A 57,671-nucleotide genomic window follows, 5' to 3' on the forward strand; every position below is an offset into this window, starting at 1 on the left:
CCTTGTATTTAGTCGCATAAAAAGGCCGGCAGACGAATCTGCCGACCAAAGAATTCTTATATTTTTTTATTGTCCTCTTGACGGGGAGCAGTTCACACAGGCAAACGGGGACTATTGCATTCACTTGTTTATGATGATCAATATACTGGCTCGCTCTCCAGCACATCAAGGCCGGCTTCTATCAGCTCTTTCCTCACCCAGTCAAAATGATCATTGAGTTCTTTGTAGAACTGGCCGCGGAAGTTTTCATCACCCAGAATGGTGCCAGGCCTGTACTCAGCGCTGGCATCGTTGTCATCAAAATCCTCTATCTCAAAGAAGTTCTCATGGATGCGCTTCAGCCATTCGTTGTAGCGCTCCTCAGCATCTTCAGACTGGATGCTCTCAAAGCAGTCAAGCAGAAGCTCCTTCTGCCTGTCCGTAAGGCCCGTCACCGGTTCACAGCTTACAGACTGGATTATGCGATATGTCTTGTCCGAAGCCTCCAGGAACTCTTCCCAGTTCTTGGTGCCATCCTTGCTCCGCCACCAAAGACGCTTGGCATCAAAGCCCGCGGCAGCCTCGCCCACGGTACCTGCCACCTTGCTCAGAGTCTCATTGCCCTCTACCATCTCTCCTACTGCCTTGCCCAGCTTATCCTTCTGGGCATTGACAGTGTCGGCCAGGTTCCCCAGGGTTTCATTGCCCTGCACGAAGTCACCGATGGCTTTGCTCAGATTGGAAGCCTGTGCAGACACAGTGCTGGCGATGTTCTTCAGGGTCTCATTGCCCTCTACGAAATCACCCACAGCCTTGCCCATGCGGGCACCTTCCTTCATCAGCAGCTGACGCTGACCAGTGTTGATGGAATCCTTGAGGCCGGAGAAGCCCTGATAAGCCCAGGTATCAGCATAAGCATGAAGGCCAATGCCAATCCTGAAGCCAAAATCCGAGTTATCCAAAGTAGTCTCCAGGATACGGTCAGCCAGCTTCTGAACCAGTACGCTGTTCTTCCTGCAGGTCAGCTTCTCCTCATCGGTTTCACCCTCCAGCCCCGGCAGGAAGTGGAAGGGCATCCAAATTTCCTTGTTGCCTTTGCCAGTCACATTGCCCACCACATTCTGGCTGGAGTAACGGACAGTGATGCCGCGAGCCAGCTCTTCATCTTCGCTGGCATCAGAAAGGGGATTCTCGTCAAAATTGTCATCCACCAGCTGGCAGCTGGTAGCGATGATCTGGGCATTGGCACTGCCAAACTTTCCCCAGCGCGAGAGCACATACATGGCACCATAGTGATAATCTAAATCCATACTAACCCTCCTAGATGTGAAACACAAATATCAGAATTCTCTGGAGGACTAGTTCGACATAAAAGGATATTCTCCTGCCTGAATATCAAACAATCATTTATCCTGCAAATGCTTGTTCCGCAGCTGCCCACAGGCGGCCTGGATATCCGTGCCCATTTCCTTCCGCACCGTCACGTTGACATGCTTCGCTTTGAGATAGTTTTCAAAAGCTTCTATGCGGGCCTGGCTGGGACGCAGGAGATTGCGTTCCTTGACAGGATTGATGGGTATGAGATTCACACTGGCCAGCTGTCCCTTGAGCAGCCCTGCCAGTTCTTCCGCTTCTTTCTCATTATCGTTGAGCTGGTCGATGAGGATATACTCATAAGTGACCCTGCGCTTGGTGACCTCAGCATAATTCGCCGCTGCCGTCACAGCTTCTTTCATGGAATACTTGCGGTTGATAGGCATGATTTGGGAGCGCAGCTCCTCATTGGGGGCATGCAGGGAAAGGGACAGGGATATGGGCAGCCCCTCCTCTGCCAAGCGGTACATCTGAGGCACAATACCTGAGGTGGACAGAGTAAAATTGCGATAGCCCAGCCCCAGCACATAGTCCTCATGCAGCAGGCGGATAAAGCCCAGCACATTGTCGTAATTCATCAAAGGCTCCCCGGAACCCATGATGACCACCGTATCCACCTTGCCCCCGTCTTCTTTTTTGAGCATATCATTGATATACACAGCTTGTCCTGCAATCTCCCCTACCGTCAGGTTCCTGGCCATGCCGTGGAGAGTGGACGCGCAAAAGGCGCACCCCATATTGCAGCCGGCCTGAGTGGACACGCAAATGCTGTTGCCATAGGGCTGGCGCATGAGCACCGTCTCCACCGCAGTGCCATCGGCAAATTCCAGCAGGAACTTGCTGGTGCGGCCATCAGCGGAGTCCAGCCTTGTCTTCAGCCGGGGGCGGCCAATGATGAGGCTGGCTGCCAGCTCCGCCCTTGCCCCCTTGGGCAGGTTTGTCATATCTTCAAAGGAAGCAGCCCCCCGCACATAGAGCCACTCTGCCACCTGTTTTGCCCTGAACTTCGGCAGCTTGAAGTCGGCCAAAACCTGCTGAAGCTCTTCCAGTCTCATGCCAAAAATATCTTTCAAAATCATATCCCTTTCGTTCAAAGTCGTTTCATGCGGGCAATGAAAAAGCCATCCGTTCCGTCCTGCTGAGGATAAAGCTGCACCATTTCATCCTCACTATGGCTGCCCGGGCAGGGCAGGAAACTGCCAGTCTTTTCCAGTTTGAATTCCTTGTTCTCAGACAGGAAGGCCTCCACCACTGCCTGGTTTTCGGCCCGTTCAATGGTGCAGGTGCTATAGACCAACACACCACCTGGCTTTACTGCCTGAGCAGCACTTTTGAGGATTTCCAGCTGCAGGGAAGGCAGCTCTTTCAGCTCCTCCTGTTTCTTATGCCAGCGGGCATCGGGCTTGCGGCGCAGGACACCCAAGCCAGAACAGGGAGCATCTACCAGTACCCGGTCAGCCTGTCCAGGGAACTTGTCTCCTGCCTCGCGGGCATCAAGCAGCATAGTTTCAATGATACCGATGCCAAGGCGCTCAGCATTCTCCTCTATGCGGGCAAGCTTGTGCTCATAGATGTCTCCCGCCACAATGCGGCCCTTGTTCCCCATCAGGGCCGCCATATGCGTGGTCTTGCCCCCGGGAGCGCTGCAGCAGTCCAGGATAAACTCTCCGGGTTTTGGTGCCACCACATGGGCCACCAGCATGGAGCTTTCGTCCTGCACCTGTGCCCTGCCCTCCTGCAAGGGAGCCAGCGCATCAAGTGCACCATGAGACTTCACCGTCACGCCTTCCGGTGTCCAGTCAGAGGCCTCAGCTTCCGCACCGCAGGCAGCCAGTTCCTTCAGCAGGTCCTCACGGTCCCCCTTCAGGGTATTGGCCCGCAGGCAGAGCTTTGCGCTTTCGTTATCAAAATCGCAGAGCCTCTCAGCCTCCTCGAAGCCAAAAGCCTTTACCCAATGCTTCACCAGCCAGAGGGGATGCTGGCTCTTCAAGGCCAGTTCTTCCGTAGCATGGCCCTTGCCCTGTGGGAAAGCGGCTTTTTCCGGCTCCCGCACTGCCGTGCGCAGCACCGCATTGACAAAACCTGCCACCCCTTTATGACCGTACTTCTTGGCCAAATCAACGGAAGTGTTGCAGGCCGCTGAAGGCGGCACCTTGTCTAGGTAGAATATCTGGTAGAGCCCCAACCGCAGAATTTCCCTGATAACCGGAGGAATCTTGCTGATAGGGCGATTGATATACCGCCGCAGGATCCAGTCAAGGGTATCCCCTGCCTTTACTGCCCCATAAACCAGTTCCGTCACAAAACGGCGGTCCTGGTCTGTAAGCTCAGTCCGCCGCAAAGCCTGGGCCAGTGCCACATTGGCATAGGCCCCCTTCTCATGCACTTCCTGCAAGACCTTCATGGCCGTCTCGCGAGCCTTGTCCATTGCTTTTCTCCATTCTTAAAACTCAGTAACACAATACCATATATAATAGCGTATCTATCTTGAAATTTCCAGAAAAAGAACCGGGCTGACCAGCTTTTTCAACATTTTTCAATGAACAGTCTCCTTCAAAGCCCTCTGGAAAAGCCGCACCTGCTGGCTGAAAAGCCAGCTGCCAATATCCTGACCAGTTATTCCTTCGGGAGCCTCCTTGCCGGAAACCATGCCCATGGCCTTGATAAGCTGCTCTGCCTCCTCAAGATAGACAGGCAGGCCGCCGTGATCAGCCCTGATGACTGCCTGGAACTCTGGCACAGTCAGCCCCGACCTGGCAAGACTCAGCAGGAGTTTCGCCATCTTTCCCTGCTTCTTGATCCGTGGGGCTCGCATGTGCTCCCTGATGACAAAGGAAGCGGCCTTCAGCCACTCTCTGGGCAAAGTCATACGGCGGTTCCAGTCCTCCAGCACCTCCAGCCCCCGCTGTTCGTGTCCATAGTGATGTGGCAGCATTTCCGCAGGAGTCCTGCCCTTGCCAAGATCATGGGCCAGGCCTGCAAATCTGGCAATAAGGCTTTTTGTGTCCCCTGCCACCTTGTCCACTATCAACATGGTGTGTTCAAAGGCATCCCCTTCGGGATGAAAGGCCTCTGGCTGGGTCTTGCCTATGAGTGCGGCTATTTCCGGGAAAACTGTCTCGAGAAGTCCCGCCCTCTGCAAAGCTCTGAAAAAAACAGACGGTTTTGATGACGCCAAAGCCTTTTTCATTTCCTCCAGCAGGCGCTCCTGCGGTTCTCCTGCCAGTTCCTTGCCGCAATCAGCCATATAGCCATAAGTTTCCTCCGTGATATCAAAGCCCAGCTCTGCTGCCTGGCGGGCCGCCCGCAAAGCCCGTACGGGGTCATCCCGGAAGTGGTGAGACACTGCCCGTATGCGGCCTGCCTCAATATCTTCCCTGCCGTCATAGGTGTCAATTATTGCCCCGTCCCTAAGGCGCAGGGCAATGCTGTTCATAGTGCTGTCCCGACGGTAGAGATCTTCCTCCAAGGTGACCTCCGGGCCGAATTCCACCGCAAAGCCCAGGTAACCCTGCCCCTGCTTCTTTTCCCTGCGGGCAAAGGCCACTTCGCATTTCTCCCCGCCTATTTCCAGCAAATAGACAGGAAATGACCTGCCCACCTTCGAAGCTTCTGGAAAGAGCTTCGCAAAATCCTCCTCCCGGCAGCCGCATAACATATAATCCCTGTCTTTGGGCTCTGCCCCCCGCAGGTAATCCCGCACCCAGCCGCCTACGATATAGGCTTCAGCACCAATGGATTTTATTTTTGCCGCAAATTCAGCTTCTGTCATTTGGCGTTCCCTCACTTATGCCTTCCCCTCAAAGGGAAGGCTAAAAGGGCTCTGCTTTCGCAGAGCCCCTTAAATTTTCACTTAATGATTGATGATATGTGCGCCACGGGTGTCCAAAGCCAGTATCTTGGCCTCGGCATTCACTCCATGTTCCTTGAAGGCAGCGCACATGGCCTCCCCCACCTTTTCTGCCGAGCGCAGGCGCTCCGGCACATAGGCTATGAGGCAGGGACCTGCTCCGCTGAGATTGGCACCGATGGCGCCTGCTTCCCTGGCGGCACGGAATACTTCATACATGCCGGGAATCAAGGCGGCACGGTAAGGCTGATGCAGAGCATCATCGAAGGCGTTCTTGAGGAAGCGCTCATTGCCCCGCACCAGAGCCGCAGCCAGCATGGCGGCGCGGCTGATGTTGTAGACCGCCTCCTGCCTGGTGATCTTTTCCGGCAGCACTTCCCTGGCTTTCCGCGTAGAAAGCGGAAAATCCGGCACTGCCACCACCAACTCCAGACGCAGCTTGGGCATCAGGGAGAAGCACTCCACATGGCCCTCTGTTACCGTATTGATGGTAAAGCCACCATAAATGGCCGGAGCCACGTTGTCCGGATGGCCTTCTATCTCATTGGCAAATTGCAGCAGCTCGTGGCGGTTGTAGCGGTTGCCGATAATCACATTGGCAGCTTTTAGTCCCGCTACTATGGCGGTAGCGCTGCTACCCAAACCACGTGACAATGGCACACGATTCAGCATGTGTAGGCGGGCTCCCTTGAACTCCGTCACCCCTGCCTTGTCCAGCAGGAGCTGCACAGACTGCCAGCAGATATTCCTCTCATCACAGGGAATATTCTCTGCCCCCTCCCCGGACATCCTGATTTCCAGCCCAGGTTCCGTGGTGAGGGTCAATTCCAAATCATTGTATATATCACAAGCCAAACCAAGGGAATCAAAGCCTGGTCCGCAGTTCGCACTTGTACCGGGCACTCTTACCCGTATCGTGCGCTCTCCCATGGCATTACCCCCGATCGTTTTCTACTCTGATAACATTCCTTATCTCATCTACCACCGGCAGTCCTTCAAAGACCCGCAGGGCCTCCTGCACGCAGGCATGCTCCACCGGATGAGTGACAGCCACTATTTCCGCATGGTCCTTGACATTGAGGGGCGTCTGGATAACGGACTTCAGGCTCACCTTTGCGTTGCCAAAAGCTGTGGCAATAGAGCCAAGCACGCCAGGCTTGTCATCCACCAGCAGGCGCACGTAATAGGAGGAAACCGTCTTCTCCAGCGGGCAGAATTTCTTCTGGCTGTAGCAGGTGCAAAGATTCCTGCTGGAATCATCGGACTTGATGCTGCGTGCAGCTTCAATGATATCTGCCGTCACCGCTGAAGCTGTGGGCAGTGAGCCTGCCCCCTGCCCGTAAAACATGGCCTCCCCAATGGCATTGCCACGCACGAAGATGGCGTTGAACACGCCGTTCACAGAGGCCAGGGGATGTGATTTGGGCAGGAACACGGGATGTACCCTCACATCCACGCCGTCCTCCTCTGAATCCTTGCCCACCGCCAGCAGCTTGATGACATAGCCCAGACCTTTGGCATAGGAAATATCCTCTGCCGTGATCTTGGTGATGCCCTCCACGGACACATTATCCAGCTGCACCCGGGTGTTGAAAGCCAGGGAAGCCAGGATGGCGGCCTTGCGGGCAGCATCCAGGCCGTCTACATCAGCGGAAGGGTTGGCCTCGGCATAGCCCTTTTCCTGAGCTTCCTTCAGCACGCTGTCATAGTCGCAGCCATCCTCGCTCATCTTGGTGAGCATATAGTTGGTAGTGCCGTTGACAATGCCCATGACCTCAGTGATGTGATTAGCCGTGAGGCTCTGCTTCATGGCAGCGATGATGGGAATGCCGCCCCCCACGCTGGCCTCAAAGAGGAAGTTCACCTTGTGCTTCTCTGCCGCCTCGAACATATCTTTGCCAAACTGGGCCACCACATCCTTGTTGGCAGTGACCACATGCTTGCCTGCCTCCAGGGCGCGGAGCATGTATTCTCTGGAAGGATGCAGCCCTCCCATAAGCTCCACCACAATCTCAATCTCAGGATCGTTCAGTATATCCTCAGCATTGTCAGTCAGCTCCACACTGGCGGGAAAATCCGGACGTTTCTTGCTCGTGTCACGAACCAGGACTTTCTTCAAGACAAGGGGCACCCCTGTGCGCTGCTCTATCTCATGGGCGTTCATGCCCAATACCTTGATGACCCCGGAGCCCACCGTGCCTGCTCCCAAAAGGCCAATTTTTATCTCCTGCCCCATTTCGCACCTGCCTTCCTTATCAACAGTGACTTAAGCCTGCCCCAGAACTTCCAGACGCTTCACGCCGTCAACCATGCGCAGCTTGTCCAGCAGGGCCTCCAAGTCCACAGACAGATTCATAGTCTCGATGGAAATGGTAGCGTTGGCCACTCCCTGGAGGGGAATGCCCTGATTGATGGTAAGCACACTGCCTGAATCCGAAGAGATGGTATTCAGTACACTGGAAAGCACTCCCTTCTTATGCTCAAGGAGGAAGGTCAGAGTGACAATCTTATTCTTGCTGGCCTCATAGAAGGGGAAGACATAATCCTTGTACTTATAATAAGCAGAACGGGAAAGTTCCATCTTTTCTACTGCCTCGTTGATGGTGCGGGCGTCCCCACGCTTCAGCATTTCCTTGACTCTGATGGTCTTTTTGATTGCTTCCGGCAAGATTTCCTCCTTAACCAGGAAAAAACCATTTTCTTCCTTTGACATCACAGCACCTCCGAATGTTTATCTTTAATAATATCATTGTCCTTTTACAAAGGATAGTATAACACACAGAGCGCTTTCTTGCCAATAGCTTCAGGCAAAATATAACAAAAAGCCCAAGGAAATGCATATTCCTCGGGCAATTGTCGATATTTGTGTAAAATGCTGTTCTTTAGGAAAATCTCAGCGATGACCCGCCTTGATCTTGGATTCGGTGCCATTGAGCAGCCTGCCAATGTTCGCCTTGTGTCTCACCACAATCAGCACAGCAGCAGCCACGCCAAAGACAATGTACTCCATGGGCGCATGGAAGGCAAAAGCCAGCATCGGCACGCAGACCGCTGCCACCATGCTGCCTAAGGAAACATAGCCCGTAATCTTTACAATCACCAGCCAGATGAGAAAGACGATGCCGGTAACCTGGGGCATCAGCATGGAGAGCACCCCAAGGCCCGTAGCCACCCCCTTGCCCCCCTTGAATCCCATGAACAGGGAGGCGGAATGGCCCACGATGGCAAAGATGGCCGCCAGCACCATGGAAAGAGGCGTGCCCACTAAAGCTGAAGCGATGTACACACTCAAAAAGCCCTTCAAGAAGTCCAGCAGGAAAATCAGGAAGCCAGGGCCTTTGCCCAGGGTACGCCAGGCATTAGTAGCACCGATATTGTGGCTGCCGTGTTCCCTGAGGTCCGTGTGCCAGAGAGCTTTTCCCAGCCAGAGGCCGTTGGGAATGGAGCCCAGCACATAGGCTATGAGACAAGCCAGAAGAGTCATGGACATTACTCTTCCTCCTCCCTGGAACGCACGATCAGTTTCAGCGGCGTGCCCTCAAAGCCGAAGCTCTCACGCAGCCTGTTCTCGATGAAGCGCAGGTAGGAGAAATGCATAAGCTCCGGGTCATTCACGAAGATGATGAAGGTAGGCGGCTGGATATCCACCTGGGTCATGTACATGATCTTCAGGCGGCGGCCCTTGTGCATGGGGGGCGGATTGATGGAAACCGCATCCCGGATGAGCTCGTTGAGCACGCTGGTCTTGATGCGCATGGACTGCTGCTCAGCCACGTACTTCACCAGCTCCGTCACCCGGCCCACCCTCTGGCCTGTAAGAGCAGAAGCGTAGAGCACCGGCGCATACTGCAGGAACCCCAGCTGCTCGCGCAAGTCCTCAGTGAAGCGCAGGGTGGACTTGTCATCCTTGTCGGGATAGATATCCCACTTGTTGACGACAATGATGACACCTTTGCCGGACTCATGGGCATAGCCTGCAATCTTCTTGTCCTGCTCGGTGATGCCCTCTTCAGCGTTGATCATCATGAGCACCACGTCAGCGCGGTCAACGGCCCGCAGAGAACGCATGACGCTGTAGCGCTCCACGGCCTCCTCAATCTTGCCCCGGCGGCGCATGCCTGCGGTATCAATCAGGATAAACTTGATGCCGTCTTTCATGAAATGAGTGTCGATGGCATCACGGGTGGTGCCAGCCACGTCACTGACAATAACCCGCTCCTCCCCCAGCATCTTGTTCACCAGAGAAGACTTGCCCACATTAGGCCGCCCGATGACCGCAATAGCCAGCTCATCAGTCTCCTCGTCTTCCTCAGCTTCCTTGGGGAATGCCCCCACTACAGCATCCAGCAGGTCACCGATGTTCATGGAGTTGGAAGCAGACAGGGCAATGGGGTCCCCAAGCCCCAGGTTATAGAATTCATAGATGTTCATAGCCTGCTGGGGGCTGTCAATCTTATTCACACCCAGGATAACAGGCTTCTTGGCATGGCGCAGGAGCTTTGCCACTTCCTCATCAGAGTTGGTGAGGCCGCTGCGTCCGTCCACCAGAAAGAGAATCACATCTGCCTCCTCCATAGCCAGCTCTGCCTGCTGGCGCATGGACTTCAGGATATGGTCGCTTTCATCAAATTCAATGCCGCCGGTGTCAATCATGGTGAACTCATGATTCAGCCACTCCGCATCCATGTAGATGCGGTCACGGGTAACACCGGGCATATCGTCCACAATGGAAACACGCTTCTTGCCAATCTGGTTGAAAAGTGTGGACTTGCCTACATTAGGCCGGCCCACAATGGCCACTATGGGTTTCATGTGCTATTACCTTCTTCCTTATTAATAATGTCATTCTGATATAGTCTTGGTATAAGCAGCATTGCTCTGCCACATATAGGCAGTTTCGCCACTGCGATTCTTATGATATTCGTGCCAGTTGGTCAGCGCCTCACGATAATCCGCGCCTGACTGCACCGGCTCCACTCTCACGCCGGGGAATTCCTTGGCGAAATCAGTCAGGGTCACATCATCAAGGAAAACATCCTCCCCCGCCCTGAGGGCAGATTCCGGCAGCAGGATACCAGTGCGCCTGCCCGGCAATTCCTTCAAGGCCCTGATTATATCTCTGGCCGTCAGCAGCCCTGATACGTTGACAGTGGAACCAAAGTATTCATTGACCACCGGCACCAGCCGCACATGGAGATTCTTATTCTCTGCTCTATCCGCCAGTTCCTGCAGCATGGGGGCCACGGAGGTACCGGAAACCACATCCAGATACACCGGCTCCTCATAATCTGCTGCCTCTGCCTCGCACTCTTCCCAGTCGTTGATGAAGTTTCTCGTCAGGCCTATGCCGTTATCAAGCTGAGGGAAGCCATCGTAGAACTCGGTGCCAGGCACATGACGGCCAGCCAGGAAGTAGAACTCATCACCAAGATAAATGAAGGTACGCCCTTCCTCCTGCTGGATTTTCCGCTGCCACTTCTCCACCTGGTCGATGACCCTGGCAGCACTCTCTCTGTCAAATTGCTTCAGTGGATAAGGGTCGGTGCGGTGCTTAGTGATGCCCACAGGCACGATGGCCAGAGAGAGGGCATGAGGACGCCGCTCCACTATTTCCCTGATGGTGCGCTCCAGTTCCTCACCGTCATTGAGCCCTGCGCACAGCACCACCTGAGTGTGGTATTCAGCCCCGGCTTTTTCCAGGTTGTCCAGCTGGGAAGCAATGCGGGCTGCCCCGGGACAGCGCAGCATCTGGGCCCGCAGCTCGGGATTCATGCACTGGACTGAGACGAAGAGCGGCGAAAGATGGTATTTCTCCACCCGCTCAAAATCCTTCGGCCCCATATTGGTCATGGTGACGAAGTTGCCATAGAGGAAGGACAGGCGGTAATCGTCATCCTTGATGGACAGGCTGCTTCTCATATTGGGAGCAATCATGTCCACGAAGCAGAAATAGCAGTGATTGGCGCAGCTCCTAATGCCGTCAAAGACAGCACTCTCGAACTCCACCCCCAGTTCTTCATCAAAGTCCTTGTCAAACTCGATGATTTCCTGCTCGCCGTCTGCGTGCTCTACCAGCAGTTCAATCTCCTCGTCTGCCATGGCAAAGGAAAGTTCAATGATATCCCTTACTTCTTCCCCATTGATGGCCACAATCTTGTCCCCGGGCACAAGCTCCAATTCCTCAGCCAGACTGCCGGGATAGACTCTGAGGATAACACCGGGGTGTGCAGCTTTGCTCATATCTTTCTTGCTCATACTTTCTTTCTCAACAGTCCAAAACCAAAGAACAAGGGAGCGATGTGAAAACATCACTCCCCTGTAAATTTCCTATCTAATTGCGGAAGCAGGAATTACTCCTGACCTTCCTCAGCGCCCTCGTACTTCTTGAACACAGCGTTGTCTGCGTCCTTCTTAGCCTTGGTGATGCTGAGGGAGATGCGCTTGCGCTTCATGTCGATGCGGAGGACCTTGACCTTCACAACATCGCCAACATGCACAGCCTCATCGGCGCGCTCAATGCGGCGGTCAGCCAGCTCGCCCATGGGAATCAGGCCATCGAAGCCCGGCTCGATTTCCATGAAAGCACCGAAGTCAGTCAGCTTGATGACCTTGCCTTCGATGAAGTCGCCCTCTGCATAACGCTCAGCCTTGTCCAGCCAAGGATCACGCATGGTGTCCTTCACAGACAGGGAGATGCGCTTAGCATCAACATCAACACTCTTCACGAACACATCCAGCTCCTGGCCAACCTCAAGCACATCGGAAGGATGCTTCACGCGGTGCCAAGCCAGGTCGGAGATATGAGCAAGACCGTCTACGCCGCCGATATCGATGAAAGCACCGTAGTCCACTAGACGCTTGACAGTACCGCGCACGGTCTGGCCAGCCTCGAGAGTGGAGAAAATCTCGCCTTCCTTCTCGGAACGCTCCTTCTCAAGGAGGTTGCGGCGGGAGAGCACCAGACGCTGCTTGTGGACATCGATCTCGATGATCTCAGCCTCAACAGTCTGGCCAACATAGACGGAGAGATCCTTCACGAAGTGAAGCTCCATCTGGGAAGCGGGGATAAAGCCACGGAGACCGTTGACGGAAGCCACCAGGCCGCCCTTGACCACCTGATTCACCTGAGCCTCGACAGTCTCGCCGCGCTCCTGAACAGCCTCCATCTCCTTCCAGGCAACCATGCGGTCAGCCTTGACCTTGGAGAGGATGCCGCCGTTGTCGCCACCGAGGGAAACAATGTAAACATCGATCTTGTCGCCGACCTTCACAACATCCTCAGCAGACTCCGGAGTCGGGTAAGCGAGCTCACGCTTCGGCACAGCGATTTCCTGCTTGTAGCCGATATCGATATAAGCCTCATCACGGGAAACCTGGATTACCTCGCCGGTAACAACCGTACGCTCCTGGATATCCGGCATAGAGTTCTCTGCTTCTTCCAATAATTCCTTCATGCTCTGTTCTGACACTTTTTATATACCTCCTTGATAATCCAGTCAGGTGTAGAAGCACCCGCTGTAATACCAATTTTTTCTATTTTGTCAAACCACTCGTCACGGAGCTCTGCTGCCGTCTCGATGTGATAAGTCAGACAATACTCGTTGCACAACTGGGCAAGGCGCGTGGTATTGGCACTGTTCTTGCCGCCAATGACCAGCATCAGGTCAACCTGCTGAGCCAGATCAATGGCTGCCGCCTGTCTTTGGTCCGTAGCCGTGCAGATGGTGCGCAGGATTCGCACATCCCGGGATTTTTCCAATAGATGCATGGCAATCTGACGGAACTTAGCCCCCGAGAAAGTAGTCTGGCACACTATCCCCAACTTGGCACAAGAATCCAGTTCCTTAGCCTCTGCCTCAGTCTCCAGCACCCTAGCCTTGCGGCCCGACCACTCGAAGATGCTCTTGACCTCCGGGTGTTGCTTCTCCCCGATGATGACTACATTATAACCCTCATCAACCAATTCCTTGGCGGAAAGCTGGGCTTTCTTCACGTGGGGACAAGTGGCATCAACCACCTTGAGCCCCCGTTCCTCAGCTTCCTGATAAACCTCCGGGCCTACCCCATGAGAACGGATGATGATGGTGCCCTCAGGCAATTCCTCCAGCCTGTCTACCGTACCTACGCCCTCAGCTTTCAGGCGCTCCACCATCTGGGGATTGTGGATAATAGGTCCTAATGTGCAGGAGGTGCCATCCTCGGAAGCATTTTCCCTGGCTATCTTGATGGCGCGTTTCACACCATAGCAGAATCCCAGGTAATCTGCCAAGATTACTTCCATACATCTACCACCATATCTTTTTAGTCATGCATAAGCCTTCAAAACACAGGTTCTATGCAATCTAAGACATAGTATAACATGAGTATGAGGGCTAGGCAAATAGTTTTTCACTTGTTTTTTATTTTTTTTTACACTATCTTTCCATCTTTAGGTCTGTAGCCCCACCAAAAGAAAAATTACTCGTTCTCAGCCTTCAATTCTCCAATCCTGTCCATGATGGACTGTGAGAATTCTGCCAGCTGTTCCTTGTCCTTGCGGTCGCCAGTAAAACTCATAGGCTCCCCATAGATGACCTTAAGCTTGGGGAAGAAGCTGCCGCTTTTGAAAATCTTGTCAGTGCCAATAAGCGCTGCAGGAACCACCGGTGCTCCAGTCATAGCAGCAATGAGCCCCACCCCCGCTTCGGCCTTGTGCAGCTTGCCATCCTTACTGCGGGTGCCTTCCGGGAAAAGCCCCAGGCAGTGTCCCCCTTTCAGCACCTGCACTGCAGTCTTGATAGCCCCGCGATCTGCCGCCCCCCGCTTGACGGGGAAAGCATGGCAGTGACGGATAGCCGTGCCGAAGACAGGAGGTTCAAAAAGCTCTTCCTTAGCCATGTAGCCCACCGGCCTGGTGGCAAAGCAGGCCAGGAGCGGCGGATCCCAGTTGCTCATGTGGTTGGCGGCCAGGATAAAGGCCCCTTCCTTGGGCAGCCTGTCCGCATTCTTGATTTCCGCCCGGAAGAAAATCTTGAAGAACAAACAAAAAATAACTTTCAGCAATGAGTACAGCATTTCATCACCTGCACATTCCCAGGATGCGCTGCACCACTTCCTCAATGGAAAGGCCCGTGGTATCCAAAAGCTGCGCATCCTCAGCCTGAACCAAAGGAGAAATCTCACGCTCTGAGTCTGCTTTGTCTCTGGCAGCAATATCCTTCTGGAGCTGTTCCAGATTCACATCATAACCCTTTTCCTTCATTTCAAGGTAACGGCGTTTGGCCCTTTCCTCAATGGAAGCTGTGAGGAAAATCTTCACATCGGCCCCGGGCAGCACGTTGGTGGCGATATCACGGCCATCCATGAGCACGCCGCCCTCATCTGCCATCTTGCGCTGCAGATCTACCATCTTCTCCCTGACAGGACCCAGCCTGGCCACCTGGGAAACAATGGCATTGATCTCAGGGGTGCGGATTTCGCCGGTCACATCAGTGCCGTCAACCTTCACCACGGTCTTGCCATCAACATAGCGAAGATTCACGTCAATGTCCGGCATCAGTGACACAATAAGCTCATCCGTAACTTCTTTTTTCTGCTGCAAGGTCTTCCAGGCCACAGCCCGATACATAGCCCCCGTATCGATATAGGTATAGCCAAGGGCCTTGGCTGCCAGCTGGGCCACCGTGCTCTTGCCTGCACCGGCAGGGCCGTCAATGGCTACAACAAGTTTTTTCTTCGAATCCTGCATGGGAATCCCCCCGTAAAATTTATTTTTTGCCAGGAAGGCTTAAGCCTTCCTCAATCTTTCCAGCTCACCATAGAAGGCAGGATAGGAAATATTCACGCAGCCGGGATTTTCCAGTTCCACTCCTTCTCCTGCTGCCCCCAGGATAGCCAGGGACATGGCTATGCGATGGTCATCATAGGTGAAGCAGCGCGCTTTCTTCAAGGTGCGGCCGCCGTGGATCACCAGACCATCTTCAGAGGCCTCCACGGCACCGGGAGCCAGTTTGTTGAACTCCTGCTCGATGGCTGCCAGCCTGTCCGTTTCCTTGACCCTGAGCTCCCCTGCCCCGGTGATGACAGTATCCCCCTCTGCCAGCAGGGCTGCCACGGCAATGATGGGAATCTCATCTATGAGCCTGGGCATAATCTCTGCCCCAAAGGTCGTGCCATGGAGAGGTCCTGCTTCCACGCAGATATCCGCCGCTGCCTCGCCGCCAGATACGCGCTCATTCCTAAGCTCAAGCTTCGCCCCCATATTTTGTAGCACTTCCAAGATGCCGGTGCGGGTCTCGTTGATGCCCACATTGCGCAGCAGGAGCTTGCTGCCCGGCAGGATTGCCCCTGCTGCCAGCCAGTAGGCTGCAGAGCTGATATCCCCCGGCACCTCGATGGCTTCGGGAGCCTTGTAATCCTCAGCTTTCACAGGATTGATGGTCACCGCCGTACCCGCACGCTCCACTGGCACTCCGAAAGCCGCCAGCATGCGCTCCGTGTGGTCACGGGAAACAAAGGGCTCCGTCACCGTAGTGGGGCCGTCAGCATACATGCCAGCCAGGAGCAGAGCCGATTTCACCTGGGCGCTGGCCACAGGGCTCTGATAGGAAATGCCCTTGAGGCCGCCTTCAACAGGCACAACAGCCAGCGGCAGCTTGGTATTGCCCTCCCTGCCGTAAATCTGCGCTCCCATCTGGGAAAGGGGTTTCGCCACCCGGCCCATGGGCCGACGATGCAAAGAAGCATCCCCGGTAAAGGCAGAGAAGAAAGGCTGGGCAGAAAGCAGTCCCATCATAAGCCGCAAGGTAGTGCCAGAGTTGCCCGCATCAATGATGGTGCCGGGTTCCCTGAGTCCATGGAAGCCATTGCCTGTCACCGTCAGCTCCGTCTCGCTCTGAAACTCGATCTTTGCTCCCAGAGCGCGCAGGCAGGCCACCGTAGAAAGGCAGTCCTGGGCATGGAGAAAGTTCGTGATGCGCACAGGCGTGCTGCCCAGGCCGGACAGCATCACGCTGCGGTGAGAAATGGATTTATCTCCGGGAATTGCCACCTCGCCCCGAAGGCCATCGGAAATCTTGCTGATTGTCATAAGTTCTGCCATGCCCAATCCCCTTTCAAAATGCCTGCTTTATCTAATTTATTAATTGCTTCTTTTACTTCTTTGCTTACTCCAGATTCCAGACGCTCCAGCAACCTGCGGCTGCTCCCATGGAAAAGGCTGCCTGCAGGTTGTAACCGCCTGTGAAGGCATCCACATCCACTACCTCGCCAGCCAGGTAAAGCCCCTTTACCAGCTTGGATTCCATGCTGCGTGGGTCTATCTCCTTCACGGACACGCCCCCCACCGTCACGATGGCCTCCGCCAAAGGGCGGGTGCCACTCACGGTCAGCATCAGATGCTGCAAGGTATGCACCAGCCTCCTGCGCTCCTCCACCGTCACCTGATGCACAGGCTTGTCAGGCGCCAGATAAGCGGCATCCAGCACCGGCTCAATCAGCTTGTGGGGCAGGAGGTCTGCCATACCGTTCTTCAGTTCCTTCCGCTGATACTTCTCAAAATCCCGCTGGATACGGGCTTCCAGTTTCTCCTCGGAAAGGGCCGGTTTCAGGTTCAGGGAAAGCTCTATAAAGTGCCCTCCTTCCGCCAGATACCCGGAAGCCTCCCGGCTCATGGAAAGAATCACCGGGCCAGTCACCCCATAGTGGGTGAACATCATCTCCCCAAAGAGGGAAAGCTCGGTCTTGCCGTCCACCAGCAGCTCTGCCCGCACATTGCGGAGAGAAAGCCCCTGCACCTCCTGCACCCAGTCCTCTTCTGTGGTGAGAGGAACCAGGGAAGGCCTGATAGGAATGATATGATGGCCCAGATTCCCGGCCATCTCATAGCCATCCCCGGAGGAACCCGTCCCGGGATAAGAAGCGCCTCCCACAGCCAGGATCACGGCCTCCGCCTTATAGATGGCCCCGGATTTGAGACGCACGCCTTTGACCTGCCCCTCTTCCGTGAGAATGTCCTTAACCGCAGCTTCGGTTTCAATCTTCACTCCCAGCTCATGCAGGCGGCTCACCATGGCTTCCACCACATCCTGGGCCTTATCGGATACGGGAAAAACCCGCTGGCCCCGCTCCACCTTGGTAGCCACGCCCTGCTCTTCAAAGAAATCTATGACCGCCCGGTTGTCGAAGGCCTTCATGGAACTGAAGAGGAAGCGTCCATTGCCCTGGATATTCTTGATGATTTCCGGCACATCCGCCGCATTGGTGATATTGCAGCGGCCCTTGCCCGTAATCATCATCTTGCGCCCGGGATTCTTCATCTTCTCCAGCAGCAGGATTTCTGCAGGACTGCCCATAGTCTCATTGGTCTCAGCAGCCTTGATGGCGGCCATCATGCCCGCGGGACCTGCACCTATGATGATGATTCGCCTCTCCATCAGCCCTGCTGCCTCCCTGCTTTCTCATACAATGATCTGATCTCTTCTTCCGTAAGGGCACGATGCTCTCCCCGCCTGACGCCCTCCAAGGAAAGCCCTGCAAAAGCTGTCCGCTTCAAGGCCAGCACTTCGTGCCCCACAGCCTTGAACATGCGCCGCACCTGCCGGTTCCGGCCTTCATGGATGGTGATTTCCACACGGGTACGGCCCGGTGCAGTCTCAAGGACACGGACCCTGGCAGGAGCCGTGAGGCCGTCCTCCAGCTTCACACCTTCCCTCAGCGCCCTGAGTGCCGCTTCAGAAAGCCCCGTGGCAATCCTGGCCACGTATGTCTTCTGCACCTCATAGCGGGGATGCAGGAGGCCGTTCATCAGCTCACCGTCATTGGTGAGCAGCAACAAACCTTCAGTATTCATATCCAGCCGGCCGATGGGATAGATGCGCTCCTTTATCTCAGGCAGCAGATCAAGCACCGTACGCCTGCCCCGCTCATCGCTGGCAGTGGACACATATCCCTTAGGCTTGTTCAGCAGGTAGTACACATGAGCTTCGAGGGCACTGATGATTTTCCCATCCACTCTGATCTCCACCAGTTCCGGGTCATACTTGCCCCCCAGCTCGCGAATCACCTGACCGTCCACTTCCACTCTGCCTTCAAGAATAATGCTCTCGGCTGCCCGGCGTGATGCAATGCCTGCCTGGCTGATGATCTTCTGCAATCTGGCTTCCATCAGAAAAGTCCTTTCCATAAAGATTGGAACCAGGCCATGAGGCGGGAAAAAAAGCCCTGCTCCTCCGGCTCCAGGCTTGCGGCTGCCAGGACCTCAACGGCCCCCACTTCCCTGCCCTCCTGCATGAGGACCAGCCTGCCAACCCGCTCTCCCTCTTTGACAGGCGCAGTGAGTGAGTCGGGCACCTCAAGCTTCTGGTCATATTTGACCCTTGAACCATCCTTCAGCCTGGCAATGGCCAGATCCTTGGCAGCCTTCACTTCCAGCTCACCCTGGAAAAGCCCCACGGACACGGAACCAACTACCTGCCCCTTGCTGATGATCTTCTCCGGCTCCACCTGATCAAAACCGTAATCCAGGAGGGCAATGGAGTCATTCCACATGTAAACGCTGTCAAAAACCACAGATACCAGTTGCAAGCCGTCTTCCCTGGCCCCGGACACCAGACAGCGCCCGGCAGCATCCGTATAACCGGTCTTGACGCCGTTGCCGCCCTTGTAGAGCCAGAGCATCTGATTCTCATTGCGCAGGCGGTGGGTGTCATCCTTGACCCAAGGGAAAGTTATCTCCCTGGTGCCCACAATCTCCTCGAACTCCGGCAGACGGTAGCCATAAGCAGCAATCAGCGCCATATCCCTGGCAGTGGTATAGTGGTTCTCATCGGGCAGGCCATTGGGATTGACAAAATGCGTGTCAGAAGCACCGATCTCCCGTGCCTTCTCGTTCATCATCCTGGCGAAAGCAGGCACAGATCCTGCAATATGCTCCGCCACGGCAATGGTAGCATCATTGCCGGAAGCCATCATCATACCATAGAGAAGTTCCTTCAGAGGCACCTTGTCACCCTGCTCCAGCCACAGGGTTGACCCCTCCATGCCTTCAGCATTCTTGCTGACAGTGACAATATCATCGAGGGTTCCCTGCTCCAGGGCCACAATCAGGGTCATGATCTTGGTGGTGCTGGCAGGATAACGCCGGGTATCCATATCACGGGAATAAATAACTGTACCAGTAGCAGCATCCATGACCACTGCCGACCTCGCCGTCAAATTCGGCAGCTTATCCGAAGGGCTGATGACAAGGCCAGGAATATCAGGCCGTTCCAAAGGCGTTATATCATAAAGCGAACGGCTGGCTGGCGCGGCCGGGGCTGAAGCAGCAGGAACAAACACAATACAAGCTGAAAGGCCTGCTGCTGCAAGCCTGGTATATATTCTTTTCCACAAAATGGATGTGCAACTCCTTACAATTTGAAACTTTACTCACCAGCGGAAAAACCGCATTGGCAATATTTTATCATTACCGAACTGTCCTTGCAAGCAGACCAACGGCTCAAAAGTCCCAGTTCATCAACGTTTTTTTACAGCACCTTCTCCCAGCAAAGCTATGAGAGCTTCCTTGGTTTCCTCATCATCTGAAAGGCCCTGCCCTTCCGGCAAGGTCTGCCAGCGTCCTCCCATCTGCACGTGGACAGGATCTTCTCCCGGGCACTCTGCCAGGATCTTTCTCAGACCCTCCCGCGCTGCCGCATAAGCTTCTCCTGCAGGCAGGGAGAGATAGTATTCAGGAACATATTCTTCCAGGGACCAGAACTTATCCGCCAGGACGCTGATGCGCTCATCCCCTATGTCCAGCTTACCCTGCAAGACCACAGGCATATCCGGCAGCAGCAGATTGACATTTTGATAAAAAGTCCTTGGGAACACTGTCACTTCAATCTTTTCCGAGAAGTCCTCCAGCACTGCAAAGCACATGGTGTCACCCTTCTTGGTGGTATGGCGCTTGGTTTCCGTCAGGATGCCTCCCAGCCGTACCACCTGCTTGTCGCGGACTGCACCGCTCTGCACGTCCAGAATGGCAGGCAGGTTAGCCAGCTTCTTTTGGAAACGATTCAGGGGATGTCCCGTGATGTAGAAGCCCGTGATCTCCTTTTCCCAATTCAGCCTTTCCATCTCCGGCACTTCTTCCTTGTCCGGCAGAGGAATCTCCATGATTCCCCCCTGAGCTTCATCAGCAAAAAGCCCAATCTGACCGCTGAGCCTGTCCTTCTGGGCTGTAGCAGCCTCGCTGACAGCCCTGTCCATAATATCCAGCAACTGGCTGCGTTTGGCACCCAAACTGTCAAAAGCCCCGCACTTTATAAGGCTTTCCAATACCCGCTTGTTGAGGATGCGGCTGTCCACCCGGCTGCAGAAGTCAACCAAAGAAGTGAAAGGTCCCTCCTTTTCCCTGACTGCCGCCACGTTCTCGATGGCACCTTCACCCACATTCCGCACCGCCGCCAGGCCAAAGCGGATTGCTTCCCCGTCCACGCTGAAAGTGGCATGGCTGGCGTTGATGTCCGGAGGCAGGATCTTCAATTTCATGCGTCGGCACAAATCAAGGTAGAATGGCACCTTCTGGGTATCCATTATGCTGGTAAGCATGGCCGCCATGAATTCCTGTGGATAATGAGCCTTAAGATAAGCCGTCTGCCAGGCCACAAGAGCATAAGCAGCGCTGTGGGATTTGTTGAAACCATAGTCAGCGAAGTGGGTCAACAGGTCAAAGATGTGCTCCGCCAGTTGGGCCTCAATCTTGTTGGCAGCACATCCCTTCAGGAAGTTCTCCTTCTGGGCCATCAGTATCTCATGTTTCTTCTTGCCCATAGCACGGCGCAGAAGATCTGCCTGCCCCAAAGTAAAGCCCGCCAACACCTGCACAATCTGCATGACCTGCTCCTGATAGAGCACCACCCCAAAAGTTTCCTTCAGGATGGGTTCCAACAGGGGGTGCATGTACTCAGGCTGCTTCCTGCCATGGCGACCATTGATAAAATCCTCCACCATGCCGCTGCCCAAGGGGCCGGGGCGGTAGAGAGCCACCGTAGGAATCAGGTCCTCAAAGCCCTCAGGGGCCAAATCCATCACCAGCCTGGTCATGCCCGCCGACTCCATCTGGAACACTCCGCCAGTGCGGCCCTCACAGAGCATTTTAGCCGTCAGTTCATCCTTTAAGGGAATATGGTCTATATCAACCACTTCTCCCCGCTGCTCCTTGATGTTCAGCAGGGTATCGGCAATGACCGTCAATGTGCGAAGGCCCAAAAAGTCCATCTTCAATAGGCCCAGTTCCTCCACATGATCCTTGTCGAACTCCGTCACCAAGGTGCCATCAGAAACAGAAACAGGCACATAATCCGTCAAAGGGTGGCGGGCAATCACCACCCCCGCCGCATGCGTGGAAGCATTGCGGGGCAGTCCCTCCAGCTGCCGGGCAAAATCTATAAGCCGCTTCACCTCAGGCCTGGTATCGTACATGACCTTGAGATCTGCCACATTCTTCAAAGCCTTGTCGATGGTGATATGCAGTTCCTCGGGGATCAGCTTCACCACCTCGGAGACTTCCGCAAAAGACATGCCCAGGGCTCTTCCCACATCCCGGATAGCCCCTCTGGCCGCCATGGTGCCAAAAGTGGCAATCTGAGCCACGTGGTCATAACCATAGCGTTCCTTCACATACTCAATGACTTCCTTGCGGCGGATATAGCAGAAATCCACGTCAATATCAGGCATGGTGACCCGCTCTGGGTTCAGGAAGCGCTCAAAAAGCAAATCGTACTTCAAGGGGTCAAGATTAGTTATGCCGAGAATATAGGCCACAATGCTGCCTGCTGCCGAACCGCGCCCCGGCCCCACAGCAATGCCCTGCTCCCGGGAATGGTTGATAAAATCCCAGACAATGAGGAAGTAACTGTCATAGCCCATGCGGTGAATGATGCCAAGCTCATAATCAAGACGCTCACGCACTTCCTTCGTGATTTCTTCATAATGATCAGGCAATCTTTCCTCACAGAGATGACGCAAGTAGGCTTCATCGTCAGCAAAAGGCGCAGGAATAGGATAGTAAGGCAGCTGCAGCTGGCCGAACTCAAAGTCCACCTGACAGCGGGAAGCAATCTTTTCCGTATTTTCCAAAGCCCCAGGATAGGAAGCGAACAAGGCCTCCATCTCTGCCGGAGATTTTAGATAATAATCATCGCTGTTGAAACGCATGCGGTCAGGATCATCTAAATTCTTGTTCATCTGCACGCAGAGCAGGACATCGTGAAACTCGCTGTCCTCCTTGCGCACATAGTGCAGGTCATTGGTAGCCACTAGCCCCAGGCCGTACTTTTGGGAAAGCTCCAAAAGCCCCGCATTGGTAACGCGCTCTTCCTTCAGTCCATGATCCTGTATCTCCAAAAAGAAATTGTCCTTGCCGAAGATGTCAATATACTCCTGCACCAGAGCATCGGCCTTTTCTTTGTTGCCTCCAATCAAGGCCTGAGGAATCTCTCCCGCCACGCATGCGCTCAGACAGATAATCCCTTCATGATACTTCCTCAGCAGTTCTTTATCTACCCGCGGCTTGTAGTACATGCCTTCGATATGCGCCAGGGAAACGAGCTGCACCAGATTGCGGTAGCCCTGCTGGTTCTCCGCCAGCAGTATCAGGTGATAGTACTTGACACCGTTCACTTCCTCGCGACCCTGGCGGGGCCCGGGAGCCAGATAAACCTCGCAGCCAATGATGGGCTTTATCCCTTGCTTCTTTGCTTCTTTATAAAAATCCAGCACACCGTACATCACGCCGTGATCGGTGATGGCGACAGAGTCCATGCCCAGGTCCTTGACAGCCCCAATCAGGTCGCCAATACGGCTGGCCCCGTCCAGCAGGCTGTATTCCGTATGCACATGGAGGTGAGTGAAAGGCATATCTAATATCTCCCTTGTTAAATCAAAAACTTTAGGGCGTGTCGATTAAAACTCATTTAATCAACACGCCCTTGCCGGAGAAAGAACTTCTCCGGCTGAATCGTATGGCCTGACGAAATATATCTACAGTATATAGTACACAAAACTCACCAGAGAATCAACACTTTTTCAGCCAGTTCTCCTTGTCCACGTACTCCAGTCCCAGCGCCTCTGACACAGGGAGATTAGTGAGCCTGCCTTCGATAGTATTGAGCCCCTGAGCCAGCCCCGGATCCATGCAGCAAGCCTCACGCCAGCCCTTTGCTGCCAGTTTCAGGGCATAAGGAAGAGTAGCGTTGGTGAGAGCCAGAGTAGATGTTCTGGCTACAGCCCCGGGGATATTGGCCACCGAGTAATGCAGCACCCCATGCTTCACAAAGGTAGGCTCCTCATGGGTAGTCACATGGTCGCAGGTGGCAATGCTCCCTCCCTGGTCAATGGCCACATCCACGATGACAGATCCTGCCCTCATGGTCTTTACCATCTCTTCCGTCACCAGCTGCGGTGTTTTGGCTCCCGGCACCAGCACGGCCCCGATGAGGAGATCCGCCTCCCGCACCCACTGGGCAATGTTGTAGCTGTTGGAACTCACCGTAGCTACGCGTCCACCGAAAATATCGTCCAGATAGCGCAGCCGCTCCATAGACAGGTCAATGATGGTCACTCTGGCCCCCAGGCCCACAGCCATCTTGGCAGCATTGGTGCCCACAACGCCTCCACCCAGGATCACTACCTGAGCCGGTGCCACACCACTGACACCTCCCAGGAGGATGCCTGCCCCGCCGTAGCGGCTCTCCAGGAACTGGGCGCCAATCTGCACTGACATGCGGCCTGCAATCTCACTCATAGGCGCCAGGAGAGGCAGCGACCTGCCATCCCTGCCCACCACCGTCTCATAAGCCACAGACGTGACCTTGTGCCTCAGCAAAGCTTCCGTAAGCTCCGGCTCTGCCGCCAGATGCAGATAGGTGAAGAGCAGCTGCCCCTCGTGGAACAAATCATACTCCGCAGGCAAAGGTTCCTTCACCTTGACAATCATCTCTGCCTCGTCAAAGAGCTGCTTCTTGTCAGGCAGAAGCTCTGCCCCCACGGCAGCATAGCTTTCATCGTCAAAACCGCTGCCCAGACCGCTGCCTATCTCCACCAACACTCTGTGCCCTGCCTTCACCAGGGCCTCCGCCCCCGCCGGAGTCAGTCCCACACGATTTTCATTGTTCTTGATTTCTTTGGACACACCTATAATCATAACCATGCCTCCTCATAAAATCATAATCAAATATGTTCAGACCTTCCTATCCAAACACATTTGAACCAATAAATCTCATTATGGAGAATTCGGACTTAAAGTTCCAAAAACCTGCCCCGGAGACAAAAAACCTCCGCCATCCCTGAAAAAGGATCAACGGAGGTTATGAATCAGATTTCCATGATGATTGGCAGGATCATCGGCCTGCGGCGGGTCTTGTCGAAGAGATACCTGCCCAGAGCGTCGCGAACGTTGGCCTTGATGGCAGCCCATTCCTTCACGCCTTCGTCCTCGCAGCGGTCAAGAGCCTGTTGGACACGGGCACGGGCCTCGTCCATCAGGGCTTCAGACTCACGAACATACACGAAGCCGCGGGACACGATATCCGGACCTGCCACCACGCGGTTGCTGGCCTTGTCCATGGTCACCACTACGATGAGGATGCCGTCCTGGGACAGCTGGCGGCGGTCCCTGAGGACGATGTTGCCTACATCGCCTACGCCAAGGCCGTCCACCATCACCATGCCGGCAGTGACCTTGCCAGCCTGGGTGCCCTTGTCACGGGTGAACTCCATGATCTGGCCGTTCTCGCCGATGAAGATGTTCTCCTTGGGCATGCCCAAATCTCTTGCCAGACGGGCATGCTGCACCAGCATGTGGTACTCGCCATGCACGGGAATGAAGAACTTGGGGCGCACCAGATTGTGCATGAGCTTCAGTTCCTCACGGCTGGCATGGCCTGACACGTGGATGCCCTGATTGCGGCCATAGATGACGTTAGCCCCCAGCTTCATGAGATTGTCGATGGTCCTGGTCACCAGTTTCTCATTGCCCGGAATGGGAGTAGCGGAAATGATGACCGTATCACCGGGCACCACTGTCACCTTGCGGTGGTCGGACATGGACATGCGGGTCAAAGCCGACATAGGCTCGCCCTGGCTGCCGGTAGTGCAGATGACAATCTGGTCAGAACGGAAACGATTGATTTCATCAATGTCGATGATGGTCCCCTCAGGCGCATGGATATAGCCCAGCTCCATGGAGATGCCCACCACGTTCACCATGCTGCGGCCCAGAATGGCCACCCGGCGCTTGTAGCGCACGGCGGTATCGATGACCTGCTGGATGCGATGGACATTGGAGGAGAAGGTGGCCACGATGATGCGGCCCTTGGCCCCGTGGAAAGCCTTGTCAAAGGCAGCCCCCACCGTGCTCTCGCTCATGGTGTGACCTTCGCGCTCAGCGTTGGTGCTGTCTGCCATCATCACCAGCACGCCCTTGTTGCCCAGTTCTGCGAAGCGACGGAAGTCCGTCATCTTGCCATCTACAGGCGTATAATCCAGCTTGAAGTCACCGGTATGGACAATCATGCCCACGGGAGTCTTGATGGAGAGGCCTACGGCATCAGGAATGGAATGATTGACACGGATGAAGCCCACGCTGAAACAACCCACGTTGATGATATCCCCCTGCATGACAGAATGCAGGTTGCTGGAATCCACCCCGTTTTCCTGAAGACGCCCCTCCAGGATGCCCAGGGTCAGGCGGGTGCCGTACACAGGCACGTTGATTTGCTTCAGCAAGTAAGGCAGGGCGCCGATATGATCCTCATGGCCGTGAGTCAGCACCACAGCCTTGATCATATCCCTGTTCTCGATAAGGTAGGAAATATCCGGGATGACGAGGTCTATGCCCAGCATATCCTCCTCCGGGAACATGAGGCCGGAATCGATGACCAGAATCTCATCATCTACACGGATAACGGTCATGTTCTTGCCGATTTCCCCAAGTCCGCCCAGGGGAATGATTTGTAATTTTTGTGCTCCTTTAGACAAAAAATCACACCTCCGAAGTGTTTATATAGCTATCAATGACAATAAAAATACAACGCTCTTGTGCAAAAAGCCAATAAGCCTCCTATCCGCAGGCACAGCTCCTTGGATATTTTTGCAAACGAAAAAAGCCTATTCAGTTTTGTCCGCTCAACTCATTCCCTTACATTTTAACATTCCGAGCACAAGAATGCAAACAGAAAAGATAAAATACGCTAATGGTTCACATAACAAAGATAAACCAGGACACGAAAAAAGCACTGCAGCCCCCTAAGGAACTGCAGTGCCTGCAGATTTCAGCAAAGCTTATTTCAGTGCATCGCCAATCTTGGAGTTGGTGTCGCGGGCTGCAGCTACGCTCTCATCGAACTTAGCCTTCTCCTCGCCTTCCAGCTTGACTTCCACGACCTTCTCCATGCCGTCCTTGCCAAGGATGACAGGAACGCCAATGCAGAGGTCCTTCTCGCCATACTCGCCGTCGAGATATACGCAGCAAGGCATGAGCTTCTTGGCATCGAGGGCAATAGCCTCAACCATGGCAGCAGCTGCTGCACCAGGAGCATACCAGGCGGAAGTGCCCAGGAGCTTGGTGAGAGTTGCGCCGCCCACCTTGGTAGCCTCTACAGCCTCAGTGAGCTGTTCCTCGGTGAGGAGTTCCTTCACGGGAATGCCGCGATAGGTAGCCAGGCTCACGAGAGGAACCATGGTCTTGTCGCTGTGGCCGCCGATAACGGTGCCGTCCACATCAGTCGGGGTGGCAGGATAGCCAGCCTTCTGCAGAGCCTTGGACAGGAAATAACGGAAACGGCTGCTGTCCAGCATGCCGCCCTGGCCGATGACGCGGTTGCGGGGCAGCTTGGAATCCTTGAAAGTAAGGTAGGTCATTGCATCCATGGGGTTGGAGATGATGATGAAGATGGCATCGGGAGAATACTCGAGAGCCTGATCCACCACACTCTTCACAATCTTGGCATTGGTGCCGATGAGGTCTTCACGGCTCATGCCCGGCTTGCGGGGGATGCCGGAAGTGACAACCACAACCTGGGAACCAGCAGTTGCAGCATAATCATTGGTCACACCAGTCACAGTGGTATCGAAGTTCAGAAGATGGGCCGTCTGCATGATGTCCATGGCCTTGCCTTCGGACACGCCCTCTTTGATATCAATGAGCACAACCTCGCTGCAAATGTTCTTCGTAGCCAGCACGTTTGCTACGGTTGCACCAACGTTACCTGCACCAACAACTGTTACCTTCATAATGAAATGCCTCCTTGAGATATGGCCGGGCACATTTTTTCCCCGGCGGAATGGCTTTTATGAATCATGAATCACACTTATGATTCATTACGTTCTGATTATAACAAAGTAAACGTCCACCGTCAAGAAAAAAGACAATAGTCGTAAAATTGAATTTAGTTTTTACATCAAAATACAAAAATAACCGCTGAACGATTCCCAAGGGAATTCATTCAGCGGCATAAAGTTTTCGATATTTGCCCTGCAAGGACAGCACCTGCCTCACATAGGCCCGTGTTTCCTTGTACGGTATGGCCTGCACGTCGGAAAAATCGTCTTTCCAGCCGTATTCCTCCATCCAGCCCCGCACATTGCCACGGCCTGCATTGTAGGCCGCCAGAGCCAGCACATCATTGCCCTGGAACTCCTCTTCCAGGTCAGCCAAATACCAAATTCCGTAGCGGAGATTCCTGTCCGGATCATGCAGCTCTGTGTCCTTATAATCCCTCTCCCCCAGACGCTGGGCTATCCACCCGGCAGTATCCGGCATCAGCTGCATGAGCCCCACCGCTCCCCGATGGGAATGGACATCATGCTGGAACTTGCTCTCCACCTTGATGACCGCTGCCACCAGATAGCAGTCCACCTTATAGCGCCCGGCATAGCGCTCCACTGTCTCGCGGTAAGGGAAGGGATAGAGATAACTTCGCTGCACCTGTGAGTTCTGGGACAGGAAGTAGATGGTAAAGCAGGATATAAAGACCAAGAGTCCCAGCAGGAAAGCGCAGCCTGTGCGCCGTCTGGCCTCACGGGCCTTTTCCACCTTTTCAGGCAAACTGCTCATGTACCCTTTCCTTCCATAAATCCTTCACAATACTTCTCGTCGCTTCTATGGTGCCGCTGTTGTCTATGGCTGCATCTGCCCGGGAGAGCTTCTCCGCCAAAGGCATCTGCGCCCTTATGCGCCCCAAGGCCTGCTCTGCTGTACAATTGTCCCGCAGGCAAAGCCGCCTCAGCTGCTCGCTTTCCGGCACATACACCAGCCAGCTCTCATCTGCCAGGCTGTCCCAGCCAGCTTCAAAGAGCAACGGCACATCCAGTACAATCAGCGGCCCCCCGGAAGCCTTTGCCTCTGCCAGCTGCCGCCTGACTTCTGCCAGAATCAGGGGAAAAGCCGTCCTGTCCATCCACTGCTTTTCTTCCGGACAGGAAAAGACCTGCTCTGCCACCGCCCTGCGGTCCAAACGCCCTTCCGCCGTCAGCACCCCGGAGCCAAAATGCGCCAGATAAGCCTCAAAAACGGCCTTGCCCGGCTCAGCCAGCTCATGGGCTATGGCGTCCGCATCTATGATGCAGGCGCCCAGCTTTTTCAGCATGCCGGACACGGTGCTCTTGCCGGAGGCTATGCCCCCGGTCAGGCCTATTACCCGCGTCATGGCTCCCACCTCTGGCACATGGGGCAGTAATGGGTGCCCCTGCCTGCCACCTTCGTATATTCGATCAGCACGCCGCACTCACGGCAGGGCTCACCCTGACGATGATAAACATAGAGATGTTCCTGATGGGAGCCCTTGCCCCCCTCGCCGTTGCGGTAGTCCCGGAAGGTGGTGCCGCCGTCCCTGATGCCTGCCTCGATAACCTGATTGACCGCCCGCCAAAGTTTTTGGCATTCCTCATGACTGAGGCTGCCTGCCAGTCTTTTGGGGTGGACATGAGCCAGGAAAAGGGCTTCGTCTGCATAGATATTGCCTATGCCGCCAATCTTACGCTGATCCAGCAGCAGGTTCTTGATGGGAGCCTTGCCCTTGCGGGCAATGCCCTCAAGGTACTCTGCTGTAAACTCTGGTGACAAAGGCTCCGGCCCCATTTCCCTTAGGCCTTTCACCATGTCCAGTTCCCCGGGCTTCAGACCATAGATCACACCGAAAGTGCGAATGTCGGCAAAGCACAGGCGGGAACCATCCTCCAGATAGAAGACCGCCCGCAGATGGGCGTTCTCATACTCCTGCCCTGCCTCCACGTAAACCAGGCTGCCGGTCATGCGCAGATGGAAAACAATCCGCATTTCCCCTGCCAGCCGCAGCAGCAGGTACTTGCCCCTGCGCTCCATGGCCTCAATCTCAGGCCCGCAGCAAAGACGGCTGAACTGCTCCACAGTGGCAGGCCATTTCAGCTGCCTGGGCAGCAGGATCTCCACTGACTTGATCCTCTTCCCCGCCAGTCTGCTGTCCAAATGCTGGCGGATGATTTCTACTTCCGGCATTTCAGGCATAGGGATGCTCCTTATCTCTTACTTAGCTTCTGCCCAGTTGGGGCCATAATTGATGTCTATGCTCAACGGCACGGAAAGGCTCACCACCTGCTCCATGGCCTCCCGCAGGATGGAGCTCACCTGCTCCACTTCCTCTTTTGGCACTTCCAGCACCAGCTCATCGTGTACCTGCAGAAGGATGCGGCTCCTGACTTTGGCTTCCTTCAGCGCCTTGTGGGCTGCAATCATGGCCAGCTTGATGATATCCGCCGCAGTGCCCTGTATAGGAGTATTCATGGCCATGCGCTCCGCCAGGGAACGCTGATTGAAGTTGCTGCTGCTGATAGCAGGCAGTTCACGCCTTCTGCCAAAAACAGTTTTCACGCTGCCAGTTTCCCTGGCCTCCTGCACCATGCGGTCCAGATAAGCCTTGACCCCGGGATAGCGGTCAAAGTAGCTTTCGATATAGCCTGCAGCCTCCTGACGGGAGATATGCAGGTCACGGGAAAGGCCGAAATCGCTGATGCCGTAGACAATGCCAAAGTTCACCGCTTTGGCCTTGCGGCGCATATCTGATGTAACCTCTTCCAAAGGCACGCCAAAGACCTCCGCCGCCGTCCTGGCGTGAATGTCCTGCCCCTCACGGAAGGCCTCCAGGAAACTTTCGTCCCCGGACATGTGAGCCAGTATCCTGAGCTCAATCTGAGAGTAATCCGCAGACAAGATGTAATCATATCCTTCCCCCGGCTCAAAGAAGGCGCGGATGGTCTTGCCCTCCTCCCGGCGCACGGGAATGTTCTGGAGGTTGGGGTCAGAGCTGGAGAGCCTGCCCGTAGCCGTCACCGTCTGATTGAAGGTGGTATGCACCCGCCCCGTCTCCGGGTCGATAAGTCCCTCTATGCCGTCCAGATAGGTGGACTTCAGCTTGCTCCACATGCGGAAGGAAAGCACCAGCTCCACGATAGGATGCTGATAGCGCAAGGTTTCCAGCACCTCTGCATTGGTGGAATAGCCCGTCTTGGTCTTCTTCACTGGCGGCAGCCCCAGACGGTCAAAGAGCACTTCTCCCAGCTGTTTGGGAGAATTTATCTTGAACTCTCCCCCTGCCAGGGTGTAAATGTCAGCCTGCAGGGCTGCAATTCTCTGCCCCACTTCCTCTGACTTTTCCAGCAGGCGCTGGCGGTTCACGAAAATGCCCTGCTGCTCCATGTCTGCCAGCACTGCCACCAGGGGCAGCTCCATCTCGCCATAAAGCTTTTCCTGCCCCCGCTCTTCCAGCTCCTGCCAAAGGGGCTGCTGCAGCCTGGCCAGCAGAACTGCCTGCCAGACAGCCTCTTCCTTCTCATCGGCAAAGGACTCAGGCACTGCCTCATGGGGGAAATAATCGCCGGAGAGCCTTGCCAGTTCGTAATCTGAAAGCTCTGGGCGCAGAAGATAGTCCACCAGCTGGACATCGAAGAACTGCACACTGCCCATGCCTGCCTGATAATAGCGCTTGGCATCGAATACTGCCGCCTGACGGCCATCTGCCAGTGCTTGCAGAAGGATTTCCCAGGCAGGCGTGCCGAAAGGCACAAAGAGCCTGACATTGCCACAGGCTGCCGCCGCCCCCTCCAGCTTTTCAAAGGGGTGCCTGCCGGAAAATACCCCGGCCAGTCCCAAAGGAGCCTCCTCCTTCAGGCAGGCTGCCATAGAATCAGCACTTTCCCCCACCTGATAGCCCAGGTCAGGCAAAGAGTCCTCCTGTTCAGGGAAAAGACTTGTCTCCCGCACATTCAGCCGCTGGAAGTTATGCCAGACCTTGTTCAGCTCATGCACCTTGCAAAAAGACTCCATCTCCTCGAATACAGGCTCGATGGCAAAATCCTCTGCCTTGAAGGTCATGTCAGGCACCGCCAGCTCAATGGTGGCCAGTTCCTTGGAGAGCATGGCCTGCTCCTTATGGGCCAGGAGATTCTCCTTCAGTTTCTTGCCGGAAATCTTGTCTGCATTTTCCAGCACTTCTTCCAGGCTGCCGTACTCAAGGAGCAGTTTGGAAGCTGTCTTGGGTCCCACCCCGGGCACTCCGGGGATATTGTCGGAAGTATCCCCCATCAGGCCCTTGAGGTCAATGAGCTTGAGGGGCTCGAAGCCGTATTCCTCCTTGAAAGCCGCCTCATCATATAGTTTGGTCTCGGATATGCCCTTCTTGGTGAGCATGACCCTGAGATTAGGCCTCACCAGCTGCAGGGCATCCCTGTCTCCGGTGACCACCATGGTATCAAAGCCCCCTGCCGCCGCCTGGGTGGACAAGGTGCCGATAATATCATCAGCCTCGTAGTTGTCCTTTTCCAGAAAGGCTATGCCATAGGCTCTGGCATATTCTTTCAGCAGGGGAATCTGGGACTTCAGTTCTGCAGGAGTTTCCTTGCGGGTTCCTTTATAGTCAGCATAGCGTTCCGTACGGAAGGTGTGACGGCTGCGGTCAAAAGCGATAGCCAACAGATCCGGTTTCACTTCCACCAGGAGCTTGGTCAGCATATTGTCAAAGCCCACCATGGCTCCCGTAGACTCCCCTTTGGAATCCGTCAGAGGAGGCATGGCATAAAAAGCCCTGAAAATAAGGCTGCTTCCATCCAGGATGACGAACTTCTTTGTCACGGGGTACCCTCCTAAATCACAAAAACGCTTTATCTGCGGACAACGACTTTTTCAGTCTTGCTCACCTTTTCGGACTTGCTGTCAGCAGTCTGCCTGGCAGCCTCTTTTTTGGCTGCTTCCCTGGCCTCGGCCTTTTCCAGTTCCCTGGCAGCTTCCTGCTGGGCATTCAGCTCAACCTGACGGGTCTGCTCCTCTACACTGGCCTCAGGGTCAACGGGATTGCCGTCCTTCACCAGAGGCACGATGGCCTTGGAGGTGGATTTCAGGGCGTAGATGCCCTGCTTGTTGATGCCGCCATCTACCTTGAAGAGAGCTGCCACATCATCGGCATTGCAATAGAGCTTCTCCTTCTTCTCAATGCCCACTGCCTCACCCAAAGAACTCACCAGGATTTCCTCGGAGGGCTTCCAGCCTAAAGAGATTTTCAGCGCCTGGGCAATGTCTGCTGCCGGCAGATAGGTCACATCATCCTTCACAATGGCCTTGCCCTTCACCTTTTCTCCATTCACCGTCAGCGGATAAGCCTTGGCAATGAAAGTAGGCTGCCCATCGGAGGCCTTGATCTTCTTTTCAATAGAAGCATCAGACTCGAAGTTTTCCACCCCGTAGCCTGCCAGCCAGTTATTTACCTCTTCCACCGTCAGGGACTGGCGGTCATAGCCATCGGGATAGATATAGTACACAATCGTACCAGTATCATCCTTCTCCACCACAATCCTGTTGTAGGTAATCTCCACAGGAGTGCCAATCTCCACCAGATCAAAGAGGGCTTCCACATCCTTCTCATTCATACGGATGCAGCCATTGGAAACGTAATGACCGATAGACTCCGGCTTGTTGGTGCCATGGATGCCATAATTGCCATAGAACTCCATCCAGCGATAGCCCAAAGGATTGGCTGCCCCGGAGGGAATGGAGAACTCAGGGTCAGAGGGGTCAATCCAGGTGGGATTGATATCCTTGGACCTGATGCTGTAGTAACCCACAGGAGTAGGTGTGGATTCCTTGCCCGGGCCAATGGGATACAACCTGATTTTCTTGTCCTTCTCAAAAAGAGCCAGGCTGCGGGCAGCCAGATTGATGACAATCTTGCGCTCGTCACCAGACTGCTCAGCAGCAGCCGCCTCACCAGCACTGCCGGCACACTCAGCCACAGAAGCAGCCCCCCCTGCCATCAGCAGGGCTCCCAAAACACCGGCACAGAGCCGCTTCCAACGCTTCCGCTCAAACATTCCCATATACTCCTTATCTCTTTTCCCTATCAAATTTACGCCCAAATGACGCACATAAACAAAATCATTACCTATAATAACCCATTTTCATGTCATTTTCAATGAAACCAGAAAAATTGGCAGGTCTCAAATCTTTCCCTTGCCAGAAAGCCCTTCCATAGCCAGATGTGCCGTGCTGTTGAGGAGTTCCACCGTAGGCCGGCCCTCATCGAAGCGCACGATATTCACCGCCGTATTGTACTGACTGAGGGTCCAGACCTGGCTGAGAGGCATCTGCATGATTCCCGTCAGGATGGTTCTCAGCACCGCCCCGTGGGCAAAGATGCCCACGGTATGGTCGTGAGGCTCATGTTCTGCCACGATTTCCCTGAGCCTGGTCATGGCACGCTGCTGCACCTGCGGAAAGGATTCCCCCTGGGGGATCTCCATGATATCCGGGTGAGTAAGGAAGTTGGCCATAGCCTCTGGCCAGCCTGCCACTATCTCCGCGTAGGTAAGGCCTTCCCATTTTCCAAAGCTGAGTTCTCGGAAGGCAGGCTCCGGCCTGACTTCCAGGCCAAATTTCTGCGCCACGGTCTCCGCCGTCACCATGGCCCGGGAAAGGTCGCTGGCATAAACGGCATCCAGCTTCTCCACCGGAAAATGCTCTGCCAGGCACCGGGCCTGCTCAAGCCCTTCCTCTGAAAGGGCCACATCGGACTGCCCCTGATACTTGCCGGACTTATTCCACGCCGTCTTTCCGTGACGGATAAGCACTAATCTTGTCACTTCAACTGCACACCTTTGCTATTGCTGCCAATAATCTCTCGTTTTCTCTGCGTCTTCTCACCGCCACCCGCACATGGTATTCATCAAGGCCCGGGTAGTTGCTGCAATCCCGCACCAGGATTCCCTGCTCTCTCATGGCCGCAGTGAATTCACGGCTTGTCATCTGCTCCAGCCGCAGGAGCATGAAATTCACCGTGGGGTGATAGGGCCTTATGCCCCTTGCTTTCGCCAGTTCCTCCCAGAGGAATTTCCTCTCCTCTGCCACCAGCTCAACAGTCTGCCTGGCGTAGTCCCTCAGGCCAAGCGCGGCAGCTCCCGCCTTCTGGGCCAGCAGGTTCACATTCCAGACATCCTTGCCCAGTTCCAGCCTTTGGATAAGTTCCCTGTCTCCCAGGCCAAAGCCCAGGCGAAGTCCCGGGATGGCATAGAATTTGGTCAGCGACTGTACGATAAAGAGCCTGCCATATTCCTTCAGCAGCTCCTTGGCCCTGTACTTCCCGCTATCCCTGCGGAAATCAAGGAAGGATTCATCCACCAGCAGCCAGGGAGGATTGCTAAGCTTTCCCACAACCTGCAGGAAAACTTCTATTTCTTCTGTAGCTATCAGCTGACCTGTAGGATTATTGGGATTGCCAATTATGACAGCTTCAACGCCTTTTTCAACAGCGCTCTCTGCCAGAGCCTTCATGTCCAGCCTCAGTCCTGAGGCAAGGTCCAAAGGGAAATATTCTACCTTGGCCCCTGCCGCCAGAGAAGCCCTCTCATACTCGCTGAATGAAGGCACAGGCAGCAGGACAGAAGCCGGCCGCACAGTCTGCAAGAACAGGTAGAACAATTCCGCCGCCCCGTTGCCCAGCACCAGACTTTCCAATGGGACACCATAATGCTCCCCCAGGGCAGCTTTCAGCTCCCTGGCCTCCGGGTCAGGGTAATTCACTATGCTATCAATATTATCCGCAATGGCCTTCCGCACTTCAGACGCCAGCCCCATGGGGTTGATATTGGCGGAAAAGTCCAGCCAGGCGCCGGAAGGAGACGGGGCGTAAACATTGCCCCCATGTACGAATTTTTCTATGGCAATCTCCTCCTCTTGCAAGACAACAGAAAAACTTTAGGCAGCCTTTGCCAATTTCTTTTTCAGCATGCTCAGCCTGACCATCAGCAGCACTGCACCAAACAGCACCCCGGCAATGAGCCCCAGCCAGTAGCCGTAAGGCCCCATGCCACCCTGATGAGCCAGCAGCCAGCCTCCGGGCAGCCCCACTACCCAGAAGGAAACCAATGCCATCAGGAAGGTGGCCCGCACATCCTTGCAGCCTCTGAGGGTACCCTGCAAAGGCGCATTGATGCAGTCGGCATACTGCATGGCGGTGGCATAGACGATGAACACCAGCAGCAGCTCATGCACATCGGCGTCACGGGTGTAGAGAGAAGCCACCATTTCCCGCTCAGTGTAGAGAACTGCCACTATCACCCCCACCGCCAGCAGGGAAAACAGACGGCCCAGATTGCTGTACTGCCAGGCATCCTGAGGACGTTTGGCCCCCAGCTCAAAGCCCACCAGGATAGCCAGGGCCATGCTGATGCTCATGGGAATCACATAGACCACGCTGCTGTAGTTGAAGGCCGCCTGATGGGCCGCCATGACGCTGGTGCCATAGGCAGACATCAAAAGCCCCACCAGACCGAAGATACTGCTCTCGCAGAAGATGGTAGCTCCTATGGGAATCCCCAGGGAAAGCTGCATCTTCCACTCCCGGAAATCCGGGGCAGGGAAATGTCTGAACAAGTGATAATGGTCAAAAGAGCCTATCCTGCATACCGCAGTTGCAGTAAGAAGCAATCCCACCGTCCAGGTGATGGCAGAACCAACGCCCGCTCCCACTCCGCCTAAAGCAGGCAGCCCCCAGACGCCGTACATAAGCAGGTAGTTCAGCCCAATATTCAAAGGCACGGTGACTAATGTGATGAGCATGGTCAGACGGGTCATGCCATGGGCATCGATGAAATTCCTCAGCACCGCCGTCAGGAACACGGGCACGATGCCAAAGGACACCGCCACCAGATACCCTTCCATGACCTGCGCCACCTTCGGCTCCAGCTCCATCAGTTCTATGATGGAAGGGACGAAAAGATACCCTGCCCCTATCAGAAGCAGGGACAGCAAAAGGGACCAGTAAAAAGCCTGCCTGACGATGTTGGGTATCTTCTTCACCTTGTCCGCCCCATAAAGCTGGGAGATGGTGGGAGTAAGCCCTGAAACAATCCCCAAGAGAGCCACGAACACAGGATAGAAAAGATTCACACCTGCCGCCACACCTGCCAAATCCTGCTCACTGACCTGCCCGGCCATCACCGTATTGAAAAAACCTGTGGAAACAATGGCCAGCTGGGTCACGCAAATAGGCAGAAGCACTATGCTCAGCTGCCTTAGTTTTTGCCATTTACTGTATGTCCTTTTCATTTAATCTCCTAGTGTTATTCGTGAAAGCGTGCCTCCGTAATGGCCAGCTCCTGATTCTGGACGCTGACTCTGGTAAAGGGAGCCACGGACTTGGTCAAAAACACGTTGCCGCCAATGACGGAATCGTGGCCAATCACCGTCTCGCCTCCCAGGATGGAAGCACCGCTGTAAATCGTCACATTGTCCTCGATAGTCGGGTGCCGCTTCTTGCCCCGCAGGGACTGCCCCCCACGGGTGGAAAGCCCCCCCAGGGTCACTCCCTGATAGATCTTCACATGGTCGCCAATCACCGTAGTCTCACCGATGACGATGCCCGTGCCATGGTCGATGAAGAAGTACTTGCCAATCTGCGCCCCAGGGTGAATGTCTATGCCCGTCTGGGCATGGGCATACTCAGACATGATGCGGGGCAGCACCGGCACCCCCAGAATGAAGAGCTCATGGGCAAAGCGGTAGACTGTGACCGCACGAAGCCCCGGGTAGGACACAATGATCTCATCCGTATTCTCCGCTGCAGGATCACCCTCGTAAAAGGCCTCTATATCCAGCAGCAGATGCTCTCTCACGCGGGGGATAGCGTTGATAAAGGACTTGGTTATCTCCACGGCCTTATCCTGCCTCTCCGCCTCAGTCATATCCCCGTGACGGTACCGCAAGGCCAGCTGCACCTGCTGTTGCACATGATAAGCCACATCTTCCATCAACGTGGTAAGGAAGTGCCTGATATTATAGAACTTCAGGGAGCGGTCACGGAAGTAGCCAGGATAGACCAGCTGAAAGAGCTTGTCCACCATGTCCTCCACCTTTTCCCTATTGGGCAGCTGCAGGAACTTCATCTGCTCTGCAATGCCGCAGGCCCCCCCGGAGCACCCTAAAATCTCCTCAGTAATCCGCTCGAACTCCGTAAATCTCAAATCATCCATGCCGTCCCGCCACCTCTACACTATAGAATGTCATAGTCAGTATACTACCTGCCATAATGACTGCTGTCAAGGCATGTCTTCTACATTAAAATTGCCTTGGAATCAGAAAGCTCATGAATATCACTCCCATCATTTCCAATTGACCAAATATATACCATGATATATACTATATTAAGGAGGTGGTTTTATGCTTACTGCAAAGATTTTCCAAAACGGTCGCAGCCAAGCCGTGCGACTGCCTAAAGAGTACCGCTTCACCGAAAGCGAAGTCCTCACTCACAAAGTGGGCGATGTGCTCATGTTAATACCAAAATCAAAAGAGGACAGTTGGGATACCCTCCTTGCCAGTCTCGACTTATTCAGCGAGGATTTCATGTCTGACGGGCGTGGTGACACCATGCAGCAGGAAAGGGAAATGTTCTGATGTATATGCTTGACACCAATATCTGCATCTTTGCCATCAAGAAACGTCCCGAAAAGGTGCTTGCACATCTGAAAGCCCACCGTCCCTCTGAAATCTGCATATCATCCATCACCTATGCCGAGCTATGCCACGGTGTGGAAAAAAGCCAGGCCAGGGAACGCAATTGGCTGGCCCTTACCTTATTTCTTTCTTCCATTGCTATCCTTCCATTCAATGAAACAGCTTCCCTTGAATATGGTCGGGTTCGCGCTTCCCTGGAACAACAAGGCACCCCCATCGGCCCTCTAGACTCACTCATAGCCGCCCATGCAAAATCATTGGACATGACGCTGGTAACCAACAACACCCGTGAATTCCAGCGTGTCAAAGGACTGAAAATTGAAGACTGGGCAACTTAAAGAATGCCTGCATGCGGCGTCCCGTCACATGCAGGCATTCTTTTCATTCAGCGACACTTTCTCCTGCCTCTTTCCATCGTTTAACCAGCCACAGCAAATGCTCTTTGTACTCCGGACTTATGTCTCGGAATAAACTAAGCAGAACCTGCTCATCCTGAAGCAATTCGTTCTCAGCTTTAGGGCGCTCGTCCCCCATCAGCCAGGATAAGCTGACATTCTCTGTGCTGGCGATGAGGACCAGACCGTCCACATCAGGTTGCCCAGAACCTCGCAGCCAGCCCAGAAAAGCATTTCTGGTCACCCCCAGCCGTCTGGCGTACTCCACCTGTGTCATTTTGTGGTTTTGGTCTTTGGCCCGTTTCCACAATTCGTTTATCCGTTCATGAAACTTATTCTTCCAAACCATAGCAAATTTACCTACTCCGCAGTATCTTCCCGGGCCTGCTTCCACCGCTTCACCAGTCTGGAGGCCAGATTCACAGAAGCTTCGATGCCAAATTTCTCCTTCAGCATATTCGCCACAGCCTTATTGGTACAGTAGTTACCGGTATCCAGCTCCGCCCACACCTGCTCTTCTACGCCCTCGGTCTTTTTCTTTCGACCTGAGCCGGGCTTGATGGTGAACAGCTCAGAGGTGGGCTCCTGCTCCTCCATGGTTTTCCTCAGAGCCCGTACGCTGCGGATGCACATACCAGTAAGGGCCACAATCTCCGCATTGCCCATGCCAGCCACCAGGAGCAGCATGGCAGTGGCCCGCTTGGAAAGAGTAGGCGGCATCAGCGTCCCCATGTACTTCATGGTAGCATCAACCCAGCCATCGAACTCGCCGGTGTAGCTGTATTGGATTCTTTGGCGTCCGGTTTTGGATTTGTATTTCTCCATAATCTCCTCCCAGCTTATTTTTATTTTGCAATATTGCGTTTATCACATAGCGTTAATGGCCTCTTAACCCACTATGTCTATAGCTGCTCAGTTATTAGCCTATTCGTAATATGCGTTCTTGGAGCTTGTTTTTTAAAATCATGGTTCAATCAATAACCTGCCGTACATATTATCGTAGTAGTTCTGGTATTCGCCAGAGATAATACGCTGCCACCAGTCCTTATGCTCCTGATACAATTTGACAGTAGCCTTGATTCCAACCTCCGGACTGGTAGTTGGTTCCCACCCCAACTCCTCGCGAATCTTGGTGGGATCTATGGCGTAACGGCGGTCATGACCTTTGCGGTCAGTTACATGCTCGATAAGCATCTCATCCTTACCCAGTTCTTTCAGGATGGCCTTCACCACCTGGATATTTGTCCGCTCATTGTGGCCGCCGATGTTGTATACCTCCCCCACTTTCCCCTTGCGCAGGATGATTTCTATAGCAGCGCAATGATCTTTCACAAAGAGCCAGTCACGGACATTGAGCCCATCACCGTAGACAGGCAACTTCTTGTCATGCATGGCGTTGATAATCATGAGGGGAATGAGCTTCTCCGGGAAGTGGAAAGGCCCATAGTTGTTGGAACAGCGAGAGATGGTCACTGGCAGGCCATAGGTCCGATGGTAAGCCATCACCAGCAAATCTGCGGAGGCCTTGGAAGCAGAGTATGGACTGCTGGTGTGCAGCGGAGTCTCCTCGGTGAAGAAAAGGTCGGGACGGTCAAGAGGCAGGTCGCCATACACCTCATCTGTGGACACCTGATGGTATCGTTTAATGCCGTATTTGCGGCAGGCATCCATAAGGACACTGGTGCCTATGACATTGGTCTGGAGGAAAATCTCCGGGTTCTCAATGGAGCGGTCTACATGGGACTCCGCCGCAAAATTCACTATGACATCCGGTTTCTCTGCCTCAAACATCTTGTAGACAGCCTCGCGATCTGCGATATCTCCCTTGATGAACTTGAAGTTCGCGTTTTTCTGAGCCTCTTCCAAAGTAGCCAGATTTCCCGCATAAGTCAGCTTGTCATAGCATATAATCCTGTCCTCAGGACGTTTCTCCAGCATGTAGTAGACGAAGTTGGCACCAATAAACCCGGCACCGCCGGTTACAACAATATTCATATTCTCAGCCCCTATTACTTTCCTTTGCCAGCACCTGCAAATACTTCCCATAAGCATTCTTTCTCATAGGCTCTGCCAGTCTCAGCAGCTGCTCACTGTCAATATAGCCCATGCGGAAGGCAATCTCTTCGATACAGGCCACTTTCAGCCCCTGGCGGGCTTGGATAGTCTGGACGAACTGGGCCGCCTGCAGTAAGGACTCATGGGTTCCCGTATCCAGCCAGGCATAGCCCCGGCGCATCTTCTCCACACGGAGTTTCCCAACCTCCAGATAAGCTTTGTTCACATCGGTAATTTCCAGCTCTCCCCTGGGCGAGGGCTTCACTGCTTTGGCAATGTCAACTATATCTTTGTCATAGAAGTATAGTCCCGTGACGGCGTAGTTTGACTTCGGCTCCTGCGGCTTCTCCTCCAGGCTGGTGGCTCGACCTTCCTTGTCAAAAGCCACCACACCGTAGCGCTCAGGGTCGGACACATAATAAGCAAAGACCGTGGCCCCATCATCACAGGAAGCAGCCCGCTGCATGGCCTTGGCCAGATCCGAACCATAGAAAATATTGTCCCCCAGCACCAAGGCACAGGAATCGCCCTTGATGAAATCTTCCCCAATCAGGAAAGCCTGAGCCAGCCCATCGGGACTTGGCTGCACAGCATAACTGATGCTGATTCCCAGCTGGCTGCCATCTCCCAGCAATAATCGGAACATTTCCTGGTCATGGGGCGTAGTGATGATCAGAATATCATTGATGCCCGCCAGCAGTAGCGTGCTCAAGGGGTAATAAATCATAGGCTTGTCGTACACCGGCATCAGCTGCTTTGATACTACTTCGGTCAAAGGATAAAGCCGGGTGCCAGAACCACCTGCCAGGATAATGCCTTTTTTAATCAAAATTAGTCCTCCCTATAAACGAAATTGATTTCCTTACGCTCCATGCGCTCTGCCAGAGTGGGCGCCTTATCATCCTTGGTGGAGAGAATCACTGGCTGGATAGGCCACGCCACCCCTATATCAGGATCATCCCAGCGCACATTGCCATCACACTCAGGTGCGTAGTAGTTGTCAGCCTTATACTGCACTTCCACATCATCCGTAAGGGTGATGAAGCCATGGGCAAATCCACGGGGAATGAAGAGCTGCTTCTTGTTCTCTGCGGACAGTTCCACGCCCACCCACTTGGCATACTGGGGAGAGCCCTGGCGGATATCAACTGCCACATCAAAAATCCGACCTCTGGTGCAGCGCACCATCTTGGCCTGGCACATAGGATTCTTCTGATAGTGCAATCCCCGCAGTATCCCTTTTTGGGCAGAGAAGGACTGATTGTCCTGCACAAAATTTACCTGCAGCCCAGCCTCCTCCAATTTCCGCCGGGACCAGCTCTCCATGAACCAGCCGCGCTCATCCCCAAAAACCTGCGGTTCCACTACATAAACACCTTTGAGCTTTGTTTCTGTAACTTTCATTCTCTTTGCTCCCCTTACCTTATTGCTATAGACATGCCTCAAAGCGCCATCCAAGTTCCCATATACTCATCTTCTTTATTGCAAGGAAGACATCATTTTCGTAAAGAAGCGTTCCTGCTTTACCGTTGAAGACTTCCTTATAATTCTGATTCGACAGCAGCTCCATATCCAGCCGTCCGTTCCAGACTTCCCAAAACGATTTCAGCAGCAGGCTCTGCAACGAAGATACATACAACTTGCCCTGCGGCAGTGACTTAGGCCATTTCTCCAAAGCCTGCCAGTCTGTCAGCATCTGGCGACCTGTTATCGGTTCTTTTGCTACAGCTCGCAAACGCCCTTGGCTATCTACTATGGGAAGTTCCCGGAGTTCTTGCCCCTCAAAAGCCTTTTCTCCTACAGCCATCAAATCTCTCAGGTTCGCCTGGTCAATGGGCCTGTCAAACACAATTGACGGAATCTGTTCGAACTTCAGACTCCAGTCGCCCCTTCCGTTTGGAACAATGCTATTACGCCCTCTCACAGCAGCCCTATTTGTGTAAGTTCCATTATCATCCAACAGGTAAATATTATCGGCTCCGCCTTCAAAGTAATTGACACAATCCATCACAGTGACAGAATTTGCCTTGACTGCTGCCTCTACAGACGAGACAATTTTGCCAACGTTCCCTGTCCAGTCAGGTTTTCCTAACAGTTCTTCGTAATGCTTGGTTATAAAGAGTTTAGGCTGATAAAAATCTTCAATATGGTCCTTAATCTTCTCCTTCTCCCAGTCCCACCAACGTATTTTTAAGAGCTTGTATATTTCTTCATCATCAAAGCGCTTTCTAATAGGCCGGGCCGGTACACCACCCACTATGGTATAAGGTAGCACATCCTTAGTCACCACCGCACCGGCTGCCACCACAGCCCCATCCCCAATAGTAACGCCAGGAACTATCAAAGCGTTGAAGCCTATCCACACATCATTGCCTATCACCACTGGAGGATTATGGCGTATCTCTGAACCAGAGCTATTGCCGTGATATCGCCCATACTTCTTGCAAAATTCCAGTTTATGCTGATGCTCTTCTTCATCATCACTATAAGGAGGCTTTATATCCAGAAAAGGTGAGGTTGTAACCATAAAGGGATGATTGTCCAGGACTCTAGCCCCCTTAGCAATGGAACAAAAACTGCCGATACTCTTGCAATTGCCACCAAAGAAGCTTAGGAATTCCTCATAGCCGTAGCTACAACGCCCCACAGCAGTATCCCCCACCTTACTATCTTCCCATTTAAACTCCTTAGCCATCTGAAGTCCCTCTTTTAGTCGTATTACCACAACTAAACTTACAATTACTGTCTATCAAAACAGCCAATCATTTGCATCTATAAAATCTGTACTTTCCCGATACCCCATATCGCATAAAATTCTTTTCTTTTCTTCATAACCACCTATAACGATAACAAATAATTTCACCGCTTCATCAGCAAGGCTGTTGAAAGTTACAAGCGGTATTCCCCTATACGATACCCCCTTAAAATCATCACAAACTATAAAGCTGATAAACTCCAATAAAAATTCAGGTATTGCTCCAAGCTTGTAGAACGCATCTCGATTGATACAGACAGCAGTCCTTCTTCTCTTTGCAATTTGTAGTACCGAATACCATCCACCCAAATTTATAGTATTATATTCAACTTTATGGGCTGATCTTAAGTTTTGTGGATTCAATTTCAACCTAATTATTGATGCTTCTACCTCATCATAAGGAATAAATCTTAAAAGCCCCGCCAAAGCATCCTGTCGTGCTTTACCCTCGACTTTATTTCTTGTCAAACGTATAATCCTGTCACATTGCTCCCCCGTCATACCATATGCTTGATATAACGGCAGCCACCTTTCAAATACATATAAAAACGTAGCCAAAAAATCTTGTTTAAAGCGTATGCTGTCAGCCTGCATAAAGCTATGAACTAATGGCACAGGATTATAGACAACTTTGTGTTTTTGAGGAAGCACCATGCGCAAGAAGAATTCCCAATCCTGCAGCCTCTTCAGTTTTTCATTAAATCCTTCCATAGACTCCAGGCACTTACGCTTGATGCAAACCACATTGGTATCTATGGAATTTTCGCCAAGCATAGATTTAGCCAGTCCCAGCAGATCTACCAGCCCTTTTTTCTGGTACAGCGGATGCGTCCTTATTGGTACTTCTTCCTGAACATTGCCTCTCGGGTCGAAAATAACCAAACGGCAAAGGGAAATATCTGCCCCAAATTCACCCAACATATCAAGCTGGCTTCTCAAAAAATCCGGCAGCCACTTGTTGTCAGTATCCAAGAAGCAGATATATTCTCCCTGTGCCATCTCAAGGCCGATATTTCTGGCGTGATTGCCGCCTTGATTCACAGCGTATGCATGATACACGATTCTATCGTCATCAAACTGCCTAACAACCTCTGCCGTATTGTCCTTGGAGCCATCATCCACAATTATCAGCTCAAAATTTGAGTAAGTTTGAGCTAATGCACTTCTTATAGCCTCACCTATAACGCCAGCTCTATTGTAGGTGGGCATTATAATCGAAACCAAGCCAGACTTCATATATTTTTCCTTTTCTATCACTAAATCACCCTACATGGCAAAATGCTCTTCATAACTACACCACACCCTGCCGCAAAAGATCCGTCAGATGCACAATGCCCACGGGATTTTTCTCCGCATCAACCACCGGCAACACTGCTACAGGCCGTGGTTTATGCTTTTCCATAACAGAAAGAGCAGATGCGGCCAATTTGTCCTTGGCAATAGTAAGGGGCGTTTCGCACATGATATGCTCCACCGGCTCGTCCAAAAACTTATAATCCTTTGCCAGAGCCCTTCGGATAATGCCGTCGGTTATAAGACCGATGAATTTTCCCTCGCTATTCACTACTGAAACAGCCCCCAAGCCCTTGTCCGTCATAATAAACAAAGCATCCTTGGCAGTCCTGCCCGCTGCTATAATAGGGTTCTCCTCCCCAGTGTGCATGACATTCTCTACCTTCAGCAGGAGCTTTCTGCCCAGTGCTCCCCCGGGGTGAAACATGGCAAAATCCTGACGGGTAAAGTTCCTGGCACTCATAATGGCCACAGCCATGGCATCCCCCATGGCAAGAGTAGCAGTAGTGCTGGCAGTAGGCGCCAGTCCCAGCGGACAGGCTTCCCTCTCCACACCAATGTCAATGAAATGATCCGCGTTGCGCCCCAAGTTCGAATCACGACGTCCACAGAAAGCTATGACAACGGCCCCTATGCGGCGAATGATAGGCAGGATATTTACCACCTCCGAACTCTCTCCGCTGTTTGATATGGCAATAACCACATCATTTTCCGTAACCATGCCCAAATCTCCATGGAAAGCCTCGCCAGGGTGCATAAAAAAAGCTGGGGTGCCGGTGCTGGCCAAGGTAGCGGCCAGCTTACGGCCGATATGGCCGGATTTACCCATACCCGTCACTACTACGCGAGCCTGGCAAGCCAATATGCACTGAACTGCCGCTTCAAATTCCGCATCTATGCGGCTCTTCAACGCTGCTACAGCTCTCGACTCAATTTCCAGTGTCTCAATGGCTTTATCCATTATCATCGACATATACCGTGTCTCCTTGTCAATCAGGTTCTTTCTCTGCTTATAGTTTCTTGCGTACAATTTCATGGATGGCCAATGCATCCTTCAAAAGATTCTCGAGCTTGTCCAAATAAACCATATTGGCACCATCAGACAAAGCCTCCTCAGGATTATCATGGACTTCCAAAAAGAGAGCATCCACTCCTACCCCCACGGCTGCCCTTACCAAATACTCCACATACTCCCGGTTGCCGGAAGATGTAGCACCGGCGCCGCCGGGCAGTTGTACGCTGTGAGTGCCGTCAAAAACCACAGGATAGCCAAAGGAGCGCATGATAGGCAGTGAGCGCATATCCACCACCAGATTGTTGTAACCAAAGGAAGCGCCGCGCTCGGTGAGCATCATCTGGTCACAGCCAGACTCATGAAGCTTGTCCACCACATTCCGCATATCCTTAGGAGCCAGGAACTGCCCCTTCTTTACATTCACTACCCGCCCTGTCTGGGCAGCTGCATGAAGAAGATCCGTCTGACGAGAAAGGAAAGCAGGAATCTGCAGGATGTCTGCCACCCTTGCTACCGGTGCAGCCTGGCTCTGCTCGTGAATATCCGTCACCACAGGCACATCCAGCTCTTTCTTGATGATCTCCAGCATTTCCAAGCCCTTCTCTAGGCCAGGGCCGCGGAAGCTATGGAAGGAAGAACGGTTGGCTTTGTCAAAAGAAGCCTTGAACACATAAGGAATGCCAAGACGAGAGCAGATATCCTTGATGGTGCGTCCGATGTAAAGGCAACGGTCCAGCCCCTCAAGCACACAGGGTCCTGCCATAAGAGCCAATGGCTCCCCAGCGCCAATCTTGAAATTGCCAACTGTAATTTTATTCATAAGTAAGATCTCTCCTTCGAGCTAAGTCTTGTTGACCGATTTTTTCAGAATATTATTTTTTTATCTACGTATTTGTGTTATACTATAGGCGAAAGGATGATGCTGCGTGAGCATATTCAAATCAGGACACAATCCCAAATACCTTGAGGCCATAAAAAAGTTTCGTCTTATCGACGATACCTTCTTCAATATCTGTTTTGATGGCAGCGTCGAATGGACGCAGCGTCCGCTTTGATGTCCTTGCTATGGATAACGATGGCAAAATCTACAACATAGAAATCCAACGTGCCGATGAAGGAGCCATCCCTAAGCGAGCCAGGTTTAACACCTGCCTCATCGACTCAAGAGAAGTTGCAAAAGGCACAGATTATAAGGATTTTCCCGAGATATGGGTTATCTTCATCACCGAAAATGACATCTTCGGTGCAGGGCATCCCATCTACCATGTAAACCGTACCATCAAGGAGTTAAACCACCAGGACTTTGATGATGACTCCCACATTATGTACATAAACGGTGCCTACAGAAATGATGATTCTCTAGGTCTACTAATGCGGGATTTTTTCTGCTCTGATCCGTCTAAAATGCATTATCAGGAATTAGCCAATCGGGCCGATTTTTTCAAGAACAAATCAAAAGGAGTAAATGCCATGTGTGAAATAATGAAAAAATTGATGAATGAAGAACGTGACGTTGCCATCGATGAAGTTCGCACTAATACTGCTATAGAGATGTTGCGTGACAATGTACCAATGGAAAAAATCGTAAAATATTCTCAATTGCCCCAAGAACGCATCGAGAAACTAGCACAACAGATACGCTAAATTCCCCCAAGAAAAGGTTGTCTGCAGGCAGGCAACCTTTTTTAGTTTCATTCCTTAACCTTGTATATCATTATGCTTAGACTTATCTTTAGCTATTTCCCCCTCTGCATAAGCTACTAAAATATCCCAAAATATAAGCATAAAATTTCATATACGGATGCAAAAATACTCCCACTTGAATAAAACCATCAGAAAAGATATTAGCAGGCAAAGAAAAAAATGATAACAAATTCTTCCAATCACTTTCCCGCAAATCTTTGTACCCGATCAAATCCTTATGTCTTCGTGAAATAATTTCTCTAGCTATGAGATCATACGGAAGGAAAAACACCGTGCCTCTGCATAAAGACTCCAGCACATATTTTGTTCTTTGTGCTTCACGATATATATCAGCCACATTATCACTATGGAAAGAACTGACATACATAATTTGCCTGATTTTATACCGCCTTATCAAAGCCACTACACCACTAAGCACATCTGTACTCTGTGGGGGGGGCATTGTAAAAGAAAACTTTCTTCCCATGAAAGTCTTCCATAACTTCGACACCTAATTGGTCGATCAGATCACTGACACAGATGGAATCCCCACAGATAAGTGTGTAGGCAGGCAGTTTTTCCAACAAAGAAATTAACCTTTTCCTTAAATTATCCTTGGCAGCATTCATGGCAATATCATAATTCTTTACGAAAGATTCCTGATGATGTAAAACATGAAACAGACTCAAAAAACCTAGATTACTAGGATGCAAAGAACTATCACAAATCAAACATGAAAAATCTTCCAAGGGGCTTTGATGACGGATCTTATATGTATTATTGCTAAGATATCCCTCAAAATTTCTCAAAGTGTATAGAGGATTATGGTTCCTGCCGGAATCTGCATCAAAAACTTCTCTAAAAAATAAATCATAATAGAAGATTTCAGTTTTCACAGATATGTTTTTAAGATATAATTCCAAAACATTCAGTGTCTTTTCCGCCAGCGCCAAATCTTTTCGGAGATTTATATGCTCCTTTTTTATAAGAGTAAATCCACCAACAAAGTCATCATTGTGAATTATTCCTAAATCCACTACATTTCCAAACCTTAAATCAGGAACGAAAAGAACAACTTTCTCAATACCATGCTTTAAAATTTCCTGCTTTGTGTTATTGAATACGTGCGGATTCCATAATGGTGTACCAGGATACCCATGACAAACATATTGTCCCGTATCTGGCAAATCACCAGCTACAAAGGCATGCTTCATGCGTACCATATGACTTGAGCCAATAAGAAGAGTCTTATCACTGTTCACGTACATCCTTCTTCCAAATGTATTTCAACTCATTCAACTATAGTCCTATACAAAGGATCACTTGGTGAATATTCCAACATTCTCTCTTTCTCACAAGAAATATTCCAAATAATATTTTTATGCTTGATATTTGCAGGCATTTCATCAAGTAAAATATTACTTTCCTCAAAGGCACAATTTACTAAGGTGCGGGTTGCCAATACGCTGTCATTCATAACTAATGCCTTAGGATAAAACTCCGCATTCTGACAGATCAAATTTCTGTCCCAAGAAAAATATCACTATAATTATTTAATCTCTCATGCGTAGTTCTATCAAAAATATCATGAGTATTCCTTCCCATAAAATAAATATCATGAGCATATAAATCATGACTGACAGTATGAACCATCCTGCCATCCCCAACTGCAGATTTAATAAGCACCTGGCCATTAAAGAAGTTCTTATCCCCTATTTCAACAAGCACATTCCTTGGCAGTCTGCCACTTATGTTCAAAGAATCTCTATGCACTTCAATGAGTGCACCTTTGCATCATCTCCTATCCAAAACTGTGGCGCTCTTACAATAAATCTCTCTGTCATCTCCGATATGACATAATCAGGCTTAAATTTTTCAATCAGATCCATATGTATCGTACCTACAGTCCTACACACCAATAGTTCCATAAAACAAGCATGAAAGAAAGGTGTTATATTATGTGAAAAAGAATCTCCAAAAATTAATACTTTCTTATTACTCAAGTAATCTGCTTTATTTTTGTAATATTCAACTCTACCTGTATTTTCTATGTCATTACTGTAAATCAAATGCTCCTCATTGCCCGTTTCCTTAAGAAATACATATTCAGAATCACGCATTGGTGACATCTTTGATCCCAAGTCACCGATATTCTTTCTTGACTCAAAAGAAAATTCTTTTTTCCTATAGTCATCGAGACTAAAATCAAAATATTTCTTTATCAATTCTTCAAAACATAACTCAGCTCCAAGAAATGTATAGTGTGTATCAGTTTTGCTATAACTGCTCTCCTTTTGAGACAAAATATCACAAGGATAAAAAAATCTATCTAAACCGGAATCATTTACAATTTCATGTAACTGATCTATAGGTCTGCACATACTTTTCTCGTGTGGATAGAACCGAGGAAAAACTGACTCCTTACTGGGAGGGACAAAAAGAATGAACCCAGGTAACTCCTTAGCCCTATCAAGAAAAGTTCTCCATTCCGCTTGTACCTTATCTAACATAAGGCTACGTCCACAAAATTGATCTACACTCTTGTTAGTATCATTGTCTAAAAAAAGCCAGCCATTCTTACCTTCCAATACACCTAAAATCCTCTTACTAGAAACGCGTGCTCTATATTCATTGTCACCCCAACAAAGAACCAATTCAGAGACTTGAGGCAAATTATCAAGCCTAAATTTATATAGATCTTCCATGATTACAGGATATAGTTTTATCACCTCCCCATTTTTGTAGTTTATGATAATAAAAGGCAAATTATCATTTTTTCTTTTCAAGGAAAATTGAAAGCAGTCCTTGCGTTTCATACGAAGTAGAATAGATTTTGAAAGTCCCGTAGGGAGATCCTCTAAATTTGCGTCAAAAAACAAATCAATTTCATGCCTTTCATTACAATATGAAAGGCACATATCCTGCATTTCCACAGCCAATTTGTGCTCCGGCCATTTGTACATCGCACGTCGTTCAACCTTTTCCATCTGCTTCATATTACCCAACCCCATATAACAGCGGAAAAGTCTGGATAAGATATTAATATTTCCCATGCCAAGCTTTTTTATAATATACAACCATTCTGTGACAGCCTCTTGAAATTTCCCATCTTTCATCATCACCTCAGCCAAGCAACGATGTACTTCATATGAATCCGGGAAGAACTGTAACATCTCACAAAAAAAAGTTTCTCCATCCTTTATTTTATCTCTAGATAAAAGATGATAGTAAACCTTTCTTATGACTTCTTCATTCAAAATCCCCATATCGATAAAAACATTCCATAATGTTTCATTCTCAGGCACTCCTAATCACCTCATTTCTATAAACATATTCATTTACAAACGGGACACAAATCGTATCCATTAACATCAAAATATATATCACTATGAATATTGTTACAAGACTTACATAGTGGAACTATGTACCAACGTCTATCATTTCCATCCTGTTTTTGAACGTGACCTCCAACTGTCGCTTCATTCAAGCAAATGTTACGAGAACAATAAGAAAACTTCCTCCCCATAGTTTCTTCCCAATATTCCCGCCATGATCCATATCCGTATGGTGGTTCATTATATCTTGATGCGGCAGTTCCAGATAAATTATGCACTTGCATATTTACACTCCATTCTCAGGGCGTGTTGCAAAGCTCTCCATTTTGGTGTGTCAACTTTTAAAAATGCTATTTTAAAATCGCAACATATTATTTTCAGACGGAATTTTCAATACGCCATAATAAAGCCATATTATTATATATTAAATTTCATGATATTATCTTTTTAGAAGTCACTATCAACGTTTCCTTACAATTTGCACCTTACCACTTTCAGAAATCAAAAGGAATAGATAGTCTCCAACTTCTCCTTTTTTCATACACTCAAATCTGTAACCGTAATCCATTGTATTTGACAAATTAAATGCTTCCTGTACGTCGCTCCTCTTGTTCACCACCCTATGGCGGCTAATATACTCACCTTTGCAGAAAACCAGCACGTTGATTGGTGGAATCTTTCTGTCTTTTTCGTATGCCCATCCGAGAACAAACATTGTTTTCTCTCTTACTTCAACCTTATCCAAACATTGCACAAATATCGCTTCTACCGGCAAAATCATCTTACTTTTCTTGCCAAATTTATCCAAAATTCCCAATTCGATATTATCTCCCATTTCTGTTAAACTATTAATATTATAGTACGTATTCACCAACAATGATGGTATTGATATTTCTAAAGTATCCCTACCTGCTTCATCCCTAAATTCATCCGGGATAAGCATCTCAATCCCCTCAGAGAACCTCTCTGCATAAATCGACCAGAATGAACCTGTCCCCAAGATTCCTTCATCCTTCATCTCTCGATAGAAATCAAATAGTCGATAAATAAGTTTCGTGTTAAAAACACTTTCATTAGGATGAAAATAATGTCCCATCAAAAAAGAAACAGCTACATCTAGATTTTTAGAAACTTCATCATTCACATCAATAGCACTAGAAGTATAATCCATAAGTCCCGATATATTATAGACCGCCTCTCCAGCTGAAAAAGACTTTTTACCGCTTAAAAGAGCCTCAAATGAAAGAGAACTATTAATAGATATAACCGCCTCAGCATGCACATACCAATCAATGGTTTCAACTGCTCCCACGGAACTATCCAGGAAGTGCACATGATCATAGGAATCCGCCAAAAGTTTGGCTTGGTATTGTGCCTTAAGATTATACGCTCGATTCTTGGCCCCTGGATGCCCCTTTACTACCAAATCATAACCAGAATCCTTAAAGTCTTCTATAATTTGCCTTAAGAATTCAACTGGGTTATTGTACCTCGAACATAACACAGTATTTAAATCATCAGCCAATTGAAGGGCTACAAAAATATACTTATTATGCAAACATTTAAAAGGCTCGTCTTTTGTCTCATCCACCGTCAGGGTGAGTGGCCTGTCATAAACATTTGCATTCACGCCCTTAACACTCCAGATACGCCTGGATAAAACCAGCTGGGGCTTAAAGTCCTCCAATTTAGCTTTACGGACAGAGGACATTCCATTTGTTCCTTCATGATCAAAGTAAATAGTGGGAGGGAATGGCATACGAGTAGGTCCTAATTCTGCAAACAATGAAATTAGATTATTATCTTCAGCATATTTCTTCACAGCACCATTATCAGACCACGCCAGAACATAATCGAAATCAAAAACATCTCTATGTATCCTATCCAAGATACCATAGTAAAATTCCGTAATCTTCCCTCTGCCCATTACAAGGTCATTGCGTTCCTGGATGGCCAAATCATCCCACTGACGTAGATAGTCATATATGATATTGCTTTCTTTTTCGGTGGGGCGCAAACAAATAGGTGCTACTTTTCCAATATCATGCACGACAGCAGTTATTGTGGCATCATTGCCAAAAATTCTTACTTCACAATCCTCAGGAAGTTGGTTTACCAGGGCAGGAATAATTTTTCTAACCTCGGCATTCAAAAATTGTGAAAAAGAATTTCTAATAGGATGAGGCTCAATATAAAAGAGAAGTTTTTTCATTATCTTATTTCCCATCTATCTTTTCACTCCACTTATAAATTAGCATTTTCTTTTACGGCTTCTTCCAAAAAGGCGTATAATTTCATAGCCTCAGACTTGGCACTTGTCTGCTTTTCAATATTCTTTAGCTCTTCCGCATCAAAACTAGGCAAATCATCTTCTATGACCCTTTGAATGTTCTTCTGCCATTCCTCGTCATTATGGCATTTTAAAAGTGCAGGACTTTCAAATCTATCAATATCGGGAATAGGCGTTGCCAACACCCGACAACCACAAAGGGCAGATTCCCAGAACTTCAAACCAGATTTTGAAGCGTTAAAATCAGTCGCCTCCAAGGGAGCAACTACTGCTTTACATTGAGCCATCAAAAACGGCAGTTCAGAAAACTCTACATATCCATGACGTACAATCCGTAAATCTGGATTGGTCTTATCAACAACCAATGGCCCCGCCAATAGCAATGTACACTTTTCTTTAAGTTGCATTTTCTTCATTGCATCATTGAAAATAGTCCAATCAATATCATGGGATGTTGTCCCAGGAAAATAACCAAATGTGTAGCGGTTATTTTGCATCTTCTCCTTTGCCAGTCTGCTTAATGAAACAAACTCTTCCGGCACTCCATTGTGAACCGTAATAATTCTTCCACTAGGAATTTTGAATATCTTTTTAATTTTATTCCTCAAATCATCAGTGGAAGCTGTATAATAATCACACAACGCCGCACCTTCGAAAAAATTCGAAATGACAGTGGACGTTGCGTTAAGAGAAGATGTACCACTCTTCACCCTAGGCATATCATTTGTCAATTTAATATCGAGCGTGTAATCATCATAATCAGCTACAAATACCTTATTCCTAAGTACTTCTCTTATTTCAAAAAATCTTTCAGAAAAAGAAGGTCTATGAAAAATATACACGTCAAAATCCGGCAGCGTTTCAAAGTTCTTCTGAAATTTTTCTGCACTAATAACATAAGAATAGTGCCCCATCTTTATAAGCTCTGCCGCTGGATAATAGCACCTATATCTCACAGAAGGATCTTCATATGGCCGATTCGTTCTCCTAGTTGCAGACACAAACAAAATTCTCACAGAAAATTCTCCTTATCATTTAAATTAAACATACTTCAAGCTTTATCATTCGAATTTATACTGTAGCAAAATTCTTCTACCGTGTTTTCATCCCCTAAATCAAATTCCAAAACCAAGCTATCCCCATCCTCATTCTCAAAATAATCCCTACCATAATAATTCCTAGCATTATCTGTAACCAATACCGTTATCTGTGGTCTCCCCATCATCGCTGCCAAATGGCCAGCCCAGGAATCAGCACTAACAATCATCCCTGCCTTTTCAAAAGCAGCTCGCCAGAAGCCTGCTGTGCCATCCATCAGCAGATAGTCATCAAAACCATCCAGCCTCTTTGCATTCTTCCTGCCAATCTGCACTACCCGGAAACCTTCCTGGTGCAGTACTTCCTGCAATTTGGAAATTGTAATCTGGCTCATTTCTCCCTGTGCATGCTCACTCTCTGCACACAGCAAGGCTGTTTTGCCTTTCAATATTTCCTTGGTCTTCTCATCCAGACCCCTTGCCTCAGGCAAAATTGGCCTCAATTTCTCCCCGATAGGCATACGCAGCTGGCAAAGCAGATACTCCACAAAATTCAGCCTGCAGGTACCATCAAAATTTCTCTCTGAGCCAGTATCCACTACCAGTCCTGAAGAATCAGCCCTATCAGCAACATAGCCAGACACTTTCGCATTTTTTTCTTCTGCCTTCCCCTCAGCAATAAGAACAGCAGGAACCGGCACCACCGGGAACGGCAGCTTGAAATCGGACAGCCATGGCATGAGTGTTTCAAGCACATGAACTCTGACCTTCCTGCCTGCCAAATGTGCCTGATACGCAGCCTGAATTCCCAGCAACGCCTTGCCCAAATCAAAGGGACAGACAAACTCAATCCAGGGGCGCCACGGCCTGCCCACTGCTGGGAACTTGGCTATGCTGTAGTCCGGCCTGTCCCAGCTAAGATTAGGATTATAGAAGTGATCATGAAACAAAAGCTCTCCATGACGCTCTATCATAATATGCCGTGCATGACGCTCCATGGCCTGTCTGGCCAAATCCTTTGGCTTGTTCCAGGAATGGCCTCTGGAAAGGGATTCCAGATGATAAAGTACCGCCTTGCCATCATAGACAACTTTCCATCCGGCTTCCCATACTCTCAGGCAAAGGTCTACATCATTGTAGCTTTCCGGCACATTCTCAGCATCCCAGCCGCTCACATCATCAAATGTTTCTTTCCTCATCAGCAGGCAGGCCCCTGTCACAGCAGAACACTGTCTGGTCATATTCACCAGATTCCTGTAGCCTGCCTGGTTGCGCTCCAATCCCAAGCCTGGATGGTGAGCTATGCGTACCCCCATCAGGGAGATGCCGCCGTGCTGCACCTTGCCATTGGCATACAGGAGCTTGGCTCCCACTACGCCTACCTTCTCCCTGCCAATTTCCCTGACCATGCTGGTAAGCCAGCCAGGTTCCATCATCTTGGTGTCATTGTTCAGGAACAGATAGAGACTGCCCTTGGACTTTTCTACACCAAAATTGCAGATAGCAGAATGATTGAAAGGCTTTTCATAGGGGAAAACACGTACATTATCCCGCTTCTCCAAAATCTTAAAATAATCAAAAGTAGCCTGTTCCTCACTGCGGTTGTCCACAATGATAATTTCATAGGCAGGATAATCCGTCACTGAAATGATGCTTTCCACGCAATCTCTCAGTATCTTCACCTTATCCTTGGTAGGAATGATGATAGACACCATTGGTGCAGGTGCAGGCAATTCTGGCTTTGTCAGCTGCTGGCCCTGGACCATCTCCAGCCTGCCCTCTGTCGAAGCTGCCTCCTCTTCAAGCCTGCGCCAGCTGTAGCAGACACGGGGAATATGATGTATCCGCTCAGGCTTTATCTGCTGCACAAAGCGCCTGACCAGATCATCCTCACCGCCAAGCTCTTTCATCACGGAGGTGCGGAAAGCTGCCAGATGCTCTGCGTTATTCCAAGAGGCCAAACTAATTGGATCAAAATCCGGGCCGAATCTGGGATTTGACCTCTGGCCTGCTCCATCGATATAGTCCATATCTGTATAGAGCATATCCACCTCGCCCTTGGAAGCATTTATATCCTTGGCGAGGCAGTAAAGGGCCTCCGGCTGCAGAATATCTTCCTGCCCCATCATTACTGTAAACTTGCCGGACACCATGTTAAGTGCATCGACACTTCCAGTAGCCACTTTTATACGGGCATCCTTCTGCCGGTATTCCTCCAGCAGTCCCCCCACTGCAACCTCGGACGAGTTCTCCATTGCAAGGCACAATTCCCAATGTGGATACGCCTGCGCCAGCACAGAATCCAAAGCCTGACGGAAGAAATCTTCCCTGGGGCTGTGGACAGGCATCACAATCGAAATCAAGGGAGCATCAGCAAAGGAAGTTATGTCCCTTGCCATATCCAGCCTGTCAAGTTCTGTCACCTGACCATATCGGCTAAGGTATTCAGCATATGGCTTGGAATTGCTCTGAGGAACTGCTTTTGGCTGCTGCACACTTGCACCAGTTGCAGTATTAGATGCATTTGCTGCACTGCACCAGCCTTCCGCCTTACTATCCCAAAGAAGAAAATCTTCTCCCTCAACATAGCCATAAGAATGAAGTTTCTTTATGGGCTTCTCAGCATCTTTGACCAAAAGCAACACCAAAGGACGCTCATCCATATTTTTCAGTACTTCAGGGCTGCAGACAGGCATTTCGTGAAAAAATCTCCCCTGATCTTCACCTTTTTCCGTAACAAAGAAATCCCCACTTCTAAGCAGATCCTGCCGTCTGAAATGAGACAGATCTCCCTCTGTCCAGATAACCCGGCTTCTGTCACGGGAAAGAACATCATTTGTGTCAGATACATGAACTACCTTTATTTCCTGTACTTTGGGCTGCATCTTTTGGGACTGGCCTTGGGGAGCCTGCGTTTTATCACGAAGCGGCAGCGGCAGTGACTCTTTTTCCCTGATAATCTTGGCCAGGCCGAATTTTCCTTTGTTCCACCGCAACGCCTGACGGTAGGTGCCGTTATCCATGGAGGAAATAAGATCATCACATACTGCCAAGGATTTTAGTACCGTAAGGTAAAGTTTGGCCAAGTCAAGGCCCGCCACTTTCTTCTCCCTGAAGAGAGTATCCGTAGTAATTCTTCTGTTCTGGGAAAGATCCAGATGCACCCTGGGCTGATCCACATACAGCAACTTTTCCTCAGTAAATTCACTTTTGAACCTGCGGAAATAATCCTCGTCCTCTGTAGCCAGGAAGAGATAATCATATCGCCCGGAATCCATCAGGTATTTGCTCCAGTTCAGCACATATTCAATATCTGCATTATTTTCGTTGCGCGCATTTCCTTTGTAGGCTTCTTTTCTATAGTCGGTACCACGTATAATCACGCCCAAAATACGCATATCATCTGCGCCAGATGGGACATTATCTTTTTCCTTGCTCTCATTGGACACTGCTGTTTCCAAGCGCTTTTTCAGCTGTGCCGGTGCATGGCTCAGCACGAAATCCCATGCCTTGTCACTCAAATGGGGACGATCTCCCCACCAGCCGCTATTAAGGGCCTGGTAGTCAGCTTCCCTCCACAGAGGATTGGAACGCCAATCACTGACCAGCCAGCCC

General features: G+C 51.1%; 49 protein-coding genes and 1 pseudogene (1 of these 50 running past the window's edge). 3 read left to right on the plus strand and 47 right to left on the minus strand.

The window, feature by feature from the left end; translation table 11 throughout:
- Positions 1–137: 137 nt before the first annotated feature.
- The 31 genes from BLW59_RS10370 to epsC form a co-directional block, all read right to left on the minus strand.
- Entirely contained in the window at positions 138–1,289 is a 1,152-nt protein-coding gene (locus tag BLW59_RS10370; RefSeq protein WP_074697720.1) for a DUF6765 family protein, read from the minus strand.
- A gap of 93 nt (positions 1,290–1,382) precedes the next feature.
- On the minus strand, positions 1,383–2,426 hold the full coding sequence (gene rlmN / locus BLW59_RS10375; RefSeq protein WP_318258497.1) for a 23S rRNA (adenine(2503)-C(2))-methyltransferase RlmN: 1,044 nt from the start codon (positions 2,424–2,426) through the stop codon (positions 1,383–1,385).
- A 17-nt stretch (positions 2,427–2,443) separates the two neighbouring features.
- A complete protein-coding gene (gene rsmB / locus BLW59_RS10380) occupies positions 2,444–3,781 on the minus strand; it encodes a 16S rRNA (cytosine(967)-C(5))-methyltransferase RsmB (protein ID WP_074697721.1) in 1,338 nt (445 codons plus the stop codon).
- A 108-nt stretch (positions 3,782–3,889) separates the two neighbouring features.
- The gene (locus BLW59_RS10385; protein ID WP_074697722.1) at positions 3,890–5,125 is read right to left on the minus strand and encodes an HD domain-containing protein; all 1,236 of its coding nucleotides are present in this window, start codon (positions 5,123–5,125) and stop codon (positions 3,890–3,892) included.
- An 81-nt stretch (positions 5,126–5,206) separates the two neighbouring features.
- Entirely contained in the window at positions 5,207–6,133 is a 927-nt protein-coding gene (gene thrB / locus BLW59_RS10390; RefSeq protein ID WP_029543542.1) for a homoserine kinase, read from the minus strand.
- A 4-nt stretch (positions 6,134–6,137) separates the two neighbouring features.
- Positions 6,138–7,439: a homoserine dehydrogenase gene (locus BLW59_RS10395; RefSeq protein WP_074697723.1), complete on the minus strand. Its 1,302-nt coding sequence runs from the start codon at positions 7,437–7,439 to the stop codon at positions 6,138–6,140.
- 30 nt (positions 7,440–7,469) lie between these two features.
- Positions 7,470–7,916: an ACT domain-containing protein gene (locus BLW59_RS10400; protein ID WP_029543539.1), complete on the minus strand. Its 447-nt coding sequence runs from the start codon at positions 7,914–7,916 to the stop codon at positions 7,470–7,472.
- Positions 7,917–8,096: 180 nt separating this feature from the next.
- Positions 8,097–8,693: a glycerol-3-phosphate 1-O-acyltransferase PlsY gene (plsY, locus tag BLW59_RS10405; protein WP_074697724.1), complete on the minus strand. Its 597-nt coding sequence runs from the start codon at positions 8,691–8,693 to the stop codon at positions 8,097–8,099.
- Complete coding sequence (gene der, locus BLW59_RS10410; RefSeq protein ID WP_029543536.1) at positions 8,693–10,015, minus strand: ribosome biogenesis GTPase Der; 1,323 nt, start codon at positions 10,013–10,015, stop codon at positions 8,693–8,695. The genes plsY and der overlap by 1 nt, the downstream gene beginning before the upstream one ends.
- 30 nt (positions 10,016–10,045) lie before the next feature.
- On the minus strand, positions 10,046–11,458 hold the full coding sequence (locus tag BLW59_RS10415) for a DUF512 domain-containing protein (RefSeq protein WP_413778187.1): 1,413 nt from the start codon (positions 11,456–11,458) through the stop codon (positions 10,046–10,048).
- A gap of 95 nt (positions 11,459–11,553) precedes the next feature.
- Complete coding sequence (gene rpsA / locus BLW59_RS10420) at positions 11,554–12,657, minus strand: 30S ribosomal protein S1 (protein ID WP_029543532.1); 1,104 nt, start codon at positions 12,655–12,657, stop codon at positions 11,554–11,556.
- The gene (locus tag BLW59_RS10425; protein ID WP_074697725.1) at positions 12,654–13,484 is read right to left on the minus strand and encodes a 4-hydroxy-3-methylbut-2-enyl diphosphate reductase; all 831 of its coding nucleotides are present in this window, start codon (positions 13,482–13,484) and stop codon (positions 12,654–12,656) included. The genes rpsA and BLW59_RS10425 overlap by 4 nt, the downstream gene beginning before the upstream one ends.
- A gap of 176 nt (positions 13,485–13,660) precedes the next feature.
- Positions 13,661–14,257, minus strand: coding sequence for a lysophospholipid acyltransferase family protein (locus tag BLW59_RS10430; RefSeq protein WP_029543528.1), 597 nt, complete (start codon positions 14,255–14,257; stop codon positions 13,661–13,663).
- 4 nt (positions 14,258–14,261) lie between these two features.
- Positions 14,262–14,930: a (d)CMP kinase gene (gene cmk, locus BLW59_RS10435; RefSeq protein WP_029543526.1), complete on the minus strand. Its 669-nt coding sequence runs from the start codon at positions 14,928–14,930 to the stop codon at positions 14,262–14,264.
- A gap of 39 nt (positions 14,931–14,969) precedes the next feature.
- Positions 14,970–16,283: a 3-phosphoshikimate 1-carboxyvinyltransferase gene (gene aroA / locus BLW59_RS10440; protein WP_074697726.1), complete on the minus strand. Its 1,314-nt coding sequence runs from the start codon at positions 16,281–16,283 to the stop codon at positions 14,970–14,972.
- A 64-nt stretch (positions 16,284–16,347) separates the two neighbouring features.
- Positions 16,348–17,616 (minus strand): NAD(P)/FAD-dependent oxidoreductase, encoded by a 1,269-nt coding sequence (locus BLW59_RS10445; RefSeq protein WP_074697727.1) that lies wholly within the window; start codon positions 17,614–17,616, stop codon positions 16,348–16,350.
- The gene (locus BLW59_RS10450) at positions 17,616–18,347 is read right to left on the minus strand and encodes a pseudouridine synthase (protein WP_074697728.1); all 732 of its coding nucleotides are present in this window, start codon (positions 18,345–18,347) and stop codon (positions 17,616–17,618) included. The genes BLW59_RS10445 and BLW59_RS10450 overlap by 1 nt, the downstream gene beginning before the upstream one ends.
- Positions 18,347–19,573, minus strand: coding sequence for a D-alanyl-D-alanine carboxypeptidase family protein (locus BLW59_RS10455; RefSeq protein WP_318258500.1), 1,227 nt, complete (start codon positions 19,571–19,573; stop codon positions 18,347–18,349). Before BLW59_RS10455 ends, BLW59_RS10450 begins: the two co-directional genes overlap by 1 nt.
- A 123-nt stretch (positions 19,574–19,696) precedes the next feature.
- A complete protein-coding gene (locus BLW59_RS10460; protein ID WP_074697729.1) occupies positions 19,697–23,083 on the minus strand; it encodes a DNA polymerase III subunit alpha in 3,387 nt (1,128 codons plus the stop codon).
- A 157-nt stretch (positions 23,084–23,240) separates the two neighbouring features.
- Positions 23,241–24,368, minus strand: a complete 1,128-nt coding sequence (gene ald, locus BLW59_RS10465) for an alanine dehydrogenase (RefSeq protein WP_074697730.1) — start codon at positions 24,366–24,368, stop codon at positions 23,241–23,243.
- Positions 24,369–24,538: 170 nt separating this feature from the next.
- Positions 24,539–26,203: a ribonuclease J gene (locus tag BLW59_RS10470; RefSeq protein ID WP_029543513.1), complete on the minus strand. Its 1,665-nt coding sequence runs from the start codon at positions 26,201–26,203 to the stop codon at positions 24,539–24,541.
- A gap of 303 nt (positions 26,204–26,506) precedes the next feature.
- Positions 26,507–27,457 (minus strand): malate dehydrogenase, encoded by a 951-nt coding sequence (gene mdh / locus BLW59_RS10475; protein WP_029543511.1) that lies wholly within the window; start codon positions 27,455–27,457, stop codon positions 26,507–26,509.
- A gap of 208 nt (positions 27,458–27,665) precedes the next feature.
- The gene (locus BLW59_RS10480) at positions 27,666–28,280 is read right to left on the minus strand and encodes a lytic transglycosylase domain-containing protein (RefSeq protein ID WP_029543510.1); all 615 of its coding nucleotides are present in this window, start codon (positions 28,278–28,280) and stop codon (positions 27,666–27,668) included.
- Positions 28,264–28,872 carry a dephospho-CoA kinase gene (coaE, locus tag BLW59_RS10485; protein WP_074697731.1) on the minus strand — a complete coding sequence of 203 codons (609 nt, stop codon included), beginning with the start codon at positions 28,870–28,872 and terminating at the stop codon, positions 28,264–28,266. Before coaE ends, BLW59_RS10480 begins: the two co-directional genes overlap by 17 nt.
- Entirely contained in the window at positions 28,869–29,708 is an 840-nt protein-coding gene (mutM, locus tag BLW59_RS10490) for a DNA-formamidopyrimidine glycosylase (protein WP_029543507.1), read from the minus strand. Before mutM ends, coaE begins: the two co-directional genes overlap by 4 nt.
- Positions 29,709–29,726: 18 nt before the next feature.
- Complete coding sequence (gene polA / locus BLW59_RS10495; protein WP_074697732.1) at positions 29,727–32,327, minus strand: DNA polymerase I; 2,601 nt, start codon at positions 32,325–32,327, stop codon at positions 29,727–29,729.
- A 29-nt stretch (positions 32,328–32,356) separates the two neighbouring features.
- Positions 32,357–33,559, minus strand: coding sequence for a L,D-transpeptidase (locus tag BLW59_RS10500; protein ID WP_029543503.1), 1,203 nt, complete (start codon positions 33,557–33,559; stop codon positions 32,357–32,359).
- Positions 33,560–33,685: 126 nt separating this feature from the next.
- Positions 33,686–34,327, minus strand: a complete 642-nt coding sequence (locus tag BLW59_RS10505) for a histidine phosphatase family protein (RefSeq protein WP_074697733.1) — start codon at positions 34,325–34,327, stop codon at positions 33,686–33,688.
- Between the two features lies 1 nt (position 34,328).
- Positions 34,329–35,423: a threonine-phosphate decarboxylase CobD gene (gene cobD, locus BLW59_RS10510; protein WP_318258501.1), complete on the minus strand. Its 1,095-nt coding sequence runs from the start codon at positions 35,421–35,423 to the stop codon at positions 34,329–34,331.
- A 15-nt stretch (positions 35,424–35,438) separates the two neighbouring features.
- Positions 35,439–36,791 (minus strand): MATE family efflux transporter, encoded by a 1,353-nt coding sequence (locus tag BLW59_RS10515; RefSeq protein ID WP_074697734.1) that lies wholly within the window; start codon positions 36,789–36,791, stop codon positions 35,439–35,441.
- A gap of 14 nt (positions 36,792–36,805) precedes the next feature.
- Positions 36,806–37,714, minus strand: coding sequence for a serine O-acetyltransferase EpsC (gene epsC, locus BLW59_RS10520; protein WP_037377041.1), 909 nt, complete (start codon positions 37,712–37,714; stop codon positions 36,806–36,808).
- 187 nt (positions 37,715–37,901) lie between these two features.
- Here epsC and vapB point away from each other — a divergent pair, with 187 nt between their 5' ends.
- Positions 37,902–38,138, plus strand: coding sequence for a type II toxin-antitoxin system antitoxin VapB (vapB, locus tag BLW59_RS10525; RefSeq protein ID WP_074697735.1), 237 nt, complete (start codon positions 37,902–37,904; stop codon positions 38,136–38,138).
- Positions 38,138–38,536, plus strand: a complete 399-nt coding sequence (gene vapC, locus BLW59_RS10530; protein ID WP_318258502.1) for a type II toxin-antitoxin system tRNA(fMet)-specific endonuclease VapC — start codon at positions 38,138–38,140, stop codon at positions 38,534–38,536. Before vapB ends, vapC begins: the two co-directional genes overlap by 1 nt.
- A 43-nt stretch (positions 38,537–38,579) precedes the next feature.
- Here vapC and BLW59_RS10535 read toward each other — a convergent pair whose 3' ends face one another.
- From BLW59_RS10535 to kdsA, 9 genes and pseudogenes are all read right to left on the minus strand, one after another.
- Positions 38,580–38,942, minus strand: coding sequence for a helix-turn-helix domain-containing protein (locus BLW59_RS10535; protein ID WP_074697737.1), 363 nt, complete (start codon positions 38,940–38,942; stop codon positions 38,580–38,582).
- A gap of 11 nt (positions 38,943–38,953) precedes the next feature.
- Entirely contained in the window at positions 38,954–39,418 is a 465-nt protein-coding gene (locus BLW59_RS10540) for a helix-turn-helix domain-containing protein (protein WP_074697738.1), read from the minus strand.
- A 138-nt stretch (positions 39,419–39,556) separates the two neighbouring features.
- A complete protein-coding gene (gene rfbB, locus BLW59_RS10545) occupies positions 39,557–40,588 on the minus strand; it encodes a dTDP-glucose 4,6-dehydratase (RefSeq protein ID WP_074697739.1) in 1,032 nt (343 codons plus the stop codon).
- Between the two features lie 4 nt (positions 40,589–40,592).
- Positions 40,593–41,477, minus strand: a complete 885-nt coding sequence (gene rfbA / locus BLW59_RS10550; RefSeq protein WP_074697740.1) for a glucose-1-phosphate thymidylyltransferase RfbA — start codon at positions 41,475–41,477, stop codon at positions 40,593–40,595.
- A 2-nt stretch (positions 41,478–41,479) separates the two neighbouring features.
- Positions 41,480–42,052 (minus strand): dTDP-4-dehydrorhamnose 3,5-epimerase, encoded by a 573-nt coding sequence (rfbC, locus tag BLW59_RS10555; protein WP_074697741.1) that lies wholly within the window; start codon positions 42,050–42,052, stop codon positions 41,480–41,482.
- 748 nt (positions 42,053–42,800) lie between these two features.
- A pseudogene (locus BLW59_RS18145) lies at positions 42,801–43,031 on the minus strand (DapH/DapD/GlmU-related protein); the annotation flags it as partial.
- Positions 43,032–43,397: 366 nt separating this feature from the next.
- Complete coding sequence (locus tag BLW59_RS10565; RefSeq protein ID WP_139283636.1) at positions 43,398–44,660, minus strand: glycosyltransferase family 2 protein; 1,263 nt, start codon at positions 44,658–44,660, stop codon at positions 43,398–43,400.
- Positions 44,661–44,694: 34 nt separating this feature from the next.
- Entirely contained in the window at positions 44,695–45,663 is a 969-nt protein-coding gene (locus BLW59_RS10570) for a KpsF/GutQ family sugar-phosphate isomerase (protein WP_081348493.1), read from the minus strand.
- Between the two features lie 43 nt (positions 45,664–45,706).
- Positions 45,707–46,531 carry a 3-deoxy-8-phosphooctulonate synthase gene (kdsA, locus tag BLW59_RS10575; protein ID WP_074697745.1) on the minus strand — a complete coding sequence of 275 codons (825 nt, stop codon included), beginning with the start codon at positions 46,529–46,531 and terminating at the stop codon, positions 45,707–45,709.
- Between the two features lie 245 nt (positions 46,532–46,776).
- On the opposite strand from kdsA, the gene BLW59_RS10580 reads away from it, so the two are divergent.
- Positions 46,777–47,355: a PD-(D/E)XK nuclease family transposase gene (locus BLW59_RS10580; protein WP_318258503.1), complete on the plus strand. Its 579-nt coding sequence runs from the start codon at positions 46,777–46,779 to the stop codon at positions 47,353–47,355.
- Positions 47,356–47,443: 88 nt separating this feature from the next.
- On the opposite strand, the gene BLW59_RS17400 is transcribed toward BLW59_RS10580, so the two are convergent.
- From BLW59_RS17400 to BLW59_RS10610, 7 genes are all read right to left on the minus strand, one after another.
- On the minus strand, positions 47,444–47,881 hold the full coding sequence (locus BLW59_RS17400) for a hypothetical protein (RefSeq protein ID WP_139283637.1): 438 nt from the start codon (positions 47,879–47,881) through the stop codon (positions 47,444–47,446).
- Entirely contained in the window at positions 47,826–48,656 is an 831-nt protein-coding gene (locus BLW59_RS10585; protein WP_139283638.1) for a hypothetical protein, read from the minus strand. The genes BLW59_RS17400 and BLW59_RS10585 overlap by 56 nt, the downstream gene beginning before the upstream one ends.
- Positions 48,657–48,685: 29 nt before the next feature.
- On the minus strand, positions 48,686–48,871 hold the full coding sequence (locus tag BLW59_RS17405) for a hypothetical protein (RefSeq protein ID WP_139283639.1): 186 nt from the start codon (positions 48,869–48,871) through the stop codon (positions 48,686–48,688).
- A gap of 277 nt (positions 48,872–49,148) precedes the next feature.
- A complete protein-coding gene (locus BLW59_RS10590) occupies positions 49,149–50,699 on the minus strand; it encodes a hypothetical protein (protein ID WP_074697747.1) in 1,551 nt (516 codons plus the stop codon).
- A 490-nt stretch (positions 50,700–51,189) separates the two neighbouring features.
- The gene (locus tag BLW59_RS10600) at positions 51,190–52,956 is read right to left on the minus strand and encodes a hypothetical protein (RefSeq protein WP_074697749.1); all 1,767 of its coding nucleotides are present in this window, start codon (positions 52,954–52,956) and stop codon (positions 51,190–51,192) included.
- A 17-nt stretch (positions 52,957–52,973) separates the two neighbouring features.
- Complete coding sequence (locus BLW59_RS10605; RefSeq protein ID WP_074697750.1) at positions 52,974–54,035, minus strand: glycosyltransferase; 1,062 nt, start codon at positions 54,033–54,035, stop codon at positions 52,974–52,976.
- Between the two features lie 35 nt (positions 54,036–54,070).
- Positions 54,071–57,671, minus strand: partial view of a glycosyltransferase family 2 protein gene (locus BLW59_RS10610; protein WP_074697751.1) — the 3' portion only. It continues 989 nt past the right edge of the window; the window shows 3,601 of its 4,590 coding nt (coding positions 990–4,590); its start codon lies beyond the right edge, outside the window; its stop codon occupies positions 54,071–54,073.

The sequence above is a fragment of the Selenomonas sp. KH1T6 genome, from assembly GCF_900108415.1.
GTDB lineage: Bacteria > Bacillota > Negativicutes > Selenomonadales > Selenomonadaceae > Selenomonas_B > Selenomonas_B ruminantium_A.

Coding starts and splice junctions, on each gene's coding strand:
- vapC (WP_318258502.1), top strand. CDS start 38,138: ATGTATATGCTTGACACCAATATCTGCATCTTTGCCATCAAGAAACGT.
- rfbC (WP_074697741.1), bottom strand. CDS start 42,052: ATGAAAGTTACAGAAACAAAGCTCAAAGGTGTTTATGTAGTGGAACCG.
- BLW59_RS10430 (WP_029543528.1), bottom strand. CDS start 14,257: ATGCTGTACTCATTGCTGAAAGTTATTTTTTGTTTGTTCTTCAAGATT.
- BLW59_RS10450 (WP_074697728.1), bottom strand. CDS start 18,347: ATGGAAGCCAGATTGCAGAAGATCATCAGCCAGGCAGGCATTGCATCA.
- BLW59_RS10370 (WP_074697720.1), bottom strand. CDS start 1,289: ATGGATTTAGATTATCACTATGGTGCCATGTATGTGCTCTCGCGCTGG.
- mdh (WP_029543511.1), bottom strand. CDS start 27,457: ATGAAGGTAACAGTTGTTGGTGCAGGTAACGTTGGTGCAACCGTAGCA.
- vapB (WP_074697735.1), top strand. CDS start 37,902: ATGCTTACTGCAAAGATTTTCCAAAACGGTCGCAGCCAAGCCGTGCGA.
- BLW59_RS10515 (WP_074697734.1), bottom strand. CDS start 36,791: ATGAAAAGGACATACAGTAAATGGCAAAAACTAAGGCAGCTGAGCATA.
- kdsA (WP_074697745.1), bottom strand. CDS start 46,531: ATGAATAAAATTACAGTTGGCAATTTCAAGATTGGCGCTGGGGAGCCA.
- BLW59_RS10395 (WP_074697723.1), bottom strand. CDS start 7,439: ATGGGGCAGGAGATAAAAATTGGCCTTTTGGGAGCAGGCACGGTGGGC.
- ald (WP_074697730.1), bottom strand. CDS start 24,368: ATGATTATAGGTGTGTCCAAAGAAATCAAGAACAATGAAAATCGTGTG.
- BLW59_RS10460 (WP_074697729.1), bottom strand. CDS start 23,083: ATGCCTTTCACTCACCTCCATGTGCATACGGAATACAGCCTGCTGGAC.
- aroA (WP_074697726.1), bottom strand. CDS start 16,283: ATGGCAGAACTTATGACAATCAGCAAGATTTCCGATGGCCTTCGGGGC.
- rpsA (WP_029543532.1), bottom strand. CDS start 12,657: ATGAAGGAATTATTGGAAGAAGCAGAGAACTCTATGCCGGATATCCAG.
- BLW59_RS10500 (WP_029543503.1), bottom strand. CDS start 33,559: ATGTTTGAGCGGAAGCGTTGGAAGCGGCTCTGTGCCGGTGTTTTGGGA.
- thrB (WP_029543542.1), bottom strand. CDS start 6,133: ATGGGAGAGCGCACGATACGGGTAAGAGTGCCCGGTACAAGTGCGAAC.
- BLW59_RS10580 (WP_318258503.1), top strand. CDS start 46,777: ATGGATAACGATGGCAAAATCTACAACATAGAAATCCAACGTGCCGAT.
- BLW59_RS10425 (WP_074697725.1), bottom strand. CDS start 13,484: ATGGAAGTAATCTTGGCAGATTACCTGGGATTCTGCTATGGTGTGAAA.
- BLW59_RS10570 (WP_081348493.1), bottom strand. CDS start 45,663: ATGATAATGGATAAAGCCATTGAGACACTGGAAATTGAGTCGAGAGCT.
- rsmB (WP_074697721.1), bottom strand. CDS start 3,781: ATGGACAAGGCTCGCGAGACGGCCATGAAGGTCTTGCAGGAAGTGCAT.
- BLW59_RS10600 (WP_074697749.1), bottom strand. CDS start 52,956: ATGGGAAATAAGATAATGAAAAAACTTCTCTTTTATATTGAGCCTCAT.
- plsY (WP_074697724.1), bottom strand. CDS start 8,693: ATGTCCATGACTCTTCTGGCTTGTCTCATAGCCTATGTGCTGGGCTCC.
- BLW59_RS10445 (WP_074697727.1), bottom strand. CDS start 17,616: ATGGAGAGGCGAATCATCATCATAGGTGCAGGTCCCGCGGGCATGATG.
- der (WP_029543536.1), bottom strand. CDS start 10,015: ATGAAACCCATAGTGGCCATTGTGGGCCGGCCTAATGTAGGCAAGTCC.
- BLW59_RS17400 (WP_139283637.1), bottom strand. CDS start 47,881: ATGGGAAGAAAGTTTTCTTTTACAATGCCCCCCCCACAGAGTACAGAT.
- BLW59_RS10385 (WP_074697722.1), bottom strand. CDS start 5,125: ATGACAGAAGCTGAATTTGCGGCAAAAATAAAATCCATTGGTGCTGAA.
- BLW59_RS10400 (WP_029543539.1), bottom strand. CDS start 7,916: ATGTCAAAGGAAGAAAATGGTTTTTTCCTGGTTAAGGAGGAAATCTTG.
- BLW59_RS17405 (WP_139283639.1), bottom strand. CDS start 48,871: ATGAATGACAGCGTATTGGCAACCCGCACCTTAGTAAATTGTGCCTTT.
- coaE (WP_074697731.1), bottom strand. CDS start 28,872: ATGACGCGGGTAATAGGCCTGACCGGGGGCATAGCCTCCGGCAAGAGC.
- epsC (WP_037377041.1), bottom strand. CDS start 37,714: ATGGATGATTTGAGATTTACGGAGTTCGAGCGGATTACTGAGGAGATT.
- rfbB (WP_074697739.1), bottom strand. CDS start 40,588: ATGAATATTGTTGTAACCGGCGGTGCCGGGTTTATTGGTGCCAACTTC.
- BLW59_RS10535 (WP_074697737.1), bottom strand. CDS start 38,942: ATGGTTTGGAAGAATAAGTTTCATGAACGGATAAACGAATTGTGGAAA.
- mutM (WP_029543507.1), bottom strand. CDS start 29,708: ATGCCTGAAATGCCGGAAGTAGAAATCATCCGCCAGCATTTGGACAGC.
- BLW59_RS10540 (WP_074697738.1), bottom strand. CDS start 39,418: ATGGAGAAATACAAATCCAAAACCGGACGCCAAAGAATCCAATACAGC.
- BLW59_RS10415 (WP_413778187.1), bottom strand. CDS start 11,458: ATGAGCAAGAAAGATATGAGCAAAGCTGCACACCCCGGTGTTATCCTC.
- cmk (WP_029543526.1), bottom strand. CDS start 14,930: ATGCAGGATTCGAAGAAAAAACTTGTTGTAGCCATTGACGGCCCTGCC.
- BLW59_RS10480 (WP_029543510.1), bottom strand. CDS start 28,280: ATGAGCAGTTTGCCTGAAAAGGTGGAAAAGGCCCGTGAGGCCAGACGG.